Here is a 57,035-nt window from a genome sequence, read left to right on the forward strand (position 1 = left end):
GGCCCGCCCCACCGCGACCGGCCCGCCCCACCGCGACCGGCCCGCCCCACCGCGACCGGCCCGCCCCACCGCGACCGGCCCGCCCCACCGTCAGTGGTGATGAGCACAACGCTGCGTGGATCGGGCCCTGCTGGATATGGTCCGACGTATGAGTGTCGTAGCTGAGTTGATCCTGGTCCGGCATGGGCAGAGCCTGGCCAATGTGGCCTTTCCGGCGGCCGACGCACGCGGTCTCCTCGACGCCGAGGTCAGTGGGCGCGACGCCGAGGTGCCCCTCACCGAGGTCGGCGAGGCGCAGGCCGCGGCGGTCGGGGCCTGGCTGGCGGCGCTCCCGGCCGAGCAGATCCCGCAGGTCGTCATCACCTCGCCCTACCTGCGGGCGCGGGAGACCTGGCGGCTCGCGGCCGACGCATCCGGCCTCGACCTGCCGAAGCCCGGCACCGACGATCGCCTGGTCGACCGCCTGCTCGGCGACCTGGAGATGCTGACCCGAGCCGCCATCGCCGACCGCTTCCCGAACGAGGCCGCCCGCCGCGCCGAGGCCGGCGAATACCGCTGGACACCGCCCAGCGGCGAATCCTTCGCCGACGTGGAGGCGCGACTAGCGTCGTTCGTCGCCGACCTCAACCGCGACCACGCCGGCGAACGCGTCGTCGTGGTCGCCCACGACGCGGTCGTGCTGATGATGCGCGCGGTCATCCAGGCCCTCGACTGGGATGCGGTCATCGCCATGGAGCGGGCCGAGGGCACAGTCCGCAACGCGTCGATCTCCCAGTTCCTCGACCGGGACGGAAAGCTCGAACTGGTCCGCTACAACGACGTGGACCACCTGCCCTCACTCTGAGGGCTGCCACGCAATCAGCTCGGCCAGCACCGAACGGTCGCCGTCGACCCGCAGGTCGTCGAACGGAACGCGGCCGTAAAGGGCCAGGACCAGGTCGCTGGCCGAGCCGTGCACGGTCGCGACCGGGCCGCCGCTGGTGGGCGGGTCGAGCCGGGCACCCGACGGCGACAGCTCGAGCACCCAGGCCGGGCCCTCGGTCGCGGTGAACGTGATCCGGGCCGGCCGGTGGGGCCACGGACCCGATGCCCCGAGACCGACCTGGATGAACTCGGCGACCCCGTCGACGGCGATCGCGGCCGGCAGCGGCTCGGCCTTGCCCGCCGACTCCTGCGCGTCGTAGGCGTGCACGGCCGCCTCCTGCACCTGGTGCCGGGCGATCGCGCCGGCCGTCAGCGGCGCGTCGGAGGCACCCCACCACGTCCAGGCCGGGCTGTCCGGCCCGGCCGCGGCGAGCGCGTCGATCAGCAGCCGGGTCGACTCGCCGAACCAGGTCAGCAGGTCGCCCTGCGGCGCGAGCTCGCCGCGTCGTTCCTCGCCCGGCGGCCCGGACGGGTCGGCCAGGGTCGTGGCGAGGGCCCAGAAACGCTGGACCCCGCCGATATGGGTGACCAGGTCGCGCAGCGTCCAATCAGGACAGCCGGGGACCCGCGCGGTGAAGTCGGGAGCGGCCGCGGCGGCCTCCCGCAGCACCGTCGAGCGGTCGGCGATCTGGTCCAGGAGCTGCGCAAACGGCGCGGTGTCAGTCATGTGCTGGTTCTACCACCGGGGTACGACAAGAACGCCGGGAGTGGCAGGCCACCCCCGGCGTGAAGAAGAACGGTCAGACGTTGAAGCCGAGGGCGCGGAGCTGGTCGCGGCCCTCGTCGGTGATCTTGTCCGGGCCCCACGGCGGGAGCCACACCCAGTTGATCCGGAAGTCCTGGACCAGGCCGCCGCCGGGGCCGGTGGTCAGCGCCGCCCGGGTCTGCTCCTCGATCACGTCGGTCAGCGGGCAGGCCGCCGACGTCAGCGTCATGTCGATGGTGACCACGTTCTCGTCGTCCACGAACGTGCCGTAGACCAGGCCGAGGTCGACCACGTTGATGCCCAGCTCGGGGTCGACGACGTCCTTCATCGCCTCCTCGACGTCGGCCAGCGACGCCTTCACGACGGGACCCGCGGGAGCATCCGAAGCAACGGGAGCATCCGAAGCGACCGGGGCGGCCTCGGAGACCGCTACCTCGGGGACGTCCTCCGCCGGCGTACCGGAAGCGACGGCCTCGGCCCGCTCGTCGGCCAGCCAGGCCGGAACCTCGTCGACAGTCTTGTGATCAGTCATGCCTTCACCTCCGGGCTCGCGCCCACGTCCACCCCGGCACGCGCAGCCGCGTCCTTGAAAGCCATCCACGGCAGCAGCGCGCACTTCACGCGGGCCGGGAACCTTGCCACCCCGGCGAACGCGACCGCGTCGCCGAGCACGTCCTCGTCCGGTTCGCCCTGGCCGCGCCCCTGCATCAGCTCGACGAACGCCTCGTGAATTCCCGCGATCTCGGCGGACGTCCTACCGACCAGCAACTCGTGCAGGACCGACGCGGACGCCTGGCTGATCGAGCAGCCGAGACCGTCGTAGGAGATGTCCGAGAAGTCGGCGGCGACCCGCACGGTGATCTCGTCGCCGCACGTCGGGTTGACGTGGTGCGCCTCGCCATCGTACGGATCACGCAAGCCCCGCCCGTGCGGATGCTTGTAGTGATCGAGGATGATCTCCTGGTAGAGCGAGTCGAGCATCATCAGCCGAACACCTTCTTCACCTGGTCGAGCCCCTGCGCCAGCGCGTCGATCTCGTCCGTGGTCGTGTAGAGGTAGAACGACGCCCGGGTCATCGCCGGCACCCCGAAGCGCGCGCAGGTCGGCTTGGCGCAATGATGCCCGACCCGCACCTCGACACCCAGAGCGTCCAGGATCTGTCCCACGTCGTGCGGGTGTACCCCGTCGACGGCGAACGACACCGTGCCGCCGCGCCCCTCGGGCGTCGTCGGCCCGAAGATGCGAACGCCCGGAACATCGATCAGCGTCTTGAGGGCGTACGCCGTGATGTCCTGCTCGTGCTGATGGATCTCGGCCATGCCCAGCCCGGTCAGGTAGTCGACGGCGGCGCCGAGCCCGATCGCCTCGGCGATCGGCGGGGTGCCCGCCTCGAACCGGGCCGGCGGCGCGGCGTAGGTGGTGCCGCCCATCGTCACCGTCTCGATCATCGAACCGCCACCGAGGAACGGCGGCATCTTCGCGAGCAGGTCGAACCGGCCCCAGAGCACGCCGATGCCGGTCGGCCCGAGCATCTTGTGCCCGGTGAACGCGATGAAGTCGGCGCCGAGCCCGCGCACGTCGACCGGCAGGTGCGGCACCGACTGCGAGCAGTCGAGGGCGACCAGCGCGCCGACATCGTGCGCCCGGGCGATGATCCCGGAGACGTCGTTGATCGTGCCGAGCGTGTTGGACATGTGCACGACCGACACGAGCCGGGTGCGCTCGTTGATCAGATCGGCGATGCCCGACTCATCGAGCCGGCCGTCGTCGGTGATGCCGAACCACCGCAACGTCGCGCCGGTCCGCTCGCACAGCAGCTGCCAGGGGACGATGTTCGAGTGATGCTCCATCTCGGAGATCACGATCTCGTCGCCCGGCTTGAGCGCCAGCATCTGCCCGGCCGAGTGGGCGATCAGGTTGAGCGCCTCGGTCGAGTTCTTGGTGAAGACGATCTCGTCGGGGGTGCCGGCGTTGATGAAGGCCGCGATCTTGGCGCGGGCCTCCTCGTACGCCGACGTGGCCTCGGTGCCGAGCGTGTGCACCGAGCGGGACACGTTGCCGTTGTGCCGCTCGTTGTGCACGCGCATGGCGTCGAGCACCTGGCGAGGTTTCTGCGAGGTGTTCGCGCTGTCCAGATAGACCAGCGGATGTCCGTTGATCTCCCGCGACAGGATCGGGAAGTCGGCTCGGACCCGGGCCACGTCGAACGTCATCGTTCTGTCCCTCACTGTCAGATTCGCGCGGCCACGTAGCGCTCGTAGCCCTCGGCTTCCAGCTGCTCGGAAAGCTCCGGCCCGCCCTGCTCGACGATCTTGCCGGCCACGAAGACGTGCACGAAGTCCGGCTTGATGTAGCGCAGGATCCGGGTGTAGTGGGTGATCAGCAGCAGGCCGGTCTCGCCGGTCTCGCGGACCCGGTTGACACCCTCGCTGACGATCCGGAGCGCGTCGATGTCGAGGCCGGAGTCGGTCTCGTCGAGGATCGCGACCTTCGGCTTCAGCAGCTCGAGCTGCATGATCTCGTGCCGCTTCTTCTCGCCGCCGGAGAAGCCCTCGTTGACGTTGCGCTGCGCGAACGCCGGGTCCATCTGCAGCTTCTCCATGGCGCCGCGCAGCTCGCCGGCCCAGGTGCGCAGCTTCGGCGCCTCGCCGTCGATCGCGGTCTTCGCGGTGCGCAGGAAGTTCGCCACCGACACGCCCGGCACCTCGACCGGGTACTGCATCGCCAGGAACAGGCCGGCGCGGGCCCGCTCGTCCACGGTCATCGCCAGCACGTCGGCACCGTCCAGGGTGACCGAGCCACCGGTGATCTGGTACTTCGGGTGACCGGCGATGGAGTAGGCCAGGGTCGACTTGCCCGAGCCGTTCGGACCCATGATCGCGTGGGTCTCGCCGGCCTTGACCGTCAGGTCGACACCGGCCAGGATCGGCTTGAGCTCGCCCTCGGGCAGCTTCACCGACACCTGCAGGTCGCGGATCTCCAGGGTGCTCACGGCTTTACTCCATTACTCGGTGTGGTCGAAACGTAGATGTCGCCGTCGCGGATCTCGACGGGGAAGGTCGCCACCGGCTCGGTGGCGGGAAGTCCGCTCGGCGCGCCGGTGCGCAGGTCGAAGCGGGAACCGTGCAGCCAGCACTCGAGCGTGCACCCGTCCACCTCGCCCTCGCTCAGGGCGACCGAGGCGTGACTGCATTCATCGCGTACGGCGTAGAAGTTGTCGTCGTCGGCGTGCACGACGGCCACCTCGACGTCGGCGATCTCCACCTGGATCGCCGTACCCTTTGCGATGTCGGCCGCCGGCCCGACGAGCTCGAAACTCACGAGGCGTACTCCGCCAGCCGAGCCTCGACCGCGTCGCCGAGCCGCTCGCGCAGCTCCTCGACCGGGATCTTGTTGAGCAGCTCGGCGAAGAAGCCGCGAACCACCAGCTTCCGGGCCTCCCCTTCGGGGATGCCGCGGGCCATCAGATAGAACAACTGCTCATCATCGAAGCGTCCGGTCGCGCTCGCGTGCCCGGCGCCGGCGACCTCGCCGGTCTCGATCTCCAGATTGGGTACGGAGTGAGCGATCGCGCCGTCGGTGAGGATCAGGTTGCGGTTGATCTCGTACGTGTCGGTGCCGGTCGCGGTGGCCCGGATCAGCACGTCGCCGACCCAGACCGTCTTCGCCGACGCGCCCTGCAGGGCGCCCCGGTAGCCGACGTAGCTGCGGCAGTCCGGCACGCTGTGGTCGACCAGCTGGCGGTGCTCGAAGTGCTGGCCGGCGTCGGCGAAGTAGAGGCCCCACAGCTCGGCGTCGCCACCACGGCCGGTGTATTCGACGCTGGTGAACTGGCGGACCAGGTCACCACCGAGCGCCACCTGCACGTGCTGCACCCGGGCGTCCTTGCCGACCACGAGCTTGATGTGCTGGGCCTGCACCGCGCCGGCGTCCCACTCGGCCACTGTGACGAACGTCAGCTGCGCGCTGTCGCCGGTGACGACCTCGATGTTGTCGGCGAGGACCGCCGTACCCGTCTGCTCCACAATGATCGTGACCTTGGCGAAGGCACCCACCTTGACCAGCGTCCGGGCCGCGGCGGCATCGCCGCCCTTACCCACCAGGCGCAGCACGACGGCCTCGGCGGGCTCGGTCTCCGGCGCGACCTCGATCAGCGTGACGCCGTCGGCCGAGCCGTAGGCGAGGGCGCTGATCCGGTCGAACGGGGTGAGCACCGCGTCCGCGGAGTCCACATGCGACACCGTCACGCCCGCGGGCAGGTCACCGTGCTCCACCGCGGGCGCGATGCCGCTGAGTGAAGACGCGGTGACCAGGTCACCGAGCCGCTTGAGCGGGGTGAAACGCCACTCCTCCTCCAGCCCGTTGAGGGCCGGGAAGTCGTTGACGTCGAAGGAGCGCAGCACCTGCGACTTGGTGCTGGGCGGCGGTGCGATGGCCTCGGTAGTCATTTCTTCCTTTGATATCCGCGTCTTCGTGGGGCCGGGCCGGGTTGTTAACCCACGGCCCCTTCCATCTGCAGCTCGATCAGCCGGTTCAGCTCCAGGGCGTACTCCATCGGCAGTTCCTTGGCGATCGGCTCGATGAAGCCCCGCACGATCATCGCCATCGCCTCGTCCTCGGTGAGACCGCGGCTCATCAGGTAGAAGAGCTGGTCCTCACTGATCTTGGAGACGGTGGCCTCGTGTCCCATCGACACGTCGTCCTCGCGAATGTCGACATAAGGGTAGGTGTCGGACCGCGAGATCGTGTCGACCAGAAGTGCGTCGCACTTGACCGTGCTCTTCGAGTGCGAAGAGCCTTCCAAAACCTGAACAAGGCCGCGGTACGACGTACGGCCACCGCCGCGCGCGATCGACTTCGACACGATCGTCGACGACGTGTACGGAGCGGCGTGCACCATCTTGGCGCCGGCGTCCTGGTGCTGGCCCTCGCCGGCCATCGCCACGCTCAGGACCTCGCCCTTGGCGTGCGGGCCGGTCATGTAGACGGCGGGGTACTTCATCGTCACCTTGGAGCCGATGTTGCCGTCGATCCACTCCATGGTCGCGCCCTCTTCGCAGGTGGCGCGCTTGGTGACCAGGTTGTAGACGTTGTTCGACCAGTTCTGGATGGTCGTGTAACGGCAGCGGGCGTTCTTCTTCACGATGATCTCGACGACCGCGGAGTGCAGCGAGTCGGACGAGTAGATCGGCGCCGTGCAGCCCTCGACGTAGTGCACGTAGGCACCCTCGTCCACGATGATCAGGGTCCGCTCGAACTGGCCCATGTTCTCCGTGTTGATCCGGAAGTACGCCTGCAGCGGGATCTCCACCTGCACGCCCTTGGGCACGTAGATGAACGAGCCACCCGACCAGACGCTGGTGTTCAGCGCGGCGAACTTGTTGTCGCCGACCGGGATCACCGTGCCGAAATACTCCTTGAAGACGTCCTCGTGCTCCTTCAGAGCCGTGTCGGTGTCGAGGAAGATGACGCCCTGCTCCTCGAGGTCCTCACGGATCTTGTGGTAGACCACCTCGGACTCGTACTGCGCGGCGACACCGGCGACGAGGCGCTGCTTCTCGGCCTCCGGGATGCCCAGCCGGTCGTACGTCGCCTTGATGTCCTCGGGCAGGTCCTCCCACGAAGCGGCCTGCTTCTCGGTGGAGCGCACGAAGTACTTGATGTTCTGGAAGTCGATCCCGGTGAGGTCGGCGCCCCACGACGGCATCGGCTTGCGGTCGAACAGCCGCAGGCCCTTGAGTCGAAGGTCGAGCATCCACTGCGGCTCGTTCTTCAACGCGGAGATGTTGCGCACCACGGCCTCGGACAGACCACGCTGAGCGCCCGAGCCCGCCACGTCGGCGTCGGCCCAGCCGTACTCATACTTGCCCAGGGCGGCGAGGTGCTCTTCCTGAGTAACGATCTGGTCGGTCATGTATCTGTCCTAACCGTGATTGCGTTGCCGGTGGTGACGTTTACGCGCTGCGGGCCCGGGATGTGCGTGGTGCACACCCCGTCGCCGTGCGCGATGGTGGCGAGACGCTGCACGTGGGTGCCGATGAGCCGGGAGATGACCGCGGTCTCGGCGTCGCACAGCTGGGGAAACTCGGCAGCCACGTGGGCCACCGGACAGTGGTGCTGGCACAGCTGGCCGCCGGACGCGATCGTGGACGCGTTGGCAGCGTATCCCTCGGCGGTCAGCACCTCGGCGAGAGCCTCGGCCCGGGCGATCGGGTCGTCGCCGGCCTCGCAGATCGCGGCCCGGCAGCGCTCCTCCAGCGCGGCGACCTGCGCGGCGGCGAACTCGGTGACCGCGCCCGGCCCCTGCCGCTGCGCGATCCAGCGCAGCGCGGCCGTCGCGATGCCGTCGTAGAAGTGCGGGTTGAGATCTTCCCGGGCGGCCGCGGTGAGCACGAACGCCTTGGCCGGCCGGCCCCGCCCGCGCGGGCCCTGGTGCCGGACCTCGCGGGTCTCCACCAGGTCGTCGGCGAGCATCGCGTCGAGGTGCTTACGGATGGCGGCCGGGCTGAGCCCGAGCTGGGCGCCGAGCTCCGCCGCGGTGGCCGCGCCGCGCTTGAGCAACAATTGAGCGACCCGGTCACGGGTGCGACCGTCCGATGCGTTGGCCGGGGCCATCGCATCGCTCTGGATCAACACCTCGTATTTCACTACGCCAACGTTACGTATTTCCGGCGAGGGCTGCAAACCGACTCCCCGGTGATCCGGGCCACCGCCCTCCGGGAGCGCCCGTCTGCCGCCCGGAAGCCCTGCGTACGATGCCAGAGGTGAAGCTTCCCGCGCTGCGCCCGATGGCTCTCGCGTCCCTGATCGCCAACGTCGCGCTGATCGTCACCGGTGCGGCGGTTCGATTGACCGACTCCGGCCTCGGCTGCCCCACCTGGCCCAAATGTACCGACGGGTCGTACACGACGACCCAGGCCATGGGCGTCCACGGGGTCATCGAATTCGGTAACAGGCTGCTGACCTTCGTGCTGGCCGCGATCGCGATCGCCTGCTTCCTCATCGCCCTGCTCGACCGCCCCCGCCGCCGCCGTCAGGTCCGGCTGAGCGCGCTCGTCCTCCTCGGCATCCCTGGGCAGGGCGTGGTCGGGGGCATCACGGTGCTGACCCACCTCAACCCGTGGGTGGTCGGCCTGCACTTCCTGCTGTCGATGGCGCTGATCGTCGCCGCCTACGCCCTGTGGCGAAGCACCGCCGAGGGCGACGGCACTCCGGTCCGCCTGGTCCCCGCTCCGCTGCGGCACCTGACCGCCCTGATGGTGCTGTCCAGCGCGGCCGTGGTCGTGCTCGGCGTGATCGTGACGGGCAGCGGCCCGCACTCCGGCGACAACGGCGCCAAGCGCAACGGCCTGGACCAGGCGAACATCTCCCAGGCCCACGCCGACCTGGTCTTCCTGCTGGTCGGCCTGACCGCGGCCCTCTACTTCGCGTTCCGCGCCGTCGATGCCCCCGGCCCCGCCCGAGCCGCCCTGACCCTGCTGGTGATCGAGCTGGCCCAGGGCCTGATCGGCTTCGTCCAGTACTTCACCCACCTGCCGGTGGCCCTGGTCGCCGCCCACATGCTCGGCGCCGCCCTGGTCTGGACCGGCACCCTGGCCGTCCTGTGGTCGATCCGGGAGCGCCCGATCGAGGCCACCCCCGACGCCCCCGCCACCGACGAGCCCACCCCGGCTCAGCAGCCGGTCCCCGCCACCTCCGCCTAGCCGCCACCTCCTGGCCGCCGGCCACGGTCCTGCTGGCCGCCGGCCACGGTCCTGCTAGCCGCCGGCCACGATCCGGCGGTAGAGGTCGAACGCCGGCTTGCGCACGTAGTAGTCGGTGACCAGCCCGAGCGCGCCCACCGCCTCGCCGCCGCCGGTGTCCGCGTCCCGCAACGCGAACAGTTCGTAGACCGCGATGTTCAGCGCCGCCTCCTGCTCCCGCACAACCGCCAGCATCGTTGCGAGCGAGGCCACCTGGTCCCGCCCCGCCAGGCTCGGCGACCCGTTCTCGGCGACGTGGATCGGCGTCGTGGCCGGAATCCCGGCCACGACCAGGCTGTGCTCCCGCAGATGCCGCAGCGCGTGCTCGGTCATCGCCCGCACCCCGGCGACCGGCACCGGCGGCCCGAACGCGTCCGGATAGAGCCCCAGCCCCACGTAGTCGACGACGCCCCCGAGATCGGCCTCCCCCAGCCGCCGCCAGAACTCCGCGTCCCCGCCGAGCCACTCGGCCGGCTCGGCCACCGAGAACCCGACCCGGACGTCACCGTGCCCGCGCGCGTCCAGCGCCCGGCGCGCGTGCGGCAGCCCGTCGATGAGCGCCGCCATCACGCCCGGCGAACTGCCGTCGATGAGCGGGATCGGAAAGTTCGGTTCGAGCGTGACCTGGAGGTAGCGGGTGATGCCCGCATACCGCTCGATGACCCGGTCGAGGAAGCCGAGCCACCCCGGAAGGTCCGCCACCGCCGGGATGTAGCTGACGACCAAGTCGAGCTCACGCCCACCGGACACATACCAGTCGTCCGGCATGGTCAGCCCGTCCAACTCCCCCGCCGCGCCGATCGACGCCACGACCGCCGGGTCCGGCCGGGCCCCGAGAAAGTGCACATACTCCCGGACCACGAACGGCCCGCCGCCCCCGAGCTCACCCACCAGCGCGCCTACGCGCCCCGGATCCGATTCTCGAGAGCAGGTGACGCCGGCCCGCCCACCCGGATAGATCCCGAACTTCACGACCCCGACCCGCCCCCGGCCCCCGCCCCCGCCCCGGCCCCCAACTCCCCGCTCCCCAGTTCCCCGCTCCCCACTTCCCCGCCACTGCCGGTTGCGCCCGGCCACGCCAGGTCGCCGCTCTCGACGCGCCTGGCCACCGCCGTGAGCCAGGCGATCTCGTTGCTCAGCACCGTCCGCCAGTAGGCGACCTCGATCATCTGGATCTCGGCGAGTCCTGGCGGGTCCGGCGGCAGGCCGTCGTGATCCCGGCGCAACCGCTCGATCCGCGCGCCGAGCACGCCCGCCGCCACCACGCGCGGCAGCACGCCCAGGTAGGCCAGCGCGGTCAGGAACCCGGTCGAGGCCGGTAGGCCGTCCCGCAGGCCCTCCTCCACGCGCTCCCGGAACAGCGCCAGCCCGGGCGGCGCGAGCTCGTAGACGGTCCGGGCCGGTCTGCGGCCCACCCGCTCCGGGTCGCGGCCCCGCGTCAGGCCGGCGTCGGTCAGGGACTTCAGCAGGGTCGTGACGCTGCTGCGCGTCACGGCCAGCTGCGGATAGCGCCCGGCCAGCCGGACCGCCACGTCGTAGGCGTGGGCCGGCTGCTCGACCAGCAACCCCAGCATCGGCAGGACCAGCCCGTTCCGCGTCGCATCCGAAGGCATGCGACGAAGCCTATAGGCGTATACGTCTAAGCGGCAACCTCCGGCCGGCCCGGCACTGGCGTGACCGGGAGTGTTGGACGACCGGACGTCGCCTGGTCGGGGCGACGAACGGCACTTCCCGGATGCCGGGCCGGCGGAGGTGCCGGCGGCCGCCCTGGGAGACGTGCGAGGCGGCCGCCACGCTCTAGTCCGCGGCTGTCGTGAGGCCTCACTCCTTTCTGGGCCCGCCGCCGCGCGCTACGGCGACGGGCTCTGCTGCGGATGGACAGTGGCCATGGCACTCGTTGCGCCGGCGGGTGGCCGGCCACCCGCTGACGAACTGGACTCAGCCTGCCGGGCGGCGGCGATCAATGCGGAAGAAGTTTGTGGCCTGTGGATAACACGCCGCTCATCCACAGGGGCCGATCACCGAGGAGCAGGTCACGGCGTTGCGCAGGCCACCGAAAACCACCGGCCTCGTCGGCCGCGAAACACCATCGCGAGTAGAACGGTGACGCCGCCGGGCCGCGATGACAGCGCAAAAAACCCGCGCCGTGGGGGGCGCGGGTTTCGCGTGACGGCCGGGACGGGCGGCGGCTGGAGTGGCGGGTGACGGGCGGCGGGGCAGTCGCGCGAGAGGCGCGCTGCGGCCTCGCCATGCAGTTGGTCGCGCTGGGAGGCGGGGGCGGCCATGGTTCGGCGGGACGGTGCTCGCCGCGTACGTGAAGGAAAGGGGTTGGTCAGAGGCGGGCGATGATTGCCTCGGCCAGGCGGGTGGCGGCGGACGGGGCCGTCAGCAGGAACAGGGACGGTTCCGTCAGCTCCAGCTCGACCAGCAACGGGGTGCCGTCGGGGCCGGGGATCACGTCGATCCGGGCGTAGAGCAAGTTCGGGAAGCGGGACGGGATCGCGGCCAGGACCTTCGACGCCGTCTCCAACTCGTCGGGGGACGGAGTGCGGGCGCTGATGTCCTCGCTGCCGGGGTCGATCGCGCCGCCGCCGGTCGCGGTGAGCATGGGGCCCTTGCGCGCCGCGTGACTGAACGTGAGCTTGCCGGACGCGTCCGGGAAGTAGAGGAGCGCCGTCTCGCCGGCGGTGTCCACGGCGGAGAGGTACGGCTGGATCATCGCGGTGCGGCCGGCCGCGGTCAGCCGGGCCACATGCGCCTCGGCCGCGGCGAGCTGGGCCGGCAGCGCGTACCGGCCGGTGTCCTGGCTTCCGGCGCTGATGGTCGGCTTGACCACCCACTCGCCGTCGGACGGTGGATTCCAGACCTCACCGGGCCCCACATAGGTCGTCGGCGTGATCGGCACGCCCGCGGCCGCCAGCTCGTGCAGGTAGCGCTTGTCGGTGTTCCACTCGACCACCGGCGCGGGGTTGAGCAGGCGGGGGACCTTGTAGGCCCAGGCCACGAAGTCGTCGCGGCGGGCCACGTAGTCCCATGGGGAGCGAAGGATCGCGGCGTCGTAGGACGGCCAGTCGGCCGCCATGTCGTCCCAGCGGACCACATCGACGGTCACGCCCCGGGCGCGAAGGGCGTCGCGCAGCGGGAAGTCGTCGTCCCAGAGGGACGGGAAGAGGTGGCAGGTAATGAGAGCGACCCGGGAGGACTCCCGGGTCGCTTCGGCAGTGGTGGACGTAGACAAGATCAGCGGGCCATGCTCCGGCGCGACATCGAGCGCCACAGGTCGTTGCTGGGGCGCATCTGATCCAACAGCTCGCGCTCCCACTCGTTCTCCACCTCGACGCCGGCGCTCTCACACGCCTGACGAGCGATGTCGGTGCCGTCGGCGAACTGGTCGGACCACTCGCCGTCCTGGCCGACGAGAACGATGCGGGCACCACGCTTGCCGACGTACTCGATGACCGCCTTGGCGCCGCCGTGGCCGGCAGCGAAGGATTTGATCCCCGCGGTCAATGTCGTATCGGAACCTTGAGCCATGTCCCGCAGCCTAGGCACGTTCCCTGTGGAAGCAACCACCGGCTGTTGCATTTTGTGACGACAATAACCAGGACGTTTACCTGGTGGACTCATTGGTATGGGCCAATTTCGCCCGAATTGCCCGCATCAACGGGTTTCCATCGATGGAGTGACCAGCCGTAACCTTTAAAACGGTCATTTCGCTCAGATGAGCGCATCCACCGCGACGGCGATGAAGAGGATCGTCAGGTACGTGATGGACCAGTGGAACAACCGCATCGGCTTCGCCGGGCCGCCCTTGCGGGTCCGGTTCACCAAGAGGAAGGCCTCGCCGAGGAACAAGGCACCCGTGACGATCGCGGTGATGCCGTAGATCGGGCCGAGACCGAGCGGCCAGGCGGCCAGCGAGGCCACCACGGTGAGCACGGTGTAGAGCACGATCTCGAAGTTCACCCGGCCCACCGAGCGGACCACCGGGAGCATCGGGATGCCGGCGCGGGCGTAATCGTCCTTGTACTTGATGGCGAGCGCGTAGAAGTGCGGCATCTGCCAAAAGAAGACAACTGCGAAAAGCGCCCATCCCAGCGGCGCCACGCCACCGGTCACGGCCGCCCAGCCGATGATCACCGGGGCCGCTCCGCAGATGCCGCCCCAGAACGTGTTGGCCGGCGTGCGCCGCTTCAGCCAGAGCGTGTAGACCACGTCGTAGTAGAAGATGGCGGCCGCGGTGAGCGCGGTGGCGAGCCAGTTGGTGAAGACCGCCATCAGCGCGACCGAGATCACCGCGAGCGTCAACCCGAAGATCAGCACGGCCCGCGGCGTCACGCTGTGTGCGGGCAGCGGGCGCCGCTTGGTGCGCCGCATCAGCTCGTCGATGTCGCGGTCGATGTAGCAGTTCAGCGCGCTGGCCGCACCGCCCGCGAGGGCTCCGCCGATCAGCACGACGGCGAGAGTGCGCAGGTCGGGCCAGCCGCCGGCGGCGAGCATCAGCGCCGGGACCGTGGTCACCAGGAGCAGTTCGACGATCTGCGGCTTGGTCAGCGCCAGATAGGCGCGGAACACGGAGATCGGATCGCGACGGGTCGCGGTGCGAGCCGCAGCAGCGGTGCGCTCCCCGACGCCGGGCGCCCGTCCGGGGACGGGACGCTCGGTGATCATGCTCACGGACTGCCACCTTCCGGCATCGGCACTAGCCAACTAACGACCGTTGCCGGCGCCAGCCGGCGGCACGCTGGGACAGCCTACGCTCAGCCGAATGTGCTGCTCCGGCGACCCAGCGCCGGTGCAAGCCGTCACATGCGGCATGTCCGCTCTCAGCGTATGGGCCTGAGGCGTTCCCCCGACGCAGGTTTACCGCAAGTGGATAGGGTCAACCCATAAAAGGGTTCCTAATCCATGCCCCGAGGAGCTAAACCGACGTGGCTGCCACAGATCCTGCTCTCAATTGGTCCGACCTCGACCGCAAAGCGGTGGACACCGTCCGGGTGCTGGCCATGGATGCCGTCGAGAAGAGCGGCAACGGCCATCCAGGGACCGCGATGAGTCTCGCCCCGGCCGCATACCTGCTGTTCAACCGGGTCATGCGGCACGACCCCACCGATCCCCTGTGGGCCGGGCGGGACCGCTTCGTTCTCTCCTGTGGGCACTCCAGCCTCACCCTCTACATTCAGCTCTACCTGGCCGGCTACAGCCTCTCGCTGGACGACCTGAAGTCGTTGCGCCAGTGGGACTCGCTGACCCCCGGCCACCCCGAGTACGGCCACACCTCCGGTGTCGAGATCACCACCGGCCCGCTCGGCCAGGGCATCGGCAACGCGGTCGGCATGGCGATGGCCGCCCGCCGCGAGCGCGGCCTGTTCGACCCGGAGGCCGGCGACGGTGACTCCGTGTTCGACCACCAGGTTTACGCGCTGTGTTCGGACGGCGATATCGAAGAGGGCGTCAGCCACGAGTCGAGCGCCATCGCCGGCGTGCAGAAGCTCGGCAACCTCACGGTGATCTACGACGACAACGAGATCTCCATCGAGGACGACACCCGGATCGCCAAGAACGAGGACGTCGGCGCGCGCTACGCCGCCTACGGCTGGGACGTCCGGCACATCGACTGGCGCAAGGGCGACCCGGCCAAGGGCGACTACCACGAGGACGTCGAGGCGCTCTACAAGGCGATCCAGGCCGGGCACAAGGTGACCGACAAGCCGACGTTCATCGTCCTCAAGACGATCATCGGCTGGCCGGCCCCCAACAAGCAGAACACCGGCAAGATCCACGGCTCGGCGCTGGGCGCCGACGAGGTCGCCGCCACCAAGAAGGTCCTCGGCCTGGACCCGAACGTGTCGTTCGCGGTCGACGCCGAGGTGCTCGCGCACGCCCAGTCGGTGTCCGAGCGCGGCCGCGCGGCGCACGCCGAGTGGCAGACGGCCTTCGACGCGTGGGCCACGGCCAACGCGGACGCCAAGAAGCTGTTCGACCGGGTCGAGGCCCGCGAGCTGCCGGCCGGCTGGTTCGACTCGGTGCCGGTGTTCCCCGCCGACGACAAGGGCATCGCGACCCGGGCCGCGTCCGGCAAGGTGCTCGACGCGCTCGCGCCGGTGCTGCCCGAGCTGTGGGGCGGCTCGGCCGACCTGGCCGAGAGCAACAACACCACCATGAAGGGCGAGCCGTCCTTCATCCCGGCGGAGTACGCCACCAAGGCGTTCCCCGGCAACGAGTACGGCCGGACGCTGCACTTCGGCATCCGCGAGCACGGCATGGGCTCGATCCTCAACGGCATCACCGTGCACGGCGGCACCCGCGTCTACGGCGGCACGTTCCTGGTCTTCAGCGACTACATGCGCGGCGCCGTCCGGCTGTCCGCGCTGATGAAGCTGCCGGTCGTCTACGTGTGGACGCACGACTCGATCGGTCTCGGCGAGGACGGCCCGACGCACCAGCCGATCGAGACGGTCTCCGCGCTGCGCGCGATCGTCGGCCTCGACGTGGTCCGCCCGGCCGACGCCAACGAGACGGCGTGGGCCTGGCGCGGCGCGCTCGAGCACACCGACCGGCCGACCGCGCTCGCGCTGTCCCGGCAGAACCTCCCGACCGTCGACCGCAGCAAGTACGCGTCGGCCGAGGGCACCCTCAAGGGCGGCTACATCCTGTCCGAGGCGTCCGGCGGCAAGCCGTCGGTGATCCTGATCGGCACCGGCTCCGAGGTTCAGTACTGCCTCACCGCGCAGGAGCGGCTGGAGGCCGCGGGCACCCCGACCCGGGTCGTGTCGATGCCCTGCCAGGAATGGTTCTACGAGCAGCCGGAGGCGTACCAGCAGGAAGTCCTGCCACGTGGCGTCAAGGCGCGGGTAACCGTCGAGGCCGGTATCCGGATGAGCTGGGACCGCATCCTGGGAGATGCGGGCGAGCCGGTCAGCATCGAGCACTACGGCGCCAGCGCGCCCGCGAAGATCCTCTTCGAGCAGTTCGGGTTCACCGCGGACAACGTGGTGGCCAAGGCCAATGCCTCCCTGGCAAAGGTCGGCGAGATCACCGGCCACACAACCGGAAACTGATCTTCACCGTATTTACGGGGTGAGGAAAAGGAGTCAATGAAATGACCGACAGGCTGGCCGAGCTCTCCGCGCAGGGTGTGGCGGTATGGCTCGACGATCTCTCCCGAGTCCGCCTGACCAGTGGCTCACTCGACAAGATGCGCCGCGAGCAGCACGTGGTCGGCGTTACCACGAACCCGAGCATCTTCCAGAAGGCTCTGTCCGACGCGGACGCCTACGACGAGCAGCTGCGGGATCTGGCGGCGCAGAAGGTCACGGTCGAGGAGGCCGTGCGCCTGATGACCGCCAAGGACGTCCGGGCCGCGTGTGACGTGATGCGCCCTGCCTACGACGCCTCCAAGGGCATCGACGGCCGGGTCTCCATCGAGGTCGACCCGCGCAAGGCGCACGAGACCGAGAGCACCGTGGCCGAGGCCAAGACGCTCTGGTGGCTCGTCGACCGGGAAAACCTGTACATCAAGATCCCGGCGACCCTCGCGGGCCTGCCGGCGATCACGGCGACCCTGGCCGCCGGCATCAGCGTCAACGTGACGCTGATCTTCTCGCTGGACCGCTACCGCGCGGTCATGGAGGCGTTCCTGGCCGGCCTGGAGCAGGCCAAGCTCAACGGCCACGACCTCGCCAAGATCGGCTCGGTGGCGTCGTTCTTCGTCTCCCGGGTCGACAGCGAGGTGGACAAGCGGCTCGACAAGATCGGCAGCGACGAGGCCAAGTCCCTCAAGGGCAAGGCCGCGATCGCCAACGCGCAGCTGGCCTACGAGGCGTACACCGAGGTGTTCGGCACCGACCGGTGGAAGGCCCTGGCCGGCGCCGGCGCGCACCCGCAGCGTCCGCTGTGGGCGTCGACCTCGACGAAGAGCCCCGAGTTCAAGGACACGATCTACGTCGAGGAGCTGATCGCCCCCGGGACGGTCAACACCATGCCGGAGTCCGTGATCTTCGCGTACGAGGACCACGGTGACACCCGTGGCGACACCGTCACCGGCTCGTTCGCCGACGCCAAGAAGGTCCTGACCGACCTGGCCGGCGTGGGCATCGACTTCGCCGACGTCGTCAAGGTCCTCGAGGACGAGGGCGTCGACAAGTTCGAGGTCGCCTGGAAGGAACTGCTGGAAAACGCGGCCAAGCAGCTGAAGGCCGCGGGCGCCTGATTTCACGCCGGGGCCCGTCGAACACGGGCCCCGGCCCACGACATAACTGGCAGGATGGACCACGTGGGCAATCCGCTGCGTACCGCACAGGACCGCAGGCTCCCGCGCATCCCGGAGCCCTGTGCTCTGGTGATCTTCGGAGTCACCGGTGACCTGTCCCGAAAGAAGCTCATCCCGGCCGTCTACGACCTGGCCAACCGCGGTCTCCTGCCGCCCGGTTTCGTGGTGCTGGGCTTCGCCCGCCGCGACTGGGGTGACGGTGACTTCGAGTCCCTGGCGCTGGAAGCGGCGAAGAAGGGCGCCCGGACCCCGTGGCGCGAGGATGTCTGGCAGCGTCTGGCCAGCCAGTTCCAGTTCGTGCCCGGTTCGTTCGACGACGACGCCGCGTTCGACAGCCTGGCCGAGACCCTCGACGACCTGCGTCAGCGCAACGGCATCCCGGGCAACGCCGCCTTCTACTTCTCCATCCCGCCGGCCGCGTTCCCGCTGGTGCTCAACCAGCTGGCCCGCACCGGGATGGCCGACAACGCCAAGTCCGGCGGCTGGCGGCGGGTCGTGGTGGAGAAGCCGTTCGGCAACGACCTGCAGACCGCGATCGCGCTGAACCAGCTGGTCGACGAGGTCTTCACGCCGGAGGACGTCTACCGGATCGACCACTACCTGGGCAAGGAGACGGTCCAGAACATCCTGGCCCTGCGCTTCGCGAACAGCCTGTTCGAGCCGGTGTGGAACTCGAAGTACGTGGACAGTGTGCAGATCACCATGGCCGAGGATGTCGGCATCGGCAGCCGGGCCGCGTTCTACGACGCGTCCGGCGCCGCCCGCGACGTCCTGCAGAACCACCTGCTGCAGTTGCTCGCGCTGGTCGCGATGGAGGAGCCGACGAGCTTCGACCCCAATGACGTACGCGCCGAGAAGCTCAAGGTCCTGAAGGCGATCGCGATCCCGAAGGACATCACCACCGGTTCCGTGCGGGGTCAGTATCTTCCGGGCTGGGTCGCGGGCGAACGCGCCGTGGGCTACCTGGAGGAGAAGAACATCCCGGCCGACTCCACCACGGAGACGTACGCCGCGGTCCGCCTCGGCATTCAGAACCGCCGCTGGGCCGAGGTCCCGTTCTACGTGCGGGTCGGCAAGCGGATGCCGCGCCGGGTCACCGAGATCGCGATCCTGTTCAAGCGCGCGCCGCACCTGCCGTTCGACCCGGCCGACGTCGAGATGCTCGGCCACAACCAGCTGGTCATCCGGGTCCAGCCGGACGAGGGCGTGGTGCTGAAGTTCGGTTCCAAGGTCCCCGGCACCACCATGGAGGTCCGCGACATCGCGATGGACTTCCAGTACGGCGAGGCGTTCACCGAGTCCAGCCCGGAGGCGTACGAACGTCTCGTGCTGGACGTCCTGGTCGGCGACCGGACGCTGTTCCCGGACGCCGCCGAGATCGAGCAGTCCTGGCAGGTCATCGACCCGCTCGAGGCCGCCTGGGCGGACACCACGCCGGAGCCGTACCGCGCCGGCGAGTGGGGCCCGCGCGCATCCGACGACATGCTCGGCCGTGAGGGCCGCGCTTGGCGGCGTGCCTGATGGATAGGGGAACGAAGTGATCGGCCTTTGGGACACTACGGGTAACGAAGTAGTCAAGGCCCTCGCCGCCGAGCGGCGCAGTGCCGGCGGTGTGGCCTCCGGCCTCGCGCTGACCCTGGTCGCCGTGGTCGAGGAGAAGAAGGTCCGGGAGGCCGAGGCCGCCGCGACCATCGCCGCCGCCGCGCACCCCTGCCGGCTGCTCATCGTGGTCCGCTCCGACCTGGAGGGTCGCAGCCGCCTCGACGCGGAAATCGTCGTCGGCGGCCGGCTCGGCCCGGCCGAGGCGGTCGTCATGCGGATGTACGGCCGTCTCGCGCTGCACGCCGAGTCGGTCGTCATGCCGCTGCTCGCCCCGGACGTCCCGGTGGTCACCTGGTGGCACGAGGATCCGCCGGACATGATCGCCAACGACTTCCTCGGCGTCGTCGCCGACCGGCGGATCACCGACTCGGCGCAGGCGCACGACCCGGTGGCCGCGCTGAAGCAGCGGGCGGTCGACTACGCACCCGGCGACACCGACCTCACCTGGACCCGCATCACGCTGTGGCGCACCCTGGTGGCCGGCGCGTTCGACACCACCGACGAGCGGGTCACCGGCGCCACCATCGTCGCGCCGCCGAAGGACCCGACCGCCTGGCTGATGAAGGGCTGGCTGCAGTCGCGCCTCGGCATCGTGCCGGCGATGGAGTCCACCGACCGCTCCCCGCGGATGCACTCGGTGGAGCTGCAGTGCGCCAACGGCGACTGCGTCCGGGTCACCCGCGAGGAGAACACGGCGCTGTTCAGCCGCACCGGCCAGGAAGACCGCTACATGCCGCTGCCGAAGCGGCCGGTCGGTGACGAGCTGGCCGAGGAGCTGCGCCGGCTCGACGCCGACCAGATCTACTCGGAGGCCCTCGGTGCCATGGCCGGCGCCACCGGCCTCGACCACCGGGCGCCCATGCGGGTGCACGTCTGGAAGGACCCGGCCCTCGCCGCCCGCGCGGAGGAGACGGCCGGAGCGATGGCCGGTCCCGGCGGCACCGCCGCCTGACCCCGACAAACAAGCAGGGCCGCCCGCCGACACGGTGGGCGGCCCTACGTCTTAGGAGGCGTACGTGAGCAAGACCCTGGTCGTGGTGGTACCCGACGCCGACGTCCTCGCCGCCACCGTCGCGTCCCGCCTGGTCGCGAAGATCGTCGACGCGCAGGCGGACCGCGGCACGGCGAGCGTCGTCCTGACCGGCGGCCGGATCGCCGCGAAGGTCCTGGGCACCGTCAAGGACCTGCCGGCCGCGGCCGCGATCGACTGGTCGCACGTCGACCTGTGGTGGGGCGACGAGCGGTTCCTGCCGGCCGGCGACGCCGACCGCAACGAGACCCAGGCCCGGGCCGCGCTGCTCGACGCGCTGCCGCTGGACCCGGCGCGGGTGCACGCCATGCCGGCCGACAGCGGCCAGGGCGTGGCGGCCGCCGCCGCGGCCTACGCGGCCGAGCTGGGCGACCCGCTGCCGCCGTTCGACGTGCTCATGCTGGGCGTCGGCGAGGACGGCCATGTGGCGTCGCTCTTCCCCGACCACCCGGTGCTGAACGAGACGAGCACGACGACGGCGTCCGTCGAGGACAGCCCGAAGCCGCCGCCGAACCGGGTCACGCTGACCATGCCGACGATCCAGACCGCCGACGAGGTGTGGCTGATCGCCGCCGGGCCGGACAAGACCGTCTCGGTCGGTGCGGCCCTGGGCGGCGACAGGAGCAAGCCCGCCGCCCACGCCACCGGCGTCAGCCGCACCTACTGGCTGCTCGACCGGGCCGCGGCGGCCGACGTCAAGAAATAGCTACTCGCCGCGGCGCTGGCGCACCTTGGCCAGGGCCTCGGCGAGGATCTTCGCGCCGTCCTCGTCGCTGCGGCGCTCCTTGACGTACGCCAGATGCGACTTGTACGGCTCGGCGCGCAGCCGGCCCGGCGGGTTCTCCCCGTCGAGGCCGGCGGGCTGGCCGCAGCGCGGGCAGTCCCAGTTGTCCGGCGCCGGGGCTTCGGCCGAGAATTTGATCTCGCTGGCGTGACCGGCTGCGCAGAAGTAGGTCACCTCCCGGCGCGGGGCGGGCTCGCTGCGCTCGTCGGGACGCATCGGGCTGGACCCGACACGGCTGCCGCGGATCGCACTGCCACTGGACACGGATGCCACTCCTGTCTCGAGGCGCTAGTTGAAGTCAGCCAGAAATATGGCCGTAATATGGCAAAAGAAACGCCGCGCGCCCGGCAGAACCGGACGCGCGGCAGATTCTACGACTATTGGTTCCGCTCAGGAAGCAGCAGGCAGGGCCAGTCGCAGCCACAGCCCCAGACCGACGATGCACGCGAACCAGATGATGCCCACCAGCACGGTGTATCGGTCGAGGTTTTTCTCCGCCACCGAGGAACCGGCCAGGCTGGAGGTGACGCCACCGCCGAACATGCTCGACATGCCGCCGCCCTTGCCGCGGTGCAGCAGGATCAGCAGGGTCAGCAGAACACTGGTGATCACCAGCAACACGATCAACGTGTACGCAAACCACATCGGCATGATCGGGTCATTCCTCTCGAAGGACAGACAGCCAGCCAACAATAGCGGGTGCCCGGTCGCATGTTGCGACCGGGCACGCGCGTTGTTTCAGCGGGCTACGTGCTCCCGAAACCGCACGATGGAGGTGAACTCCTCCGCGTCCAGCGCGGCGCCGCCGACCAGTACACCGTCGACATCAGGCTGCGCCATGATCGAGGCGATATTGGCGGCCTTCACTGAACCGCCGTACTGGATGCGCACGGCCTCGCCGACCTCGGCGCCGTACTTCTCCGCGATCGCGGCGCGCAGGGCCTTGCAGACCTCCTGCGCGTCGTCCGGGGTCGCGGTCTTGCCGGTGCCGATCGCCCAGACCGGCTCGTACGCCACGACGACCTGCTTGACCTGCTCCGGCTTGAGCCCGGCAAGGCCGGCCAGAGCCTGGCTGGTGCAGTGCGCGACGTGCGTGCCCTCCTCGCGGGTCACCAGGCCCTCGCCCACGCACAGGATCGGCGTGATCTCGTTCGCGAAGGCCGCCTTCACCTTCGCGTTGACCAGAGCGTCGTCCTCGTCGTGGTACTCGCGGCGCTCGGAGTGCCCGGCCAGCACATAGGAGCAACCCAGCTTGGACAGCATCGCGCCGGAGATCTCCCCGGTGTACGCGCCGCTCTTGTGCTGGGAGATGTCCTGCGCGCCGTACGCGAGGAGCAGCTTGTCGCCGTCGATCGCCGTCTGCACGCTGCGCAGGTCGGTGAACGGCGGCACGACGACCACCTCGACGTCGGTGAGCTGCTTCTCGTTGAGGCCGGCGGCCAGCTTCTGCACAAGGAGGATGGCCTCGAGGTGGTTGAGGTTCATCTTCCAGTTGCCGGCCACGATCGGGCGGCGGGGGGTCGGGTCGGTCATCTACTTCTCACTTCTCCAGGGCTTCGACGCCGGGAAGCTTCTTGCCCTCGAGGTACTCCAGCGAGGCGCCGCCGCCGGTCGAGATGTGCCCGAACGCCGACTCGTCGATGCCGAGCGTGCGCACGGCCGCGGCCGAGTCACCGCCGCCGACCACCGAGAAGCCGTCGATCTTGGTGATGGCCTCGGCGACGCCCCGGGTGCCGGCCGCGAACGGCGCCAGCTCGAAGACGCCCATCGGGCCGTTCCAGAAGACGGTCTTCGCGGACGCGATCGCCTCGGCGAACAGCGCGACCGACTTCGGCCCGATGTCCAGCCCGAGCCGGTCGGCCGGGATGTCCGCGATGTCGACGACATCGTGTGCGGCGTCCGCCGAGAACTCGCTCGCGGCCACCACGTCGACCGGAAGAACGATCCGGCCGTCCGCCTCCGCCAGCAGCGCGGAACAGGTGTCGATCATCTCGGCCTCGAGCAGCGACTTGCCGACCTCGTGCCCCTGAGCCTTCAGGAACGTGAAGCACATGCCGCCGCCGACGAGCAGCTTGTCGACCTTCGGCAGCAGCGCCTTGATCACGGCGAGCTTGTCGGAGACCTTCGAACCGCCGAGCACCACGACGTACGGCTGCTCGGGGCTCTCGCTGACCCGCCGCAGGACCTCGACCTCTTTCAGGACGAGACCACCGGCGTAGTGCGGGAGAACGGCCGGCACGTCGTACACCGAGGCGTGCTTGCGGTGCACCGCACCGAAAGCGTCATCGACGTAGAAATCGGCATATGACGCCAGCTGAGCGGCAAAAGCCGCACGGTCCGCGTCGTCCTTCGAGGTCTCACCGGCGTTGAAGCGCAGGTTCTCCAGCAGGAGCACGTCACCGTCGGAAAGCGCCGCAACCTTGGCCGCGGCATCCTCCCCGACCGTGTCGGAGGCGAAAGCCACCGGCGAACCGAGCAGCTCACCCAGGCGGGTGGCGACGGGCGCGAGGGTGTACTTCGGGTCCGGCGCGCCCTTCGGGCGGCCGAGGTGGGACATCACGATGACGCGGGCACCCGCGTCACGCAGGGCGACCAGCGTCGGCAGCACCGCGCGGGCGCGGCCGTCGTCGCTGATGACACCCGGATTTGCCTTGTCGAACGGGACGTTCAGGTCGGCGCGCACGAGCACGCGCCGACCCGAGACACCCTCGCCGAGCAGGTCGTCGAGAGTCTTCACGATTCGTCAGCCAACCAGCTTGACCAGGTCGACGAGGCGGTTCGAGTAGCCCCACTCGTTGTCGTACCAGCCGACGACCTTGACCTGGTTGCCGATCACCTTGGTGAGGCCGGCGTCGAAGATGCAGGACGCCGGGTCGGTGACGATGTCCGACGACACGATCGGGTCCTCGGTGTAGACCAGGATGCCCTTGAGCGGGCCGTCCGCGGCCGCCTTGATCGCCTGGTTGACCTCGTCGACCGAGGTCTCCTTGCCGGCGGTGAAGGTCAGGTCGGTGGCCGAGCCGGTCGGGATCGGCACCCGCAGCGCGAAGCCGTCCAGCTTGCCCTTGAGCTCCGGCAGCACCAGGCTGACGGCCTTGGCGGCACCGGTCGAGGTCGGCACGATGTTGAGGGCGGCGGCGCGGGCGCGACGCAGGTCCTTGTGCGGGCCGTCCTGCAGGTTCTGGTCCTGGGTGTAGGCGTGGATCGTGGTCATCAGGCCACGCTCGATGCCGACCGTGTCGTTGAGGACCTTGGCCATCGGCGCCAGGCAGTTGGTGGTGCAGGACGCGTTCGAGATGACCGTGTGCTTCGCACCGTCGTACAGGTTGTCGTTGACCCCGATGACGATGGTGATGTCCTCGTTCTTGGCCGGGGCCGAGATGATGACCTTCTTCGCACCGTTGTCGACGTGCACCCTGGCCTTGTTGGCGTCGGTGAAGAAGCCGGTCGACTCGATGACCACGTCCGCGCCGACGTCACCCCACTTGAGGTTGGCCGGGTCACGGTCGGCGAACGCCTTGAAGGTCTTGCCACCGACGGTGATCTCGTCGGCGGTGGCCTTTACCTCCTGGCCCAGACGACCCAGGATCGAGTCGTACTTGAGCAGGTGCGCCAGCGTGTTGTTGTCGGTCAGGTCGTTCACGGCGACGATCTCGATGTCCGCGCCGGAGGCCTGAACGGCCCGGAAGAAGTTACGACCGATTCGGCCGAAGCCGTTGATGCCAACCCGGATGGTCACAGGTGGATCTCCTCGTTTCGGTCCGCCGGATTTCGTCGACCGGCGGAGGGGTCTGCACGCCGAACTGGAACTGGTCCGGCAAGGGGCGTCCGGCCACCGCGCTGAGTGAGAAATGCGCCGCACCGAACTGGCGGCGTCACAGCGCGGCCGGCCGAGCTGCCGGCACCGTCGCCGTCACCACCGACCCTATCCGAGCCACCACGCGAAGGAGAGGCCGGGTGGGTTACCCAACCGTGACTAAGGTCCCGACCTAAGAGTTAATTCAAAACCTTTGGAAAGTACGCGTTAGCGCAGGTCCCCGCTTACCAGCGCGATCTTCCCGCGACGAACGGCCGTTGCGCGCCCATCGCGTGTAGCGCTGGGTAACGCTCAGACCCCCCTCAGCAGGCCATCATTTCCGGGGTCACCGCGGCCTCGGTGTCGGGGATGCCCAAGTCCCGGGCCCGCTTGTCGGCCAGGGCCAGCAGGCGGCGGATGCGGCCGGCGATCGCGTCCTTGGTCAGCGGCGGGTCGGCCAGCGCGCCCAGCTCCTCCAGCGACGCCTGGCGGTGCTCCAGGCGGAGGCGGCCGGCGCTGGTCAGGTGGTTGGGAGCCTCCTCGGCGAGGATCTCCAGGGCGCGGGTGACCCGCGCGGCCGCCGCCACCGCGGCCCGGGCCGAGCGGCGCAGGTTGGCGTCGTCGAAGTTGGCCAGCCGGTTGGCGGTCGCCCGGACCTCGCGGCGGACCCGGCGCTCCTCCCAGGCCAGCACGCTGGCGTGGGCGCCGATCCGGGTGAGCAGCGCGGCGATCGCGTCGCCGTCCTTGATCACGACCCGGTCGACCCCGCGGACCTCGCGTTCCTTGGCGGTGATGCCGATCCGGCGGGCCGCGCCGCGCAGGGCCAGCGCCGCCTCGGGGCCGGGGCAGGTGATCTCCAGGGCGCTGGAGCGACCGGGCTCGGTGAGCGAGCCGTGCGCCATGAAGGCGCCGCGCCAGGCCGCCACCGCGCAGCAGACGTTGGCCGAGACCACGTGCGGCGGGAGCCCGCGGACCGGACGGCCGCGCACGTCGAGCAGGCCGGTCTGGCGGGCCAGGGCCTCGCCGTCCTTGACGATCCGGACGATGTAGTGGCTGCCCTTGCGCAGGCCGCCGGAGGCCAGCACGTGCACCTCGCTGGGGTAGCCGTAGACGTCGGCGATCTCCCGCCGCAGCCGCCGGGCCACCGCGCCGGTGTCCAGCTCCGCCTCGACCACCACCCGGCCGGAGACGATGTGCAGGCCGCCCGCGAACCTCAGCAGGGCCGCCATCTCCGCCCGCCGGCAGCACGGCTTGGGCACGTCGACCCGGCTCAGCTCATCTTTGACCGCTGCCGTCATCGCCATCGTGATGTCACCTCATGCGCCGGATCTTGAACAGGGTGTGCCGCAATACGCCGTCTGCTTAACGAGCGGCGCCCAATACTGGCACCAGTGCAACGCCCAACGACTCAGGATCATGCCTGGGGCTGCCGTCCGCAACGGCCAACGGTGCCAACACCAGACGAGCGCCCAAGGTTTCGGCCGCCCGGTGCACCGGTTCCGGTTCGCCCACCCATTTCGCGTCGGCCAGCACCGTATCGGCCCGCAGAGCAGGTAAATACCACCTCAGGGCGGCCAGGTGGTCGGCCACCGAGAGGCCCAGGGTCTCGTTGTCGGCGGCCAGGTTGAGGGTGACCAGCCGGCGGGCCGGGCTGGTGATGATCGCCTCGGCCAGCCGGGGCACCAGCAGGTGCGGAAGAACACTCGTGTACCAGCTGCCGGGGCCGAAGATCAGCCAGTCGGCGGCCCGGATCGCCTCGATCGCCTGCTCGCAGACGGGCGGGTCGGCCGGTTCGAGGCGGACCGCCTCGACGTGCCCGAGCGCCACCGCGACCGCGTGCTGCCCCTGCACGGTGACCACCTCGCCGGGCCGCGCCGGGTCGGCGCCGAGCACGTCGGCCTCGATGCCGACCGCGTGCCGGGCCATCGGCAGCACCCGGCCCCGCGCACCGACCATGGCGGCGGCGTGGTCGAGGGCGTCGACCGGGTCGCCGAGCATCTCCATCAGGCCGAGCAGCAGAAGGTTGCCGACCGCGTGCCCGGCGAGCGAGTCGCTGCCGCCGAAGCGATATTGCAACAGCTGGGCGGTGCGCTGCCGGGACGGGTCGTCCGCGGCCAGCGCGGCGAGGGCCTGGCGCAGGTCGCCCGGGGGCAGCAGGGCGTCCCGTTCGGCGCGCAGCCGGCCGCTGGAGCCGCCGTCGTCGCCGACCGTGACGATCGCGGTGATGTCCAGGTCGATCTGCTTGGCCGCGTGCCGCAGGGCGCGGAGCGAGGCACCGAGCCCGTGCCCGCCGCCGAACGCGACCACCCGGACGGCCGTCACTCCCGCCCCAGGTCGCGGTGCGAGGAGTGGGCCGCGAGCCGCATGTCGCGCAGCTGGGCGGTGAGCTCCTCGGTGATCGCGACGCTGCGGTGCTTGCCGCCGGTGCAGCCGACCGCGACGGTGAGGTAGCGCTTGCCCTCGCGCTCGAAGCCGGGTGCGGTCGAGGCGATCAGGCCGGCGTAGGTGCTGACGAACGTGCTCGCGCCCTCCTGGTCGAGGACGTACTTGCTGACCGCGTCCTCCAGGCCGGTGTGGTCGCGCAGGTCGGGCACCCAGAACGGGTTGGGCAGGAAGCGGGCGTCGAGCACGTAGTCGGCGTCCGGCGGCAGGCCGTACTTGAAGCCGAAGGACAGCACGGTGATCCGCAGCTTGCGCACGTCCTCGCCGCCGAAGAGTTCCTCGACCCGGCGGCGCAGCTGGTTCACGTTCAGGTGGCTGGTGTCGATGATCACGTCGGACTGCTCGCGGGCCTCGGCGAGCAGCTTGCGCTCGGCCGCGATGCCGTCGGCGAGCCGGCCGTCGCCCTGCAGCGGGTGCGAGCGGCGCACCGACTCGAAGCGGCGGATCAGCACCTCGTCGTCGGCGTCGACGAAGACCACCCGCGGCGAGAAGCCCCGCTCCTTGAGCGCGCGGACGGCGCCGGCCAGGTCGGTGGAGAAGGCGCGGCTGCGCACGTCGAGCACCATGGCGGTGCGCCGGGCGGCCCCGCCGGCCTGGAAGGCGAGCTGGGCCATGTCGAGCATCAGCGCCTGCGGCAGGTTGTCCACCACGTAGAAGCCCACGTTTTCCAGGGCGCGGGCCACCGTGCTGCGCCCGCCGCCGGACACGCCGGTCACGACCACCAGGTCGGTGGCCACCTCGTCCGGGTCCACCGCGTCAGCGAACTCGGGCAACGACTCGGTCACGCAAGCCTCCGAGGCTCATCGAACGGACACCCCATCCACCGCCCCGCCACCACCCTTGACAGGACTGAAGGCAACCATCCTAGGCCGACCCGCTCGTCTCGGTCTGCTGGACCACCGGGTTGAGTGCGGCCAGGACCGACTCGGCGGTGACGCGACCGATGCCGGGCACCTCGGCGATCTCTTCAGGAGTGGCCGCGGCCAGCCTCTTCAGTGAGCCGAAGTGCCGCAACAGGGCCTTTCGCCTGGTCTCGCCGAGGCCGGGCACGTCGTCCAGCGCGGACGTGGTCATCCGCTTCGAGCGGCGCTGCCGGTGGAACGTGATGGCGAACCGGTGCGCCTCGTCGCGGACCCGCTGCAGCAGGTAGAGCGCCTCGGACGTGCGCGGCAGGATGACCGGGAAATCGTCCCCCGGCAGCCACACCTCCTCGAGCCGCTTCGCCAGCCCGCACAGCGCCACATCGGTGATGCCCATGTCGGACAGCACCGCCGCGACCGCGTTGACCTGCGGCTGGCCACCGTCCACCACGACCAGCTGGGGTGGATAGGCGAACCGCCGCGGCTTACCGGTCAGCGGGTCGATGCCGGGCAGGTCGTCGTCGTCGCGCTGCTCGTCCACGATGGCCTGTGCCTTGTAGCGGGCGAACCGGCGGCGCATGACCTCGCTCATCGCGGACAGATCGTCCGTGCCGCTGCCGTCGGCGTTGCCGCGGACCGCGAACCGCCGATATTCACTCTTGCGGGCCAGGCCGTCCTCGAAGACCACCATGGACGCGACCACGTCGGTGCCCTGGATCTGGGACACGTCGAAGCACTCGATGCGCAGCGGCGCCGTCTCCATCCCGAGCGCCTCGGCGATCTCGTCGAGCGCCTTGCTGCGGGTGGTCAGGTCGCCGGCCCGGCGCAGCTTGTGCCGCTGCAACGACTCCCCCGCGTTGCGCGCCACCGTCTCCATCAGCGACTTCTTGTCGCCGCGCTGCGGCACCCGCAGCTGCACCCGGCTGCCGCGATGGTCGGAGAGCCAGTCGGCGAGCGCGGCCGCGTCGTCGGGCAGGGCCGGCACCAGCAACTCGCGCGGGACGTCGCCCTCGCCCTGGGTGTCGCCGTACATCTGGGAGCAGAAGTGGTGCACCAGGTCGCCGGTGCTCAGGTCCTCCACCTTCTCCACCACCCAGCCGCGCTGGCCGCGCACCCGGCCGTCGCGCACGTGGAACACCTGCACGGCCGCCTCGAGCGGGTCCTCGGCGAAGGCGACCACGTCGGCGTCGGTGCCGTCGCCGAGCACCACGGTCTGCTTCTCCATGGCGCGGCGCAGGGCGGCGATGTCGTCGCGGAGCCGGGCCGCGCGCTCGAACTCGAGCTCCTCGGAGGCCTGCATCATGTCGCGCTCGAGCCGCTTGACGAAGGCGTCGGTGCGCCCGGCCATGAAGTCGCAGAAGTCGTCGACGATCGCCCGGTGCTGCTCGGCGGTGACCTGGCCGGTGCAGGGGGCCGAGCACTTCCCGATGTAACCCAGCAGGCAGGGGCGGCCGATCTGGCCGGACCGCTTGAAGACGCCGGACGAGCAGGTGCGCGCCGGGAAGACCCGCAGCAGCAGGTCGAGGGTCTCGCGGATGGCCCAGGCGTGCGAGTAGGGCCCGAAATAGCGCACGCCCTTGCGCTTGGCGCCGCGCATCACCTGCAGGCGGGGGAACTCCTCGTTGAGGGTGACCGCGAGGAACGGGTAGGACTTGTCGTCCCGGTATTTCACGTTGAAGCGCGGGTCGAACTCCTTGATCCAGGAGAACTCCAGCTGCAGCGCCTCGACCTCGGTGCCGACCGTCACCCAGTCGACGCTCGCCGCGGTGGTGACCATCTGCTGCGTGCGGGCGTGCAACGACCAGGTGTCCGCGAAATAGGAATTGAGGCGGTTCCGCAGATTTTTCGCCTTGCCGACGTAGATGACGCGGCCGGTCGGATCGCGGAAGCGATAGACACCGGGAGAGTCGGGGATGCTGCCCGGTGCGGGGCGGTACGTGGACGGGTCTGGCACGGGCTCAACAGTAATCCGGGCCTCTGACATTATTGTCCGACCGGAGGTCCGTTGCCGCCGCCACGGCGTCGGACCTCCGGCCGTAACGCATCAGGCCTTGACGATGTTGGCGCCGTCCGCCTTGACCTTGGTCTCGGTCAGCGCCTTCTTCGCCGGTCCGGCGGTCGGCTCACCGGTCTCGATGGAGTACTGCGCGCCGTGGCACGGGCAGCTGATCACGCCGCCGTCCACTTTGCTGACATCGCAGCCGGCGTGCGTGCAGACCTTGCTGAACGCCTTGAAGGTGCCGGCGGTCGGCTGGGTGATCACGAAGTCGGCGGTGATGATGCCGCCGCCCTCGGGCACGTCGGCCGTCGACGCCAGCGCGCTGCCGCCGGTGGTGCCGCCACCCGTAGCGGCGCCGGTGCCGGTGCCCGTGCCGGTGCCGGCCGCGGTGCTGCCGGCCGGGCCCGGGTTGTTCGAGAAGTCGGTGCCGTTCGTGTTGGTGGTGCTGGTACCGCAGGCGGCCAGGACCGCGCCGGCGCCGAGCCCGCCGGCGCCGAGCAGAACACACCGGCGCGTCGAGGCCGCGCCCAGACGGCCCGGCGGCTCCTCGGTCGGGAGCACAGTGTCGGTCGTCGTCTGCACGTCTGTCATCGGTAAGCCCTCCAGTGCATGTCCGCGCTAGTGGTCACGCGGCGTCGCAGTTGTGTACGCGGTCGCAGCCGAGCCGGTTCAAGGGTTCCCGCGAATTGTCCGCCGCGGGTGTGGCTCTTTCCTCGTTTTTAGATGTCTTTGCCCGGCGCCTTTGCCAAGCCGTAACACCACGAGGCGGCGGCGGATCGAACCTATGGGCTCGACCCGCCGCCGTTGCTATGAGTCACCTGTGACCTTGCTGAAACTTTACGCTTCAACCAGCCCGGCTTCAGTCCGGCCGAGGTCAGACGGCTGCTTTCGCCTTGGCGCGGCTGGTCCGCGGCTTGGCGGCCGCCTTGGGCGCCGGCGTTCCGTTCGCCTTGGCCGCCCGCGCGATCGCGGCGGCCGCACCGGCCGGCTCGCCCTGCAGACCGAGCATGTGCCGCAGGAACTGGCCGGTGTGACTCTCCGGCACCTCGGCCAACTCCTCCGGGGTGCCGGTGGCCAGCACCAGGCCGCCCTTGCTGCCGCCCTCCGGGCCCATGTCGATCAGCCAGTCGGCGGTCTTGATCACGTCGAGGTTGTGTTCGATGGTGATCACCGTGTTGCCCTTGTCGACCAGGCCGTTGAGCACCAGCAGCAGCTTGCGGATGTCCTCGAAGTGCAGGCCGGTGGTCGGCTCGTCGAGCACGTAGACGGTGCGGCCGGTGGACCGCTTCTGCAGCTCGGACGCGAGCTTGACGCGCTGCGCCTCGCCGCCGGACAGGGTCGGCGCGGGCTGGCCCAGCCGGACGTAGCCGAGGCCGACGTCGACGAGCGTCTTGAGGTGCCGGTGGATCGAGGTGATCGGCTCGAAGAAGGTCGCGGCCTCCTCGATCGGCATCTCCAGGACCTCGGAGATCGTCTTGCCCTTGTAGTGCACCTCGAGGGTCTCCCGGTTGTACCGCGCGCCCTTGCACACCTCGCAGGGGACGTAGACGTCCGGCAGGAAGTTCATCTCGATCTTGATGGTGCCGTCGCCGGCGCAGTTCTCGCAGCGGCCGCCCTTGACGTTGAACGAGAACCGGCCCGGGCCGTAGCCGCGCACCTTGGCCTCGACGGTCTCCGCGAACAGCTTGCGGATGTTGTCGAAGACACCGGTGTAGGTGGCCGGGTTGGAGCGCGGTGTGCGGCCGATCGGCGACTGGTCGACGCCGACCACCTTGTCGACGTTTTCCAGGCCGGTGAGCCGGGTGTGCCGGCCGGGGACCATCCGGGCGCCGTTGACCTGGTTGGCCAGCACCGTGTAGAGGATGTCGTTGACCAGGGTGGACTTGCCCGAGCCGCTGACCCCGGTGACCGCGATGAACTGGCCGAGCGGGAAGCCGACGGTCAGGTTGCGCAGGTTGTGCTCGCGGGCGCCCTGCACCACCAGCTCGCGGCCGGCGGTCTGCGGGCGCCGGGTGCGCGGGGTCGGGATCGACTTGCGGCCGGACAGGTAGGCGCCGGTCGGCGAGTTCTCGTTGGCCAGCAGGCCCTCGACCGAGCCGCTGTGCACGATGTTGCCGCCGTGCTCGCCGGCCCCGGGGCCGATGTCGACGATCCAGTCGGCGGTGCGGATGGTGTCCTCGTCGTGCTCGACCACGATCAGCGTGTTGCCCAGCTTCTTCAGCCGGACCAGGGTCTCGATCAGCCGGTGGTTGTCGCGCTGGTGCAGGCCGATCGACGGCTCGTCCAGCACGTAGAGCACGCCGACCAGGCCGGAACCGATCTGGGTGGCGAGTCGGATGCGCTGGGCCTCACCGCCGGAGAGGGTGCCGGCGCCACGGTCGAGCGACAGGTATTCGAGGCCGACGTCGACCAGGAAGCGCAGCCGGGCGTTGATCTCCTTGAGCACCCGCTCGGCGATCATCTTCTGCCGGTCGTCGAGCTCGATGGTGGCCAGCAGTTCGGCGCAGTCGCCGATCGACAGGTTGCAGACCTCGGCGATGCTCTTGCCGGCGATCGTCACCGCGAGGACCTCGGGCTTGAGGCGGGTGCCGCCGCAGACCGGGCACGGCACGTCGCGCATGTAGCCCTCGTACTTGTCCCGGGACCAGTCGCTCTCGGTGTCGTTGTGCCGGCGCTCGATCCACTGGATCACGCCCTCGAACCCGGTGTAGTAGGAGCGCTCGCGCCCGTACTTGTTGCGGTAGCGGACGTGGACCTGGTCTTCCGAGCCGTAGAGGACCGTCTTCTGCGCGCGGGCCGGCAGCGACCGCCACGGGGTGTCGACCGAGAACTTCTCCGCCTGCGCGAGGGCCTCGATCAGCCGCAGGAAGTATTCCTGGGTCTGGCCGCCGGCCCAGGGCTGGATCGCGCCGTCGCGGAGGCTGCGCTCCACGTCCGGGATGATCAGCTCCGGGTCGACCTCCTTCTTGGTGCCGAGGCCGGTGCACTCGGGGCAGGCGCCGTAGGGCGCGTTGAACGAGAAGACCCGGGGCTCGAGGTCCTCGATCGCCAGGGGGTGGTCGTTGGGGCAGGCCAGGTGCTCGGAGAAGCGGCGCTCGCGGGCCGGGTCGTCCTCGGCCAGGTCGACGAAGTCGAGCAGCACGATGCCGCCGGCCAGGCCGAGCGCGGCCTCGACCGAGTCGGTCAGGCGCTGCTTGCTGGACGCCTTGACGCTGAGCCGGTCGATCACCACCTCGATGGTGTGCTTCTCCTGCTTCTTGAGCTTCGGCGGCTCGGTGAGCGGGTGCACCACGCCGTCGACCCGGGCCCGGGCGTAGCCCTTGGCCTGCAGCTCGGCGAAGAGGTCGACGTATTCGCCCTTGCGGCCGCGGATCACCGGGGCGAGCACCATGAAGCGGGTGCCCTCGGTCATCGCGAGGACCCGGTCGACGATCTGCTGCGGCGTCTGCTTGCTGATCCGCTCACCGCAGACCGGGCAGTGCGGGATGCCGGTGCGGGCGAAGAGCAGGCGCAGGTAGTCGTAGACCTCGGTGATGGTGCCCACCGTCGAGCGCGGGTTGCGCGAGGTCGACTTCTGGTCGATCGAGACGGCCGGCGACAGGCCCTCGATGAAGTCGACGTCGGGCTTGTCCATCTGCCCGAGGAACTGCCGTGCGTACGACGACAGCGACTCGACGTATCTCCGCTGGCCCTCGGCGAAGATCGTGTCGAACGCGAGGCTGGACTTGCCCGAGCCGGACAGGCCCGTGAAGACGATCATCGCGTCGCGGGGCAGGTCGAGGTTGACGTCGCGCAGGTTGTGTTCGCGCGCGCCTCGAATGATCAAACGGTCGGCCACCAGCCAGCCTCTCCGTACAGGTGTATGAGTCGAGCAAAGCCGCGGCCACTCTAGCCATGGGGTACGACAAGTTTTCGCCGCAACAGGCTTGCCCAGGTGCAGCGCCATCCACATGCCGCACATTCCCCGCACGTCAGGCTGTCTTTAGGCCTCTTTTGGGTGGCGGGCGGGGCGGTCGGATGGGGCACTAACTCACCCGATAGAGGGAACCGGCAGATAGCGTACGTCCCAGATCTGCACTCCGCCCACCAGCTGCGGCTCGCCCAGCGCGGACGTGAGGACCGCCTGGAGCAGGTTGCCGTTGCGGGTGTTCGGCACCAGCACCACCACCGCGGCCCGCCAGTAGGTCAGGTCCTGCTTGACCCGGATCTTCATGCCCTCGGTCATCACCGGCATCTTGCCGCTCTCCCGGACCCACCAGAGAAGCTGCGAGGTCCAGCGCGGCGGCGCGCTCCACGAGCCGGTGTCGTCGGCCGGCGGGTTGGCCGGGCCCATGAAGTAGCCGCGCGGCGACGAGTACGCGAAATTCATCAGGGTCACCCAGCGCTGGCCGGTGCGGCCGGTGGTCACGTCCGGCAGCGGCACGGTGACCAGGCTCCGGTCGTCCGGCACGTACTGCTTCCAGGTGCCCTCGGTGAGGAACGGCGGCAGCGGATCCCCGCCGACGATCGGCAGCGGCTTCGGGAAGAGCGGCACCAGCGCCAGCACCAGCCCGGCCAGGAACACCCGGCGGCCGATGACCGGCATGTCACGCATCCGGTCGGCGGCCAGCGCCAGCAGCACCCCGACGATCGTCGAGGTCACCATCGCGAACCGGGTCACGCTCACCAGGTCGATCACCGGGATGTGACTGATCAGGCCGAACGGCAGCGCGATCGAGGTGTCGTGGCCGTAGATCCGCAGCCGCGGGCCGAACGACATGAGCAGCAGCACCAGGGCCGAGATCCCGGCGGCCCGGGCGGCCACCGAGCGGCGCAGCACGATCAGCGAGACCACGATCATGATCAGGCCGAACGGGCCGAAGAACGTGTTGTCCTCGGTGGCGCTGACGCTCATGCGCCGGGTCAGCTCGGCGTTGCCGGCCAGCGACTGCCGCGCGAACCCGGCCACCGAGAACAGGTCGGTCACGTACTTGTCCGGCTCGAACGGCTGCCCGTGGTAGTGGCCGGTGTGGAAGAACTGCCAGTACAGCGGGAAGGCCAGCAGGACCAGCGAGAGCAGGCCCGCGACGCCGAGGCCGGGCAGCAGGTGCCGCGCGTCGCGCAGGGCGCGGCGCGGTGCCATCGCGGCGTACGCGACGACGAAGACGCCCAGGGCGAGGGCGGTGAAGAGCAGCGCCTCCTCGTTGATGAACACCTGCACGACGATCAGCGCGGCCAGGATGAGCCCGCCCCGGATCGCCCGGCCGGGCTCGCGCAGCCGCAGCACCTGCACCACGATGAACGGGATCACGAACTGGTCGACGAAGTTCACGTGCCCGTTCGCGTGCGACACCATCGCCGGGCAGAACCCGCACCACAGGCCGCCCAGCCAGGCCGCGACCCGGCTGGTCACCAGATGCCGGGAAAGCACCCAGTACCACGCCCAGGCGGTGCCGGCCAGGCCCAGCGTGATCAGGAACGCGACCGTCACGCCGGCGCCGAAGAAGTGGGTGACCGGCGCCATCGGCAGGCTCAGCGCCAGCAGCGCCGTGTTCGCCATCATGTTCACGCCGTCCGGCACGTTCAGCCGGTAGGTGTAGAGCGGGTTGTCGCCGTTGAAGACGACCCGCTCACCGTGCGCGATCATGAACAGGAAGATGCCGTGGTCGTCGTCGTTGCTGGCCAGGATCCGGCCGTTCGGGTCGCGCCAGAGCTGGATCATCACCAGAACCGACAGGACCACGTAATTCAGTGGTGCCAGCAGATCGGCACGGCGGCCCGGCGCGGCGGCCGGCTCCGGGGTTTCGGGGACGGCTTTATCCTCGACGACCTCGTCCACCGCGCGCATCGCAGCATTCTTGCAGAGCCACGCTCAGGTCCGGCGGTGGCGGTGACCGGCGGCACCGGCCACCCGGGCCTGCCGGCGGGCGCTCTCCACCTCCACCTCGTGGTGCAGCTTGCGCCAGCTGGCCAGCCGGCGCGGGGCCAGCGAGCCGTTGGCGATCGCGGCGACGACCGCGCAGCCGGGCTCGGCGCCGTGCCGGCAGTCCCCGAACCGGCAGTGCGCGGCCAGCTCGGCGATGTCGGCGAAGGCCCGGTCGAGCCCGCCGGCCGTGTCGAGCAGGCCGACACCCCGGATGCCCGGGGTGTCGAGGACCGCGCCACCGCCGGGCAGCGGCACCAGGTTGCGGTAGGCGGTGGTGTGCCGGCCCTTGCCGTCCGCGTCCCGGATCGCCTGCACCGGCATCACGGCGGTGCCGGCCAGGGCGTTGACCAGGGTCGACTTGCCGGCCCCGGAACGGCCCAGCAACGCGAGGGTGCGGCCGCCGGCCACATAAGTGCGCAAAGTGTCGATGCCTGTCGAAAGCCGCGTGCTCACCGAGATCACCGGCACGTCCGGCGCGAGCTCGGCGAGCTGCCGGGCCACCGCGGCCGGATCGCGGGAGGTGTCGCTCTTGCTCAGGACGAGCAGGGGTTTCGCGCCCGACTCCCAGGCCAGCGCCAGTAGTCGCTCGACCCGGGCGTCGTCCGGCTCGGGGTGGATCGGCTCGACCACGGCGACCGTGTCCATGTTTGCCGCCAGCAGCTGGCCGGTGGCGTCCTTGTCGGAGGTGCGGCGGATCAGTGCGGTCTTTCGCGGCAGCACCAGCTCGATGGTCACCCGGCGGTCGGGCCAGCGGCGGGTCACCACCCAGTCGCCGGCGCAGGGCAGATTGACCGGGTCCTGCGCGGCGCCGAGCAGCACGCTGCCGGCCAGCGTGGCCCGGGTGACGCCGGTCTCGCCCAGCACGGTGCAGACGCCGCGATCGGCACGCAGCACCCGGGCCGGAAAGGCGTCGGGACGGTCGAAAGGACGGTACGAGGATGCGAACGTGTCGTCCCACCCGAGGTGGGACAGGTCGTACGACATGAGAACCCTTTGCGGGACGGGAGGGCGCCTGGCCGCGGGGTCAGGCGTGGCCCTCCGGATGAAGGGACACGACAACGTCGGAAAGCACGGTGCCCACCTCCTCCGCGGGTCGGATCGGCGTGTCTGCAACGACGGTACGGCGGCCCGCCACCTCAGCGAAAGCGAATTCTGTGCCGCTAGGGTGACCAGGTGACAGCGACATCTTCGCCATGCCTTCCTGGCCCTCGCTTCGCTCGGTGCAGTCAGTCATGACCATGGACCCACTCGTTCTCCTTACCGATGTCGACCGGGCGACCGAAGCCCTGATCAGGACGGCCTCGGATCTCGATCCGGCGGTGGTGTCGCAGCCGTCGCTGCTGCCCGGCTGGACGGTCGGGCACGTGCTCACCCACGTCGCCCGCAACGCCGACGCGTACACCCGGCTGCTCACCGGGGCCCGGACCGGCACCCAGGCCGAGGCGTACGCGCCGGGGCAGCGCGACGCCGACATCGAGGCCGGCGCCGGCCGGCCGCTGCGCGAGCAGATCATCGACATCCGCGACTCGCACGAGCGTTTCGCCGACGCGGGCGCGGCCATGCCGGCCGAGGCCTGGACGTTCCACCTCGACTTCATCCGGATGCCGGCGGCCGGCGCACCGTGGGCCCGGCTGCGCGAGGTCGAGGTGCACCACGTCGACCTGGCGCTGTCCTACACGCCGGCCGACTGGACCGACGCGTTCGCGCTGCGGCTGCTCCGCGAGATCGTCACCACCGCCGGCCCGGACGCACCGCCGATGATGCTGCGGCCGTTCGGCATCGAGCACGCGCTGACCATCGGCGACGCGGACAACCCGCCGGTGATCGGCGGCCCGACCAAGTCGATCGCCGCCTGGCTGTCCGGCCGCGGCGACGGCACCGACCTCACCGTCGCGCCCGACGGCGAGCTGCCGATCCCCGCGAGGTGGAAGTGATCATGGCCTACACCGGAGACGTCCGCCGGGGCAGCGCCCCGGCCACCCGCACCCTCGACCACCTGACCGTGACCAAGGTGTCGGTCGGGCCCACCGACAACAACGCCTACCTGCTGCGCTGCGGCGACGACCGGGTGCTGATCGACGCCGCCAACGACGCGCCGGCCCTGCTCGAGCTGATCGGCGAGGCCGGTATCCGCGCGGTGATCACCACCCACCGGCACTACGACCACTGGCAGGCCCTGGCCGCGGTGGTCGAGGCGACCGGCGCCCGCTCCCTCGCGCACGCCGCCGACGCCGCCGAGATCCCGGTGGTCACCGACACCCTCGCCGACGGCGACAAGATCCCGGTCGGCGAGGGCGAGCTCGAGGTGATCCACCTGGTCGGGCACACGCCCGGCTCGATCGCCCTGCTCTACCGCGACCCGAACGGCCACGCCCACCTGTGGACCGGGGATTCGCTGTTCCCCGGCGGGGTCGGCAACACCGGCCAGGACGCGGCCCGGTTCGGCTCGCTGATCGACGACGTCGAGCACAAGCTGTTCGACCGGCTGCCCGACGACACCTGGTTCTACCCGGGCCACGGCAAAGACTCCACGCTCGGCACCGAGCGCCCGCACCTGGCCGAGTGGCGCGAACGCGGCTGGTGAATGCAACAGATCCGGGGTCCGGTGGTGTAGTCAGCATGTGAGCAGATTTCCGGGTGCCGACTTCGAGGCCTATGTGCGTGAGGTCAGCCCCGGGCTGCTCCGCTTCGCGCACGTGCTCACGCTGCACCGGGCCGAGGCCGAGGATCTGGCCCAGGAGACCCTGATCCGGGTCGGCCTGGCCTGGTCGCGGGTGCGGCGGGACGGCAACCCGGTCGGGTATGCCCAGCGCACGCTGCTCAACCTGTTCCTCAACCGGCGGCGCCGGCGGGCCGACATCCCGGTGGCGGCGGTGCCGGAGGTCACCGGCGAGGACGTCGCGCTCGCGGCGGTGGACGCCGCCGACGGCGTACGCAATCTGCTTGCTTCTCTTCCGCGGAAGCAGCGGGCCGCGGTGGCCATGCGATATGTCCTGGATCTGCCGGACGAGCGGATCGGTGAGCTGCTCGGGTGCAGCCCGCAGACGGTCCGGTCACAGGTGTCGCGGGGCCTTGCCGCCCTGCGCGCGCAGGAGGGGTCACGATGAGCTGGGATATTCCGGTCAGCGAGGACTTTATCCGTAAAGTTCGGGGTGGGGTGCGGCGGCGCCGCCTGATCCGCCGCGTGACGGCGGCGGCCGCGGTCCTGATCGCCGCGGGCGCCGTCACCACCGTCCACGACCGATCGCAGCAGCCGCCACCGGTGGTCGCCCCGGCGATCGGCGAGGTGCTGGACGGCTACCGCATCACCTGGCTGCCCGACGGGACCGTCCGGACCGGCCCGGACAGCGCCTTCCATGAGGAGGGCGCCAAGCCGGTGTTCCAGCTCCGGAGCCGGCGCTTCGACCGGGGCACCGGCCGGTCGCTCTGGATCTCCGTCATGCGCCCCGGGTCGAACGCCACCACCGCACAGGTCCGGGCCTGGGCCGTCACCGACGCCAAGCCGGTGAACACCTTCCCCGCACCGGCCGGCAACGCCGAATTGCTGGCGCATGCCGGCACCGAGACCACCACCTACCTGGCAGTGATCACCACCCCGGACGGGGTGGTGATCACCGTGGAGGCCACCGGATGGTTCACCGCGGCCGAGGTCGAGTCGGTCGCACGCGGGATAGACGGTTAGCCGACGCCCTGGACCGCGCCCTCGAGCACGTGCAGGCCGGCCCCGAACTCGACGAAGTCCGCGGTGGTCCAGCCGCTGGCGTCCCAGATCTGCGCCAGGAGCCAGATGCCGTCCGGCTGCTGCACCCAGAGGTTGCGGGTGGCACCGCCGTCGGTCGGGGTGTTGATCACGCCAGGCCGGCCGGCGACCGTGACGTTCGTGCCGGTGGGCGTGCGCTTGTCGTCCTTCGATTGCAGCATCACGGCGATCTTGCCGACGAAGCTGTTGACCTCTTTGTCCTTGAAGCCCTTGGGGGCGATCGTCAGGACGGATTCGTTGACGCCCTGCAGCTCCCAGCCGTCGGGCACCTTGTCGATGGTGAAGCCCTTCGGCTGCTCACCGTGGTAGGCGACGAGCCTGGCGGTGGACACCGGCGACTTCGCGGCCGGGGCCGCCGCGGTCTGGTTGCCCGGCGCGGCGGACTGGTTGGTCGTGCCGTACACCACCGCCGCGGCCAGTGCGGCCACCGCGAAGGCCGACGCACCGGCACCGCGCAGCACCCGGCGGCGGCCCAGCGCGCGCTTGCCGCGGGCGAGGTCGGCATCCGCCTGCTGGGCCGAGGTGTCGCCGGCCGACCCGGCGATCATGGACAGACGGTCCTGCAGATCCTTCATCGGATCACTCCTGTCAACGGAAGTTCCATGACCTCCCGGAGCCGGTCGAGGGCCCGGGCGGTCTGGCTTTTCACCGTTCCCTCGGAGCATCCGAGGGCGTCGGCGGTGTCGGCGACGTCCAGGTCGTAGAAGTAGCGGAACACCAGGGCGGCCCGCATCTTCGGGGGCAGCTCGCGCAGTGCCGCGCGCAGCCCGTCGGAGCGGTCGTCCAGGTATGCCGACGTCGCGTGCGGGCGGTCCGGCAGCTGGGCCATCGACCGCTCGTGGCGGCGCCACCACCGACGTTTCTCGTCGGTCAGGGCGTTCACCAGGGTGCGGCGCAGGTAGCCGTCCGGGTTGTCCGCGCGCCGGAAAGCCGGCCAGGCGACATACAGCTTGGTCAGGGTGCTTTGGACCAGATCCTCGGCCAGATGTCCGTCACCCGCCGTCAGCAAGGTCGCCGTACGCACCAACCCCGCTCGCTTCTCGAGCACGAAGCTGTGGAACTGCTCGTCACGCTCTGTCATTCACGTGCCCTCCTTCGCTCTCACAGCCCCATGACGACTGGCAGCTCCGAACGGTTGCATGGGCGCGCGAGACGGGAAGATATACATTTCCGCTCATCGCTGCGAAACGCGGGATTCCTAGCTTGTTCGTATGGCCGACATCACCTCGAGCACGCCACAGGACCTGGTCGAAGCCGCCGGCATGCCGGTCGGCAGCGGCGTCATCAAGCCCTCCTACGATCCACGGCTGACGAACGAGGACCTCGCGCCTCTGGAGGATCAGCACTGGGGTTCCTACAACATTTTCGCGTTCTGGATGTCCGACGTGCACAGCGTCGGTGGCTACGTCACCGCGGGCAGCCTGTTCGCGCTGGGCCTGTCCAGTTGGCAGGTGCTCGTCTCGCTGGTCGTGGGCATCACGATCGTCTACTTCTTCTGCAATCTGGTGGCCAAGCCCTCCCAGCAGACCGGGGTGCCCTATCCGGTGATCAACCGGGCGGCGTTCGGGGTGCTCGGCGCGAACGTGCCGGCGATCATCCGGGGGGCGATCGCGGTCGCCTGGTACGGCATCCAGACGTACCTGGCCTCGGCGGCCCTTGATGTCGTGGTTCTGAAGATCTGGCCGGGGCTCATGCCGTACGCAGATGTCGATCTTCATGGTTTTCTCGGTCTTCCGCTGCTCGGCTGGTGCACCTACGCGATCCTGTGGGTGTTGCAGGCGGCGGTCTTCTGGACCGGCATGGAGACGATCCGACGGTTCATCGACTTCTGCGGGCCGGCCGTCTACGTGGTGATGTTCGTGCTCGCCGGTTACCTGATCTACAAGGCGGGCTGGGGCTCGATCAACCTGTCCCTCGGCGACGTGAAATACCACGGCTGGGATGCCCTGCCGATCATGCTCGGCGCCATCGCCCTGGTCGTGTCGTACTTCTCCGGGCCGATGCTGAATTTCGGTGACTTCTCCAGATATGGGAAGTCGTTCAAGGCGGTCAAGACCGGCAACCTGCTCGGGCTGCCGCTCAACTTCCTGATGTTCTCGATCCTGGTCGTCGTCACCGCGTCGCTGACCATCCCGGTCTTCGGCGAGTTGATCACCGACCCGGTCTCCACCGTGGCGCGCATCGACAGCACGTTCGCGATCGTGCTCGGCGCCCTGACCTTCACCATCGCCACGATCGGCATCAACATCGTCGCCAACTTCATCTCGCCGGCGTTCGACTTCTCCAACGTCTCCCCGCAGCGGATCAGCTGGCGGGCCGGCGGCATGATCGCCGCGGTCGGCTCGGTGCTGATCACCCCGTGGAACCTCTACAACAACCCGGACGTCATCCACTACACCCTGGAAACCCTCGGTGCCTTCATCGGACCGCTGTTCGGGGTGCTGATCGCCGACTTCTACCTGGTGCGCCGGCAGCAGGTGGACGTGGACGACATGTTCACCATGGAGCCCACCGGCCGGTACTTCTACCGCAAGGGCGTCAACCCGGCGGCGGTCATCGCCACCGCGGCCGGCGCGGTCGTGGCGATGATCCCGGTGCTCTGGACCGGCGGCCCGCACATGCACACCCTGGCCCAGTACAGCTGGTTCATCGGCATGGGCCTCGGCCTGGTCGTCTACCTGGCCCTGGTCCCGGCGACCAACGTCAAGCAGCTCAGCCGGGTCCCGGTCTGATGCTCGTCCGGGTCGTCAACCCCAACACCACGGAGTCGATGACCGCATTGATCGAGGCGACCGCCCGGGCCGTGACCGGCCCGGGCGTCACCCTCGAGGCGGTCACGCCGGCGATGGGCCCGGCCTCGATCGAGAGCCACTACGACGAGGCGCTCGCCGTGCCCGGGCTGCTCGCGGCGGTCGCCGAGGGCGAACGGGACTTCGTCGACGGGTACGTGGTGGCCTGCTTCGGCGATCCCGGTCTCGACGCGGCCCGGGAGTTGGCGCGCGGCCCGGTGGTCGGCATCGCGGAGGCGGCGATGCACGCGGCGATGCTGGTCGGGCGGGGCTTCAGCGTGGTGACCACGCTGGATCGCACCCGCGGGCGGGCCTGGGACCTGGCCGCCCGCTACGCCCCGGCCGGCGCCTGCCGCGGGGTGTACGCCTGCGACATCCCGGTACTCGCCCTGGAGAGTGACCCCACCGTCATCGAACGGGTGGTGGCGCTGGCCCGGCTGGCCCTGGAGAAGGACGGCTCCGATGTGATCGTGCTGGGCTGCGCCGGGATGGCCGACCTGTGCGCGGCCGCCACCGCCGAGCTCGGGGTGCCGGTCATCGACGGGGTGGCCGCCGCCACGCTGCTGGTCCAGGCCCTGATCACGCTGGGGGTGGGCACGTCGAAACGCGGCGAGTACGCCGAGCCGCCGGCCAAGTCGTACACCGGACTGCTGACCCCGTTCCACCGCCCTGCTTGAAAGCGGAAGAATGGGGCGGTGAGCGTCAAGGGATACCAGGAACGGTTCGACCGGACAGCCGCCGAGTGGCGGACCGCCGACCGGGGCGAGGGCGGCGGGAACCGCGTCGAGGTCGCCCTGCTGCCGGACGGCGGCTGGGCGGTGCGCGACTCCCGCGACCCGGAGGGCCCGATCCTGTTCTTCACCCCGGCCGAGGTGCACGCGTTCGTGGCCGGCGTGAAGGACGGCGAGTTCGACACCTAGAAGTCGTTCATGAACCGGGCGGGTGGGTAAGCACAGAGTGACCGCACCCGCCACCGGAAGGACGCGAGATGACGAGCCCGGACCGCTACCCGCCGCTCGACCCCGGCGCACCGATCCCGGACGACCCGGGCGAACTCTCCCCGGACACCCCGGACACGCTGCCGCCGGCCCCGGTGGAACCGATCGTCGAGCCCACCCCGGACCGGCCGGACGAGGTGCCCGAACCGGCCTGATCATCCGGCTCGAACAGCCCGGTGTCCTGCGGCAGGGCACCGATCGCCGCCTGCAGCCGGTGATGGTGCGCGGCGAAGACGGCGGTCAGCGCGTCGGCGTCCCGGGCGCAGAAGGCGGCCAGCATGCCGGCGTGATCGGCGTGCAGCAGCGCCCGGTCGCCGCCGCCCAGGTGGGTCATCGCCTGCTGCGGCTCGGTCATGTTCCAGGCCGCGTCCAGCATGTGCAGCAGCCGCCGCATCCGGCACGGCCGGATCAGCGCCAGGTGGAAACGGCGGCTCTCCCGGTGGTAGAGCCGCCCGTCGTACGCGTCGACCGCCGCGTCCAGCGCACCGTGCGCGGCCCGCGCCTGCCGGTCGTCGTCCTCGGTGGCCAGCTCGATCGCGGCCCGCAGCGCCGCCGTCTCGAGCGCCTCCCGCACCAGATAGATCTCGGTGAACTCGTTGGCCGTCATGGTCGCCACCCGGTAGCCGCCGTTCGGCCGGTGGTCGACCAGGCCCTCGCCGATCAGCGTCATCAGTGCCTCGCGCACCGGGATCCGGCTGACCCCGAACGCCGCCGCGACCGCGTCGACCGGGATCGCCGAGCCGGGCGGCACCTCGCCGTCGAGGATGATGCCGCGCAATTCATCGACGATCGCGGCGTGCGGACTGGCCGGCGGGCGCCCGGCAAGCCGCGAGATCAGGATCGACCGGCGGCGCGGACCAGACATGCCCGGACCATAATCCGCCCTCGTTACAGCGCCGCTACGACGGCCGACGACTCCACCGGAATCGAGAACATCGGGAAGTCGTACGCGATCGCGTTGTCGTGCGCCTCCGGCGAGGTGGCCGCCATGCAGTCGGTGACGGTGATGACCCGGTACCCGTTCTCGTAGGCGCTGCGCATCGTCGACTCGACACAGCAGTTGGTCAGGAACCCGCCGATGATCACCGTCTCGATGCCCTTGCTGCGCAGGATGAAGTCGAGGTTGGTGCTGGCGAAGGTGTCCAGGCCGCGCTTGCCCTCGATGACGATGTCACTCTCGGCCGGGGCCAGCTGGTCGACGATTGCCGCACCCCAGGTGCCCTTCACGAACGCGTTGCCGTCCACGACGCCCTTGAGGATCCCGTACGGATGGCGGGTCAGCTCCCCGTAGCCGGGCGCGAACGTGATCGGCGCGTGCATGACGGTCACCCCGGCGGCCCGGGCCGCCTCGACCAGCGCCACCGTCTTGGCCAGCATCCCGGTCTTGTCCATCACCGGCGCCACCGCGCCGTGCAGGACCCCGCCCTCGCTGGTGAACTCGTTCTGGAACTCGATCAGCACGACCGCCGTCTTCGCCGGGTCGAGCTGCAGTGTCTCCGTCATGGCACGCCTCCTGTGGGCCTCGTCACTCTCGTTGCCAGGCTAGGCTCGATCACAGGGTGAAACCAGGAGGCCACGGGTGAATATGCGGCACGATCCGACGTGGGGACAGCCCCCGTCCCAGCTCCCCTCGGTCGGCCCCGGTGTGCCCGGCTGGCTGGAGGAACGCCTTTTCGACCAGCGCATCGTCATGGTCCGTGGCCTGCTCACCAACGAGGCCGCCACCGGCATCTCGGCCGCCCTGCTCACCCTCGACGCCACCGGCCCGGCGCCGATCCAGCTGCACGTGTCCGGCGACGGTGGCGAGCTGGGCGCCGCGCTCACCGTCATCGACGTGATCGACACGATGACCGCGCCGGTGCATGCGCTGGTCACGTCCCAGGCGGTCGGCGCGGTGGTGGCGGTGCTCGCGGCCGCCGACAAGCGCTCCGCCTACCGGCACGCCCGCTTCAAGCTGACCGAGCCGCACGCCGCCGGGGTGACCGGCACCGCCGACGAGGTGACCCGGGCGGCCGGCCAGCACCTGCGCGAGCTGGAGGAGATCGTGCTGCGCCTGGTCGAGGTGACCGGCCAGTCGCGCAGCCGGATCGAGGACGACCTGTCGGCCGGCCGGATCCTCAGCGCCCAGGAGGCCGTCGAATACGGCCTGATCGACGAGATCGTCGGCAAGGCATAGAAAAAGCCCCCGGGATGTCCCGGGGGCTTTTCCGCAAAAGCTACTGCGCGACCTTGACGCCCATCGAGCGGGCGGTACCGGCCACGATCTGCACCGCGGCGGTGATGTCGTTCGCGTTCAGGTCGGGGAGCTTGCGCTCGGCGATCTCCTTGACCTGGGTGGCGCTCAGGGTGCCGACGGTCTGGGTCAGCGGGTTCGACGCGCCGGACTGGATCCCCAGAGCCTTGCGGATCAGGAAGCTCGTCGGCGGCGTCTTGTAGACCAGCGTGTGGCTGCGGTCCTCGTAGACGGAGACGACGACCGGGATGATCTCGCCCCGGTTCTTCGAGGTGGCCTCGTCGTACTCCACCTTCACGGCACGCATGTTGGCCCCGGTCGGACCAAGCATCTTGCCGAGGTCGACCATCGCGGCGTTACCCGCCTCAAGCGCGAGGGTTACCTCATGGGTCTTTTTCTTGGGCGGCATTGCGTAAGGCTCCTTAGGGTGAGCTGCAAGCTATGAGAACGCAGCTCGCCAGCATCATCAACACACGACTAACCCGGGGATCCTAATACAGACCCCGGGAGCACGCCAAAAGTGTAGCTCGCGGCCTCAGTACTTATCGCACTGGCACCGGGTCATCAACGAGCGGACCGCCGCCACGTACTGCGGGTTGGGCAGCGTCTTGGTCTCCGCGGCCGCCTCGATGCCACCCTGACCGGCGTTGTAGCCGGCGATGACCACGTTCAGCAGGCACCACGACGAGGACGTCTTGCACTTGCTCGCACTCAGGTTGTAGTTGGTGCTCTTGAAATACTTGTCGCCCACCCACTTGGTCATCCAGGCCAGGTAGTTGGCCCCCAGATAGGTGTTGTCGGCGAACTTCGCCTCGTCGTAGGTCAGCCCGAACCGCTGGTTGATGAAGTCGGTGGTGGCCGGCATGACCTGCATGACCCCGGCGCCGCCGTCGCAGTTGTGGATGTTGCTCTGCCAGCCGCTCTCCTGCCAGGCCACCGCCTTGACCAGCGGATAGTTGAGCTTCAGCTGGGGCGCCTCGGAATTCCAGTAGGTGCGCGCGGCCGCCGACTTCAGCGACGTCTTCACCTTGCTCTTGGCCACGGCCTTGGTCTTGTCGTAATGGGCGCAGTCGGGCAACTGGCTCCAGAACGCGGGCTGGGTCGGCTCCGCCGTCTTCGGCTTCGTCCTCGACGGGGTGGGCGACGGCGACTCGGTGGTCGGCTCCGGCGACGGCGTCTCCAGCTCGAAGGTCGGCTCCGCCGAGGTCGGCGCGGCCACCGCGGCGGCCGGGGTGTCGTCCTTGCCGGTCAGCCCGCACCCGGCCGCGACGATCAGAGCGACCACCGCCGCCAGCACTCCTGCACGATGAGCCATCGACGAAAAACCTCCCCGTGAATCGCCGAAGCCGAACGCTAACAGTCGCCGATAACGATTCGCTGCCCCGCGAACTGGACAAACCACGCGAGTTCCCTGGCTACACCCCTGACCCGCGGCGGCAACCAAGACCGGGGACAATAGTTCTATGCAGACCCGCACCGACCTACGCAACGTCGCCATCATCGCCCACGTCGACCATGGCAAGACCACCCTCGTCGACGCCATGCTGCGCCAGGGGAGCCAGTCGCACGCCCGTGGCGAGATGGCCGACCGCGCCATGGACTCCATGGACCTGGAGCGGGAAAAGGGCATCACCATTCTCGCCAAGAACACGGCGATCAGCTACCAGCCCGCCGCAGGTGACCCGGTCACCATCAACATCATCGACACCCCCGGCCACGCCGACTTCGGTGGTGAGGTCGAGCGCGGCCTCACCATGGTCGACGGCGTCGCGCTGCTCGTCGACGCCTCCGAGGGCCCGCTGCCGCAGACCCGGTTCGTGCTCCGCAAGGCGCTCGCGGCCAAGCTCCCGATCATCCTGATCATCAACAAGGTCGACCGCCCCGACGCCCGCATCAAGGAGGTCGTCGACGAGACCTACGAGCTCTTCCTCGACCTCGACGCCGACGAGCACCAGATCGAGTTCCCGATCGTCTACGCCTGCGCCCGCGACGGCATCGCCTCGCTGACCCAGCCGAAGGACGGCACCGTCCCGGAGGACAGCACCGACCTCGAGGTGCTGTTCAGCACCATCCTCGAGACCATCCCGGCGCCGACCTACACCGAGGGCGCGCCGCTCCAGGCGCACGTCGTCAACCTCGACTCGTCCAACTTCCTGGGCCGGCTCGCGCTCTGCCGCGTGCACGAGGGCACGATCCGCAAGGGTCAGACCGTGGCCTGGTGCAAGACCGACGGCACGATCAGTAACGTCCGCATCTCCGAGCTGCTGATCACCGAGGGCCTCGACCGCAAGCCGGCCGAGAGCGCCGGCCCCGGCGACATCATGGCCATCGCCGGCATCGCCGAGATCATGATCGGCGAGACCCTGGCCGACGCGGAGAACCCGATCCCGCTGCCGCTGATCACGGTGGACGAGCCGGCCATCTCGATGGTCCTCGGCACCAACACGTCGCCGCTGGTCGGCAAGGTCAAGGGCGCCAAGGTCACCGCCCGCATGGTCAAGGACCGCCTCGACCGCGAGCTCATCGGTAACGTCTCGCTGCGAATCCTCCCGACCGAGCGCCCCGACGCCTGGGAGGTCCAGGGCCGCGGCGAGCTCGCCCTGGCCATCCTGGTCGAGCAGATGCGCCGCGAGTCCTTCGAGCTCACCGTCGGCAAGCCGCAGGTGGTCACCAAGACCATCGACGGCAAGGTGCACGAGCCGGTCGAGCGCCTCACCATCGACGCCCCCGACGAATACATGGGCGCGATCACCACGCTGCTGTCCACCCGCAAAGGCCGGATGGAAGAGCTGATCAACCACGGCACCGGCTGGCTGCGGATGGAGTGGCTGGTCCCGGCGCGCGGCCTGATCGGCTTCCGCACCGAGTTCCTCACCGAGACCCGCGGCACCGGCATCATGCACCACCTCTTCGAGGACTACGAGCCGTGGTTCGGCGAGCTGCGCACCCGCAACAACGGTTCGCTCGTCGCCGACCGGGCCGGCGCGGTCACCCCGTTCGCGATGATCAACATCCAGGAACGCGGTCAGCTGTTCGTCGAGCCGACCACCGAGGTGTACGAGGGCATGATCGTCGGCGAGAACTCTCGCGAGGACGACATGGACGTCAACATCACCAAGGAGAAGAAGCTCACCAACATGCGCGCGGCGAGCGCCGACAACACCGAGAAGGTGATCCCGCCGCGCAAGCTCTCCCTCGAGCAGGCCCTCGAATTCTGCCGCGAGGACGAATGCGTCGAGGTCACCCCGGCCGCGGTGCGCATCCGCAAGGTGGTCCTCGACCAGCAGGCGCGGGGCCGGGCCGCCGCCCGACGCAAACACCAGTAACCCCTACAGGTACGCCGTCGGGGTTCGCCAACCGCACTCGCGCGAACCCCGCCTTCGGCGGCTGCCGCACGCAAACAGCCCGGTGGTCCGGCATTCTGCCGCGACCATCGGGCTGTGTTTTTTGCTTTTGCGGCTTACGCCTTCGCGTTCAGTAACTCGCGTTTCCGGTCCCGGGATGATTTGGCCAGGCTGGCCACCGTGGCGACGCCGAGCGTGCCGATGATGACCAGCAGCGACAGCCAGATCGGGATCTCCGGAGCCCAGTGGACGCCCTCGCCGCCGTTGATGAACGGCAGGCTGTTGGTGTGCAGCGCCTCGAGGAACAGCTTCACGCCGATGAAGGCCAGCACCGCGGCCAGGCCGTAGTTGAGGTAGACCAGGCGCTCCAGCAGGCCGCCGAGCAGGAAGTAGAGCTGCCGCAGGCCCATCAGGGCGAAAATGTTCGCCGTGAAGACCAGGTAGGGCTCCTTGGTGATCCCGAAGATGGCCGGGATCGAATCCAGGGCGAACAGCAGATCGGTGGTGCCGATCGCGATCGTCACGATCAGCAGCGGCGTGAACAGTCGCTTCCCGGCCTGCGTCACGACCGTCATCCGGCCGCCCTCGAACGACGACGACACCGGCAGAATCCTCTTCGCCCAGCGGATCAGGGCGTTCTCGTTGAAGTCGTCCGCATCGTTCTCGCCCTCTTTCAGCAGGTTGACCGCCGTGTAGACGAGAAACGCGCCGAAAATGTAGAAGACCCAGGAGAACTGCGCGATGAGGGCGGCGCCGGCCGCGATGAACAGGCCGCGCATCACCAGCGCCAGCACGATGCCGATCAGCAGCACCTTCTGCTGAAGATGCCGGGGCACCGCGAACCGGCCCATGATGATGACGAAGACGAAGAGATTGTCGACGCTCAACGAGTACTCGGTGAGCCAGCCGGTGTAGAACTCGCCGGCGTACCGCCCGCCCGCGCTGATCCAGACACCGATGCCGAAAACAACGGCCAGCCCCACGTAGAGGGCCACCCAGCTGCCGGATTCCTTCACGGATGGCTCATGCGGCCGTCGGCCGATGATCAGGAGATCAACGGCGAGAACGGCGATGAGAGCGACCAGTGTGGCAATCCACACCCAGGCGGACACAGACAACAGGAACCTCCGGCAGACACGGTTCGGCGCTGCGTCCACTCCGGGTGGAGAGGGCACAGCGACGTGCGGCTGTCGGAGGTCTCTTCCGCCGCCTGTGTGGCGACCGCCGGCCCCGGGTCAGCCCGCTCGGGCCTTCCGTGTTGACGAGACCGGCACGAGGGAATACTCCCCTCCTACGGCAGCCATTGTGTCCCATACGGAAACCCAATGGCAGGGCACCCCGGGAAAGCGTGTCGTGCCTCTCGGCCGCCCCACTCTTCCGAACATGTTCCCTGGGCCAAGCGTAACGCCTCCCGGTTGCAGCGGGGCTATACAGCGCCCGCCGGAGGGCCGCGGAAGCACCGATGCGTCCTAGGAGGCTAGCTCAGTTGCCACTCGCCAAAGCGCCCCCGCCGCCCTCGGTCGACGAAGCCCCACCGGCGGCCCGGGTTGTTGACGTTGACGTTGACCCAGGCCTCGGCGCTGCCACCGGTCACCATCAGCCCACGCGCCGGCGCCACCCCGACCCGAGCGATCCGCCCGACCGCAGCTGTGACGAAGCCGACGTCCACCCGTCAGCGTCATGGACGGGAGCCGGCTACTTCACGCCTGCCATGTCCATGCCGCGCAGTTCCTTCTTCAGCTCGGACATCTCGTCGCGGATCCGGGCGGCCAGCTCGAACTGCAGCTCGCGCGCGGCGGCCAGCATCTGGTCGTTGAGGTCCTGGATGAGCTGGGCCAGCTCGACCCGGGCCATGCCCTCGCGGGCCGTGCCGGTCGACGCCCGCGCCTTCGACCTGGTCTCCGGGACCGGGGCCTTGCCACGGGAGATCTGCCGGCCGCCGCCGCCGACCATCGGGCCGACCGCCGCGTCGGTGTCCTCCGCCTCGCGGTAGATGTCGTCGAGGATGTCGTGGATCTTCTTGCGGAGAGCCTGCGGGGTGATGCCGTTGGCCTCGTTGTGGGCGATCTGCTTGGCCCGGCGCCGGTCGGTCTCGTCGATGGCGTTGCGCATCGACGGGGTGATCTTGTCGGCATACATATGGACCTCGCCGGAGACGTTTCGCGCGGCCCGGCCGATGGTCTGGATCAGCGACCGGCCGCTGCGCAGGAAGCCCTCCTTGTCGGCGTCGAGGATCGCCACCAGCGACACCTCGGGCAGGTCGAGACCCTCCCGCAGCAGGTTGATGCCGACCAGCACGTCGTAGTCGCCCTTGCGCAGCTCGCTCAGCAGCTCGACCCGGCGCAGAGTGTCCACCTCGGAGTGCAGGTAGCGCACCCGGATGCCATTTTCCAGCAGGTAGTCGGTGAGGTCCTCGGCCATCTTCTTGGTCAGCGTGGTGACCAGGACCCGCTCGTCGCGCTCGGTGCGCAGCCGGATCTCGTGCATCAGGTCGTCGATCTGCCCCTTGGTCGGTTTCACCACGACCTGCGGGTCGACCAGGCCGGTCGGGCGGATGACCTGCTCCACGAACTCGCCCTGGGCCTGCTGCATCTCCCACGGGCCGGGGGTGGCCGACAGGAACACCATCTGGCCGACCCGCTCGAGGAACTCGTCGAACCGCAGCGGCCGGTTGTCGGCCGCGCTGGGCAGCCGGAAGCCGTGCTCGATGAGGATCCGCTTCCGGGAGGCGTCCCCCTCGTACATCCCGCCGATCTGCGGGATCGTCACGTGCGACTCGTCGATGACCGTGACGAAGTCGTCGGGGAAGTAGTCGAGGAGGGTGAACGCCGGGTCGCCGGGGCCGCGGCCGTCCATGTGCATCGAATAATTCTCGATGCCGTTGCAGAAGCCGACCTGGCGCATCATCTCGATGTCGTAGGTGGTGCGCATCCGCAGCCGCTGCGCCTCGAGGAGCTTGCCCTGCCGCTCCAGCTCGGCGAGCCGCTCGGCCAGCTCGGCCTCGATGCCGACGATCGCCCGCTCCATCCGCTCGGCGCCGGCCACGTAGTGCGTGGCCGGGAAGATGATCAGCTCGTCGACCTCGCGGATCACCTCGCCGGTCAGTGGATGCAGGTAATACAGCTTCTCCACCTCGTCGCCGAACAGCTCGACGCGGACGGCCAGCTCCTCATACGCCGGGATGATCTCCAGCGTGTCGCCCCGGACCCGGAACGTGCCCCGCTGGAAGGCCATGTCGTTGCGCGAATACTGAATGTCGACCAGGCGGCGCAGCAGCTTGTCACGGTCGGTCTCGTCGCCGACCTTGAGCTTGACCGCGGTCTCCACATATTCCTGCGGGGTGCCCAGGCCGTAGATCGCGCTGACCGTCGCCACCACGATCACGTCGCGGCGGGTCAGCAGCGACATGGTGGTCGAGTGCCGCAGCCGCTCGACCTCATCGTTGACCGACGAGTCCTTCTCGATGTAGGTGTCGGTCTGCGCGATGTAGGCCTCGGGCTGGTAATAGTCGTAGTAGCTGACGAAATATTCCACCGCGTTGTTGGGCAACAGCTCGCGGAACTCCTTGGCCAGCTGGGCGCAGAGCGTCTTGTTGGGCGCGAGCACGAGCGCGGGCCGCTGCAGCCGCTCGATCAGCCACGCGGTGGTCGCGCTCTTACCGGTGCCGGTCGCGCCGAGAAGCACCGTGTGGCGGTCGCCCTCGCGCACCCGGCGCTCGAGCTCGTCGATGGCCGCGGGCTGGTCGCCGGCGGGCTGAAAATCGCTGATGACCTCGAAGCGGCCGTCGAGCAGAGGGATGTCGAACGCCATGGGGACAACCGTACGTCGGGGGTATGACAAGTTCTGGCCGACGGCGTGCGGAGGGTGCACATTCGGCAGCGGTGAAGGCTGTTGTTCGCGCTTGCGTGCCTCGCCTAACCTGTTCGGGTAGGCCGCTCGCGGCGGCCGACCGGTTTCGATGGCAGGCCACCACACGGCCGCATCGACCGGCCCGCGGTCGATGCGCCCCGGCACTCCCGGCGCGCGCACCCGCGGTGGTCGCGCTGTGCGCTGACCGGCCGCCGCGAGCGCCCTTCTTTGCGCTCTACTCCGGGGGCCGCCAGCCGCTCTCTTCGGCCCAGTCGTCCGCGGCCCGCGCCTCCGCGTCGAACCACGGTTCCTTGGCCTCGCCGTACGTGTATCGGTCGGTGTGTTCGGCCGCCCAGGCCGCTTTCGCCGCCGCGTACTCCTCGCGCGCCGCCGGCACCGCCCGCAGGTGGTCGCGCATGAGCAGGGCGAACCGCCAGCCCGGCGACCCGGTCACGCGAACGTGCAGGTGGACCGGCCGGCCGGGGTCGGCGGTGCCGTGCATCCGCTTCGGCCAGGTCTGGCCGGGCAGGCCGCGCGCGTTGTCCCACCACTCCCCCGGCTGCCGCGGGAAGCCGGCCCGGCCGAGCCGCTCGGCCAGCGCGTCCGCCTCGTCGAGGGTCCGCACGGCCAGCATGAGGTCGATGATGTCCTTGGCCGGCAGGCCGGGCACCGCGGTCGAGCCGATGTGCGCCACCGCCGCGCCGTCGCCGGTCGCGTACCGGATCCGGGCGATCAGCCGGGCCGCCTGCTCCGGCCAGGTCGGGTCGGGGTCGACGATCCGCAGCTCCGGGCCGACACGGGCGGCGGTGCCGAGCCGCAGATGCTCCTCGAACGGTCGCAGCCGGTCCCGGACCAGCACGTCCACCTGCGCGTGCAGCTCGTCGAGGGTGCCGTTGTTGGCCAGCAGCACATCGGCGGCGGCCCGGCGCTGACCGTCGTCGGCCTGCGCGGCGATCCGCGCGGCCGCCTGGTCGGCGGTCATCCCCCGCGTCTCTTCGAGACGGCGGATGCGCAGGTCACGCTCGGCGTCAACAACGAGGACCAGATGGTACGAGGGGGCCTGCCCGGTCTCCACGAGAAGCGGTACGTCGTTGACCACGATCGCATCGGGCGCGGCGGCCCGGGTCAGCTCGACGGCCCGGTCGCGTACCCGTGGATGAATGATCTTCTCCAACCGGTGGCGCGCCTCGTCGTCACCGAAGACCTTGGCCCCGAGCGCCGGCCGGTCGAGCTCGCCGCCGGCCGTCAGAATGCCGGCCCCGAAGGCCTCGACGATCGCGGCGAGACCGGGCGTGCCCACCGCGACGACCTCGCGGGCCAGCACATCGGAGTCGATCAGCACCGCACCTTGCGCGACAAGCCGCTTCGCGACCGCGCTCTTGCCCGCCCCGATCCCACCGGTAAGCCCCACCCTCAGCACGCGCCCAGTATCCACCACCCCACAGCCGCGCGGCCCAGGGAGATCGATGGTCCGGGTGGGCGGGGGCGGTGGCCGCGGCACCACGCCGGGAGGCGGGGCGGCCGGGGCGGGAAAGCGAAAGGCCGCCCCGACCGAAGTCGGGGCGGCCTCTACCGCTTACCGGCGGATCAGGCCTTGCCGCCGGCGAGCTTCTCGCGCAGAGCGGCGAGCGCCTCGTCGGTGGCCAGCGTGCCGGCCGGCTCCTCAGCCGCGCGCGCCGGGGCCGGCGAGCTCGACGTGGTGGAGGACGACGTGGCAGCACCCGTGACGGCCGGAGCCGGGTTGAGCGCGGCCTCGGCGTCGGCGTCGCGGGACGCCTGCACCTGCTTGGTGTGGGCCTCCCAGCGCTCGCGGGCGTCGGCGTACTGCTTCTCCCACGTCTCGCGCTGCTTGTCGAAGCCCTCGAGCCACTCACCCGTCTCGGGGTCGAAGCCCTCCGGGTAGATGTAGTTGCCCTCGTTGTCGTAGGTCGCAGCCATGCCGTAGAGGGTCGGGTCGAAGTGCTCCTCGCCCTCGACGAAGCCCTCGTTGGCCTGCTTCAGCGACAGCGAGATCCGGCGGCGCTCGAGGTCGATGTCGATGACCTTGACGAGAACGTCGGAGCCCACCTGGACGACCTGCTCGGGCAGCTCGACGTGCCGCTCGGCCAGCTCGGAGATGTGCACCAGGCCCTCGATGCCGTCGTCCACGCGGACGAACGCACCGAACGGAACCAGCTTGGTGACCTTGCCCGGCACGATCTGGTTGATCGCGTGGGTCCGGGCGAACTGACGCCACGGGTCTTCCTGGGTCGCCTTCAGCGACAGCGAGACGCGCTCGCGGTCCAGGTCGACGTCGAGAACCTCGACCTCGACCTCCTGGCCGACCTCGACAACCTCGGAGGGGTGGTCGATGTGCTTCCAGGAGAGCTCGGAGACGTGCACCAGACCGTCGACGCCGCCGAGGTCGACGAACGCGCCGAAGTTGACGATCGAGGACACGACGCCCTTGCGGACCTGGCCCTTCTGCAGCTTGTTGAGGAACTCGGTGCGAACCTCGGACTGCGTCTGCTCCAGCCAGGCACGGCGGGACAGAACCACGTTGTTACGGTTCTTGTCCAGCTCGATGATCTTGGCTTCGAGCTCCCGGCCCACGTAGGGCTGGAGGTCGCGCACGCGACGCATCTCGACCAGGGACGCGGGCAGGAAGCCGCGCAGGCCGATGTCCAGGATGAGACCACCCTTGACGACCTCGATGACCGAGCCGCGGACGACGCCGTCGTCCTCCTTGATCTTCTCGATGGTGCCCCACGCCCGCTCGTACTGCGCGCGCTTCTTCGAGAGGATCAGGCGGCCTTCCTTGTCCTCCTTGGTGAGAACAAGTGCCTCGATGTGGTCGCCGACCGACACCACTTCCGCGGGGTCCACGTCATGCTTGATCGACAACTCGCGCGAGGGGATGACACCCTCGGTCTTGTAGCCGATGTCGAGCAGGACCTCGTCCCGATCGACCTTGACGACGGTGCCTTCGACAATGTCGCCGTCGTTGAAGTACTTGATGGTCTCGTCGATGGCGGCGAGGAATGCTTCCTCGGACCCGAGATCGTCGACGGTGACCCGGTTGGCGCTCGAGGTGGCCTCGATGCTGCTCGTCATGTGGACAGTTGCTCCGAACGGATGGATTCGTGGTGTCTCTCGCGCCCTGCGGAACTGCCGCCGGACACGGCATGAACTAGCGAGGACGATCATGATGAGGTGGCAACCAACATCAGTCAGGATCAACGCAGCCGATCATGCCGAGACCGACGACCACGGAACCTGCTCCCTGCCGAGGCACACGATCCGCGAGCGCATCGACTAGCTTACCGTGCGCATTACCACAGGTTGCAAGCCCTCCTGACGACGGCGGCACAATGTTCGGGCGAAACCTCGTGGCATGCCCGTAATCTGCCGAATCAGGGCAGCATGACGGTCTGCCGTACCGTTGCCACGTGATCGACATCCCGTCTCCGCCGAACCGCCGCCCGATCACCGACGACGAGAGCCGGGTGGCCAGCCGCTCCTGGTGGGACCTGGACGCCGACGAGTACCAGACCGAACACGGCACATTCCTCGGTGACCTGGACTTCGTCTGGTGCCCGGAGGGTCTCCGGGAGTCCGACGCCCAGCTGCTGGGCGAGGTCAAGGGCAAGCGGGTGCTGGAGCTGGGGGCCGGGGCCGCGGCCGGCACGCGGTGGCTGGACAGCCAGGGCGCGGACGCTGTCGCGATGGATCTCTCGGCGGGCATGCTGCGGCATGCGCAGACCGGGGCCGAGCGTTCCGGCGTACGGGTACCCCTGGTGCAAGCCGACGCGCTGGCCCTGCCGTTCGCGGACAGCGTATTCGACATCGTCTGCACCGCCTTCGGGGCGATCCCTTTCGTGGCGGACTCGGGCGCCGCGATGCGTGAGGTGGCCCGCGTCCTGCGCCCGGGCGGCACCTGGGTCTTCTCGATCACTCACCCGATGCGCTGGATTTTTTGGGACGAACCGGATGAAACCGGCTTGATCGCCCGAAATTCCTA

General features: G+C 69.6%; 55 protein-coding genes (1 of these 55 running past the window's edge). 17 read left to right on the forward strand and 38 right to left on the reverse strand.

The window, feature by feature from the left end; all coding sequences use genetic code 11:
- Positions 1-148 precede the first annotated feature (148 nt).
- Positions 149-844, forward strand: a complete 696-nt coding sequence (locus Adu01nite_RS23065) for a histidine phosphatase family protein (RefSeq protein WP_203729102.1) — start codon at positions 149-151, stop codon at positions 842-844.
- Here Adu01nite_RS23065 and Adu01nite_RS23070 read toward each other — a convergent pair.
- From Adu01nite_RS23070 to Adu01nite_RS23110, 9 genes are all read right to left on the reverse strand, one after another.
- Positions 836-1,591, reverse strand: a complete 756-nt coding sequence (locus Adu01nite_RS23070; protein WP_203729104.1) for a maleylpyruvate isomerase family mycothiol-dependent enzyme — start codon at positions 1,589-1,591, stop codon at positions 836-838. The two genes, Adu01nite_RS23065 and Adu01nite_RS23070, sit on opposite strands and share 9 nt — an antisense overlap.
- 73 nt (positions 1,592-1,664) lie before the next feature.
- Positions 1,665-2,162 carry a metal-sulfur cluster assembly factor gene (locus Adu01nite_RS23075; protein WP_203729106.1) on the reverse strand — a complete coding sequence of 166 codons (498 nt, stop codon included), beginning with the start codon at positions 2,160-2,162 and terminating at the stop codon, positions 1,665-1,667.
- Positions 2,159-2,614, reverse strand: coding sequence for a Fe-S cluster assembly sulfur transfer protein SufU (gene sufU / locus Adu01nite_RS23080; protein WP_203729108.1), 456 nt, complete (start codon positions 2,612-2,614; stop codon positions 2,159-2,161). The genes Adu01nite_RS23075 and sufU overlap by 4 nt, the downstream gene beginning before the upstream one ends.
- Positions 2,614-3,843: a cysteine desulfurase gene (locus Adu01nite_RS23085; protein ID WP_203729110.1), complete on the reverse strand. Its 1,230-nt coding sequence runs from the start codon at positions 3,841-3,843 to the stop codon at positions 2,614-2,616. Before Adu01nite_RS23085 ends, sufU begins: the two co-directional genes overlap by 1 nt.
- Positions 3,844-3,860: 17 nt before the next feature.
- Entirely contained in the window at positions 3,861-4,622 is a 762-nt protein-coding gene (gene sufC, locus Adu01nite_RS23090; protein ID WP_203729112.1) for a Fe-S cluster assembly ATPase SufC, read from the reverse strand.
- A complete protein-coding gene (locus tag Adu01nite_RS23095) occupies positions 4,619-4,951 on the reverse strand; it encodes a non-heme iron oxygenase ferredoxin subunit (protein WP_203729114.1) in 333 nt (110 codons plus the stop codon). The genes sufC and Adu01nite_RS23095 overlap by 4 nt, the downstream gene beginning before the upstream one ends.
- The gene (gene sufD, locus Adu01nite_RS23100; protein WP_203729116.1) at positions 4,948-6,078 is read right to left on the reverse strand and encodes a Fe-S cluster assembly protein SufD; all 1,131 of its coding nucleotides are present in this window, start codon (positions 6,076-6,078) and stop codon (positions 4,948-4,950) included. The genes Adu01nite_RS23095 and sufD overlap by 4 nt, the downstream gene beginning before the upstream one ends.
- A 44-nt stretch (positions 6,079-6,122) precedes the next feature.
- On the reverse strand, positions 6,123-7,544 hold the full coding sequence (gene sufB / locus Adu01nite_RS23105) for a Fe-S cluster assembly protein SufB (RefSeq protein ID WP_203729118.1): 1,422 nt from the start codon (positions 7,542-7,544) through the stop codon (positions 6,123-6,125).
- Positions 7,541-8,245, reverse strand: coding sequence for a helix-turn-helix transcriptional regulator (locus Adu01nite_RS23110; RefSeq protein WP_203729220.1), 705 nt, complete (start codon positions 8,243-8,245; stop codon positions 7,541-7,543). Before Adu01nite_RS23110 ends, sufB begins: the two co-directional genes overlap by 4 nt.
- A gap of 173 nt (positions 8,246-8,418) precedes the next feature.
- On the opposite strand from Adu01nite_RS23110, the gene Adu01nite_RS23115 reads away from it, so the two are divergent.
- Positions 8,419-9,333: a COX15/CtaA family protein gene (locus Adu01nite_RS23115; protein ID WP_203729222.1), complete on the forward strand. Its 915-nt coding sequence runs from the start codon at positions 8,419-8,421 to the stop codon at positions 9,331-9,333.
- Positions 9,334-9,387: 54 nt separating this feature from the next.
- Here the strand turns inward: Adu01nite_RS23115 and Adu01nite_RS23120 are convergent, their stop codons facing one another.
- The 5 genes from Adu01nite_RS23120 to Adu01nite_RS23140 all read right to left on the reverse strand — a co-directional run bounded on the left by Adu01nite_RS23120 (position 9,388) and on the right by Adu01nite_RS23140 (position 14,049).
- Complete coding sequence (locus Adu01nite_RS23120; protein ID WP_203729120.1) at positions 9,388-10,263, reverse strand: hypothetical protein; 876 nt, start codon at positions 10,261-10,263, stop codon at positions 9,388-9,390.
- 77 nt (positions 10,264-10,340) lie between these two features.
- On the reverse strand, positions 10,341-10,985 hold the full coding sequence (locus Adu01nite_RS23125; protein WP_203729122.1) for a PadR family transcriptional regulator: 645 nt from the start codon (positions 10,983-10,985) through the stop codon (positions 10,341-10,343).
- Between the two features lie 719 nt (positions 10,986-11,704).
- Positions 11,705-12,613, reverse strand: a complete 909-nt coding sequence (locus tag Adu01nite_RS23130; protein ID WP_203729224.1) for an ATP-grasp domain-containing protein — start codon at positions 12,611-12,613, stop codon at positions 11,705-11,707.
- Complete coding sequence (locus Adu01nite_RS23135) at positions 12,613-12,906, reverse strand: hypothetical protein (protein ID WP_203729124.1); 294 nt, start codon at positions 12,904-12,906, stop codon at positions 12,613-12,615. The genes Adu01nite_RS23130 and Adu01nite_RS23135 overlap by 1 nt, the downstream gene beginning before the upstream one ends.
- 183 nt (positions 12,907-13,089) lie before the next feature.
- A complete protein-coding gene (locus Adu01nite_RS23140) occupies positions 13,090-14,049 on the reverse strand; it encodes a heme o synthase (RefSeq protein ID WP_379127964.1) in 960 nt (319 codons plus the stop codon).
- Between the two features lie 254 nt (positions 14,050-14,303).
- Here Adu01nite_RS23140 and tkt point away from each other — a divergent pair, with 254 nt between their 5' ends.
- The 5 genes from tkt to pgl all read left to right on the forward strand — a co-directional run bounded on the left by tkt (position 14,304) and on the right by pgl (position 20,982).
- Positions 14,304-16,433, forward strand: a complete 2,130-nt coding sequence (gene tkt, locus Adu01nite_RS23145; protein ID WP_203729126.1) for a transketolase — start codon at positions 14,304-14,306, stop codon at positions 16,431-16,433.
- Positions 16,434-16,474: 41 nt separating this feature from the next.
- On the forward strand, positions 16,475-17,584 hold the full coding sequence (gene tal, locus Adu01nite_RS23150) for a transaldolase (protein ID WP_203729128.1): 1,110 nt from the start codon (positions 16,475-16,477) through the stop codon (positions 17,582-17,584).
- Between the two features lie 63 nt (positions 17,585-17,647).
- Positions 17,648-19,165: a glucose-6-phosphate dehydrogenase gene (gene zwf / locus Adu01nite_RS23155; protein WP_344520056.1), complete on the forward strand. Its 1,518-nt coding sequence runs from the start codon at positions 17,648-17,650 to the stop codon at positions 19,163-19,165.
- 16 nt (positions 19,166-19,181) lie between these two features.
- Positions 19,182-20,198: a glucose-6-phosphate dehydrogenase assembly protein OpcA gene (locus Adu01nite_RS23160; RefSeq protein ID WP_203729132.1), complete on the forward strand. Its 1,017-nt coding sequence runs from the start codon at positions 19,182-19,184 to the stop codon at positions 20,196-20,198.
- Positions 20,199-20,262: 64 nt separating this feature from the next.
- Complete coding sequence (gene pgl, locus Adu01nite_RS23165) at positions 20,263-20,982, forward strand: 6-phosphogluconolactonase (RefSeq protein ID WP_203729134.1); 720 nt, start codon at positions 20,263-20,265, stop codon at positions 20,980-20,982.
- Here the strand turns inward: pgl and Adu01nite_RS23170 are convergent, their stop codons facing one another.
- The 13 genes from Adu01nite_RS23170 to rsgA all read right to left on the reverse strand — a co-directional run bounded on the left by Adu01nite_RS23170 (position 20,983) and on the right by rsgA (position 37,046).
- Positions 20,983-21,324 (reverse strand): RNA polymerase-binding protein RbpA, encoded by a 342-nt coding sequence (locus Adu01nite_RS23170; protein ID WP_203729136.1) that lies wholly within the window; start codon positions 21,322-21,324, stop codon positions 20,983-20,985.
- A gap of 126 nt (positions 21,325-21,450) precedes the next feature.
- Positions 21,451-21,711 (reverse strand): preprotein translocase subunit SecG, encoded by a 261-nt coding sequence (gene secG / locus Adu01nite_RS23175; RefSeq protein WP_203729138.1) that lies wholly within the window; start codon positions 21,709-21,711, stop codon positions 21,451-21,453.
- 87 nt (positions 21,712-21,798) lie between these two features.
- On the reverse strand, positions 21,799-22,593 hold the full coding sequence (tpiA, locus tag Adu01nite_RS23180; protein ID WP_203729139.1) for a triose-phosphate isomerase: 795 nt from the start codon (positions 22,591-22,593) through the stop codon (positions 21,799-21,801).
- A gap of 7 nt (positions 22,594-22,600) precedes the next feature.
- The gene (locus Adu01nite_RS23185) at positions 22,601-23,797 is read right to left on the reverse strand and encodes a phosphoglycerate kinase (RefSeq protein WP_203729140.1); all 1,197 of its coding nucleotides are present in this window, start codon (positions 23,795-23,797) and stop codon (positions 22,601-22,603) included.
- A gap of 6 nt (positions 23,798-23,803) precedes the next feature.
- Positions 23,804-24,799, reverse strand: coding sequence for a type I glyceraldehyde-3-phosphate dehydrogenase (gene gap, locus Adu01nite_RS23190; RefSeq protein WP_203729142.1), 996 nt, complete (start codon positions 24,797-24,799; stop codon positions 23,804-23,806).
- 380 nt (positions 24,800-25,179) lie between these two features.
- Positions 25,180-26,160 (reverse strand): DNA-binding protein WhiA, encoded by a 981-nt coding sequence (whiA, locus tag Adu01nite_RS23195; protein WP_203729144.1) that lies wholly within the window; start codon positions 26,158-26,160, stop codon positions 25,180-25,182.
- 58 nt (positions 26,161-26,218) lie between these two features.
- Positions 26,219-27,178, reverse strand: a complete 960-nt coding sequence (locus Adu01nite_RS23200; protein WP_203729146.1) for a gluconeogenesis factor YvcK family protein — start codon at positions 27,176-27,178, stop codon at positions 26,219-26,221.
- A complete protein-coding gene (rapZ, locus tag Adu01nite_RS23205) occupies positions 27,175-28,083 on the reverse strand; it encodes an RNase adapter RapZ (RefSeq protein WP_203729148.1) in 909 nt (302 codons plus the stop codon). The genes Adu01nite_RS23200 and rapZ overlap by 4 nt, the downstream gene beginning before the upstream one ends.
- Positions 28,084-28,162: 79 nt before the next feature.
- Complete coding sequence (gene uvrC / locus Adu01nite_RS23210; protein ID WP_203729150.1) at positions 28,163-30,112, reverse strand: excinuclease ABC subunit UvrC; 1,950 nt, start codon at positions 30,110-30,112, stop codon at positions 28,163-28,165.
- Between the two features lie 90 nt (positions 30,113-30,202).
- Entirely contained in the window at positions 30,203-30,748 is a 546-nt protein-coding gene (locus Adu01nite_RS23215; RefSeq protein WP_203729152.1) for a Rieske (2Fe-2S) protein, read from the reverse strand.
- Between the two features lie 283 nt (positions 30,749-31,031).
- Positions 31,032-33,995 (reverse strand): excinuclease ABC subunit UvrA, encoded by a 2,964-nt coding sequence (gene uvrA / locus Adu01nite_RS23220; RefSeq protein WP_203729154.1) that lies wholly within the window; start codon positions 33,993-33,995, stop codon positions 31,032-31,034.
- A gap of 192 nt (positions 33,996-34,187) precedes the next feature.
- Positions 34,188-35,984, reverse strand: coding sequence for a hypothetical protein (locus Adu01nite_RS23225; protein WP_203729156.1), 1,797 nt, complete (start codon positions 35,982-35,984; stop codon positions 34,188-34,190).
- Between the two features lie 24 nt (positions 35,985-36,008).
- Positions 36,009-37,046 carry a ribosome small subunit-dependent GTPase A gene (gene rsgA, locus Adu01nite_RS23230; protein WP_203729158.1) on the reverse strand — a complete coding sequence of 346 codons (1,038 nt, stop codon included), beginning with the start codon at positions 37,044-37,046 and terminating at the stop codon, positions 36,009-36,011.
- A gap of 248 nt (positions 37,047-37,294) precedes the next feature.
- Here rsgA and Adu01nite_RS23235 point away from each other — a divergent pair, with 248 nt between their 5' ends.
- The 4 genes from Adu01nite_RS23235 to Adu01nite_RS23250 all read left to right on the forward strand — a co-directional run bounded on the left by Adu01nite_RS23235 (position 37,295) and on the right by Adu01nite_RS23250 (position 39,744).
- Entirely contained in the window at positions 37,295-37,996 is a 702-nt protein-coding gene (locus Adu01nite_RS23235; RefSeq protein ID WP_203729160.1) for a maleylpyruvate isomerase family mycothiol-dependent enzyme, read from the forward strand.
- A gap of 2 nt (positions 37,997-37,998) precedes the next feature.
- Positions 37,999-38,646: an MBL fold metallo-hydrolase gene (locus Adu01nite_RS23240; protein WP_203729162.1), complete on the forward strand. Its 648-nt coding sequence runs from the start codon at positions 37,999-38,001 to the stop codon at positions 38,644-38,646.
- A 73-nt stretch (positions 38,647-38,719) separates the two neighbouring features.
- Positions 38,720-39,169, forward strand: coding sequence for a sigma-70 family RNA polymerase sigma factor (locus Adu01nite_RS23245; protein ID WP_203729228.1), 450 nt, complete (start codon positions 38,720-38,722; stop codon positions 39,167-39,169).
- Entirely contained in the window at positions 39,166-39,744 is a 579-nt protein-coding gene (locus Adu01nite_RS23250) for a hypothetical protein (protein WP_203729164.1), read from the forward strand. The genes Adu01nite_RS23245 and Adu01nite_RS23250 overlap by 4 nt, the downstream gene beginning before the upstream one ends.
- On the opposite strand, the gene Adu01nite_RS23255 is transcribed toward Adu01nite_RS23250, so the two are convergent.
- On the reverse strand, positions 39,741-40,397 hold the full coding sequence (locus Adu01nite_RS23255; RefSeq protein ID WP_203729166.1) for a hypothetical protein: 657 nt from the start codon (positions 40,395-40,397) through the stop codon (positions 39,741-39,743). The two genes, Adu01nite_RS23250 and Adu01nite_RS23255, sit on opposite strands and share 4 nt — an antisense overlap.
- Positions 40,394-40,903, reverse strand: a complete 510-nt coding sequence (locus Adu01nite_RS23260; protein ID WP_203729168.1) for a SigE family RNA polymerase sigma factor — start codon at positions 40,901-40,903, stop codon at positions 40,394-40,396. The genes Adu01nite_RS23255 and Adu01nite_RS23260 overlap by 4 nt, the downstream gene beginning before the upstream one ends.
- Positions 40,904-41,033: 130 nt before the next feature.
- Between Adu01nite_RS23260 and Adu01nite_RS23265 the strand changes: the two genes are divergently transcribed.
- From Adu01nite_RS23265 to Adu01nite_RS23275, 3 genes are read left to right on the forward strand one after another with little or no spacing between them, the layout of a single operon-like run.
- Complete coding sequence (locus tag Adu01nite_RS23265; protein WP_203729170.1) at positions 41,034-42,554, forward strand: NCS1 family nucleobase:cation symporter-1; 1,521 nt, start codon at positions 41,034-41,036, stop codon at positions 42,552-42,554.
- A complete protein-coding gene (locus tag Adu01nite_RS23270; RefSeq protein WP_203729172.1) occupies positions 42,554-43,288 on the forward strand; it encodes an aspartate/glutamate racemase family protein in 735 nt (244 codons plus the stop codon). The genes Adu01nite_RS23265 and Adu01nite_RS23270 overlap by 1 nt, the downstream gene beginning before the upstream one ends.
- Positions 43,289-43,306: 18 nt before the next feature.
- A complete protein-coding gene (locus Adu01nite_RS23275; protein ID WP_203729174.1) occupies positions 43,307-43,531 on the forward strand; it encodes a DUF397 domain-containing protein in 225 nt (74 codons plus the stop codon).
- Between the two features lie 85 nt (positions 43,532-43,616).
- Here Adu01nite_RS23275 and Adu01nite_RS23280 read toward each other — a convergent pair whose 3' ends face one another.
- Both Adu01nite_RS23280 and Adu01nite_RS23285 read right to left on the reverse strand, forming a co-directional pair.
- The gene (locus tag Adu01nite_RS23280; protein WP_239132635.1) at positions 43,617-44,474 is read right to left on the reverse strand and encodes a GntR family transcriptional regulator; all 858 of its coding nucleotides are present in this window, start codon (positions 44,472-44,474) and stop codon (positions 43,617-43,619) included.
- A gap of 23 nt (positions 44,475-44,497) precedes the next feature.
- Positions 44,498-45,112 carry a cysteine hydrolase family protein gene (locus Adu01nite_RS23285; protein ID WP_203729176.1) on the reverse strand — a complete coding sequence of 205 codons (615 nt, stop codon included), beginning with the start codon at positions 45,110-45,112 and terminating at the stop codon, positions 44,498-44,500.
- An 82-nt stretch (positions 45,113-45,194) separates the two neighbouring features.
- Here Adu01nite_RS23285 and Adu01nite_RS23290 point away from each other — a divergent pair, with 82 nt between their 5' ends.
- Positions 45,195-45,785, forward strand: coding sequence for an ATP-dependent Clp protease proteolytic subunit (locus Adu01nite_RS23290; RefSeq protein WP_239132639.1), 591 nt, complete (start codon positions 45,195-45,197; stop codon positions 45,783-45,785).
- A gap of 40 nt (positions 45,786-45,825) precedes the next feature.
- On the opposite strand, the gene Adu01nite_RS23295 is transcribed toward Adu01nite_RS23290, so the two are convergent.
- Positions 45,826-46,251 carry an uL11 family ribosomal protein gene (locus Adu01nite_RS23295; RefSeq protein ID WP_203729180.1) on the reverse strand — a complete coding sequence of 142 codons (426 nt, stop codon included), beginning with the start codon at positions 46,249-46,251 and terminating at the stop codon, positions 45,826-45,828.
- Positions 46,252-46,377: 126 nt separating this feature from the next.
- Entirely contained in the window at positions 46,378-47,157 is a 780-nt protein-coding gene (locus Adu01nite_RS23300; protein WP_203729182.1) for a lytic transglycosylase domain-containing protein, read from the reverse strand.
- A gap of 148 nt (positions 47,158-47,305) precedes the next feature.
- Here Adu01nite_RS23300 and typA point away from each other — a divergent pair, with 148 nt between their 5' ends.
- Entirely contained in the window at positions 47,306-49,168 is a 1,863-nt protein-coding gene (gene typA, locus Adu01nite_RS23305) for a translational GTPase TypA (RefSeq protein WP_203729184.1), read from the forward strand.
- 134 nt (positions 49,169-49,302) lie between these two features.
- Here typA and Adu01nite_RS23310 read toward each other — a convergent pair whose 3' ends face one another.
- The 5 genes from Adu01nite_RS23310 to rpsA all read right to left on the reverse strand — a co-directional run bounded on the left by Adu01nite_RS23310 (position 49,303) and on the right by rpsA (position 56,221).
- Positions 49,303-50,298, reverse strand: coding sequence for a TerC family protein (locus tag Adu01nite_RS23310; protein WP_203729186.1), 996 nt, complete (start codon positions 50,296-50,298; stop codon positions 49,303-49,305).
- A gap of 365 nt (positions 50,299-50,663) precedes the next feature.
- Positions 50,664-50,855, reverse strand: coding sequence for a hypothetical protein (locus tag Adu01nite_RS23315; RefSeq protein WP_203729188.1), 192 nt, complete (start codon positions 50,853-50,855; stop codon positions 50,664-50,666).
- A gap of 26 nt (positions 50,856-50,881) precedes the next feature.
- On the reverse strand, positions 50,882-52,996 hold the full coding sequence (gene uvrB, locus Adu01nite_RS23320; RefSeq protein WP_203729190.1) for an excinuclease ABC subunit UvrB: 2,115 nt from the start codon (positions 52,994-52,996) through the stop codon (positions 50,882-50,884).
- A 274-nt stretch (positions 52,997-53,270) separates the two neighbouring features.
- On the reverse strand, positions 53,271-54,455 hold the full coding sequence (gene coaE / locus Adu01nite_RS23325) for a dephospho-CoA kinase (RefSeq protein ID WP_203729192.1): 1,185 nt from the start codon (positions 54,453-54,455) through the stop codon (positions 53,271-53,273).
- A gap of 167 nt (positions 54,456-54,622) precedes the next feature.
- Positions 54,623-56,221: a 30S ribosomal protein S1 gene (gene rpsA / locus Adu01nite_RS23330; protein WP_203729194.1), complete on the reverse strand. Its 1,599-nt coding sequence runs from the start codon at positions 56,219-56,221 to the stop codon at positions 54,623-54,625.
- A 251-nt stretch (positions 56,222-56,472) separates the two neighbouring features.
- Here rpsA and Adu01nite_RS23335 point away from each other — a divergent pair, with 251 nt between their 5' ends.
- On the forward strand, positions 56,473-57,035 hold the 5' portion of the coding sequence (locus Adu01nite_RS23335; protein ID WP_203729230.1) for a class I SAM-dependent methyltransferase. It continues 262 nt past the right edge of the window; the window shows 563 of its 825 coding nt (coding positions 1-563); its start codon is at positions 56,473-56,475; its stop codon lies beyond the right edge, outside the window.

Origin of the sequence: Paractinoplanes durhamensis (assembly GCF_016862175.1) — a bacterium.
GTDB lineage: Bacteria > Actinomycetota > Actinomycetes > Mycobacteriales > Micromonosporaceae > Actinoplanes > Actinoplanes durhamensis.

Excerpts from the sequence above, each read along its gene's own strand:
- Adu01nite_RS23065 (WP_203729102.1), top strand. The coding sequence starts at position 149 with ATGAGTGTCGTAGCTGAGTTGATCCTGGTCCGGCATGGGCAGAGCCTG.
- Adu01nite_RS23070 (WP_203729104.1), bottom strand. The coding sequence starts at position 1,591 with ATGACTGACACCGCGCCGTTTGCGCAGCTCCTGGACCAGATCGCCGAC.
- Adu01nite_RS23075 (WP_203729106.1), bottom strand. The coding sequence starts at position 2,162 with ATGACTGATCACAAGACTGTCGACGAGGTTCCGGCCTGGCTGGCCGAC.
- sufU (WP_203729108.1), bottom strand. The coding sequence starts at position 2,614 with ATGATGCTCGACTCGCTCTACCAGGAGATCATCCTCGATCACTACAAG.
- Adu01nite_RS23085 (WP_203729110.1), bottom strand. The coding sequence starts at position 3,843 with ATGACGTTCGACGTGGCCCGGGTCCGAGCCGACTTCCCGATCCTGTCG.
- sufD (WP_203729116.1), bottom strand. The coding sequence starts at position 6,078 with ATGACTACCGAGGCCATCGCACCGCCGCCCAGCACCAAGTCGCAGGTG.
- sufB (WP_203729118.1), bottom strand. The coding sequence starts at position 7,544 with ATGACCGACCAGATCGTTACTCAGGAAGAGCACCTCGCCGCCCTGGGC.
- Adu01nite_RS23110 (WP_203729220.1), bottom strand. The coding sequence starts at position 8,245 with ATGGCCCCGGCCAACGCATCGGACGGTCGCACCCGTGACCGGGTCGCT.
- Adu01nite_RS23115 (WP_203729222.1), top strand. The coding sequence starts at position 8,419 with ATGGCTCTCGCGTCCCTGATCGCCAACGTCGCGCTGATCGTCACCGGT.
- Adu01nite_RS23125 (WP_203729122.1), bottom strand. The coding sequence starts at position 10,985 with ATGCCTTCGGATGCGACGCGGAACGGGCTGGTCCTGCCGATGCTGGGG.
- Adu01nite_RS23135 (WP_203729124.1), bottom strand. The coding sequence starts at position 12,906 with ATGGCTCAAGGTTCCGATACGACATTGACCGCGGGGATCAAATCCTTC.
- tal (WP_203729128.1), top strand. The coding sequence starts at position 16,475 with ATGACCGACAGGCTGGCCGAGCTCTCCGCGCAGGGTGTGGCGGTATGG.
- secG (WP_203729138.1), bottom strand. The coding sequence starts at position 21,711 with ATGCCGATGTGGTTTGCGTACACGTTGATCGTGTTGCTGGTGATCACC.
- tpiA (WP_203729139.1), bottom strand. The coding sequence starts at position 22,593 with ATGACCGACCCGACCCCCCGCCGCCCGATCGTGGCCGGCAACTGGAAG.
- whiA (WP_203729144.1), bottom strand. The coding sequence starts at position 26,160 with ATGGCGATGACGGCAGCGGTCAAAGATGAGCTGAGCCGGGTCGACGTG.
- Adu01nite_RS23215 (WP_203729152.1), bottom strand. The coding sequence starts at position 30,748 with ATGACAGACGTGCAGACGACGACCGACACTGTGCTCCCGACCGAGGAG.
- Adu01nite_RS23225 (WP_203729156.1), bottom strand. The coding sequence starts at position 35,984 with ATGCGCGCGGTGGACGAGGTCGTCGAGGATAAAGCCGTCCCCGAAACC.
- rsgA (WP_203729158.1), bottom strand. The coding sequence starts at position 37,046 with ATGTCGTACGACCTGTCCCACCTCGGGTGGGACGACACGTTCGCATCC.
- Adu01nite_RS23235 (WP_203729160.1), top strand. The coding sequence starts at position 37,295 with ATGACCATGGACCCACTCGTTCTCCTTACCGATGTCGACCGGGCGACC.
- Adu01nite_RS23240 (WP_203729162.1), top strand. The coding sequence starts at position 37,999 with ATGGCCTACACCGGAGACGTCCGCCGGGGCAGCGCCCCGGCCACCCGC.
- Adu01nite_RS23250 (WP_203729164.1), top strand. The coding sequence starts at position 39,166 with ATGAGCTGGGATATTCCGGTCAGCGAGGACTTTATCCGTAAAGTTCGG.
- Adu01nite_RS23255 (WP_203729166.1), bottom strand. The coding sequence starts at position 40,397 with ATGAAGGATCTGCAGGACCGTCTGTCCATGATCGCCGGGTCGGCCGGC.
- Adu01nite_RS23260 (WP_203729168.1), bottom strand. The coding sequence starts at position 40,903 with ATGACAGAGCGTGACGAGCAGTTCCACAGCTTCGTGCTCGAGAAGCGA.
- Adu01nite_RS23265 (WP_203729170.1), top strand. The coding sequence starts at position 41,034 with ATGGCCGACATCACCTCGAGCACGCCACAGGACCTGGTCGAAGCCGCC.
- Adu01nite_RS23270 (WP_203729172.1), top strand. The coding sequence starts at position 42,554 with ATGCTCGTCCGGGTCGTCAACCCCAACACCACGGAGTCGATGACCGCA.
- Adu01nite_RS23280 (WP_239132635.1), bottom strand. The coding sequence starts at position 44,474 with ATGTCTGGTCCGCGCCGCCGGTCGATCCTGATCTCGCGGCTTGCCGGG.
- Adu01nite_RS23285 (WP_203729176.1), bottom strand. The coding sequence starts at position 45,112 with ATGACGGAGACACTGCAGCTCGACCCGGCGAAGACGGCGGTCGTGCTG.
- Adu01nite_RS23290 (WP_239132639.1), top strand. The coding sequence starts at position 45,195 with ATGCGGCACGATCCGACGTGGGGACAGCCCCCGTCCCAGCTCCCCTCG.
- Adu01nite_RS23295 (WP_203729180.1), bottom strand. The coding sequence starts at position 46,251 with ATGCCGCCCAAGAAAAAGACCCATGAGGTAACCCTCGCGCTTGAGGCG.
- Adu01nite_RS23300 (WP_203729182.1), bottom strand. The coding sequence starts at position 47,157 with ATGGCTCATCGTGCAGGAGTGCTGGCGGCGGTGGTCGCTCTGATCGTC.
- typA (WP_203729184.1), top strand. The coding sequence starts at position 47,306 with ATGCAGACCCGCACCGACCTACGCAACGTCGCCATCATCGCCCACGTC.
- uvrB (WP_203729190.1), bottom strand. The coding sequence starts at position 52,996 with ATGGCGTTCGACATCCCTCTGCTCGACGGCCGCTTCGAGGTCATCAGC.
- rpsA (WP_203729194.1), bottom strand. The coding sequence starts at position 56,221 with ATGATCGTCCTCGCTAGTTCATGCCGTGTCCGGCGGCAGTTCCGCAGG.